Source organism: Sulfitobacter sp. SK011 (assembly GCF_003352065.1).
Classification (GTDB): Bacteria; Pseudomonadota; Alphaproteobacteria; order Rhodobacterales; family Rhodobacteraceae; genus Sulfitobacter.
Genome location: NZ_CP025803.1, coordinates 2,224,562 through 2,281,367, shown reverse-complemented (window position 1 = coordinate 2,281,367; position 56,806 = coordinate 2,224,562). Strand labels below are relative to the sequence as shown.

The window sequence follows — 56,806 nt, the reverse complement described above, 5'->3', positions numbered from 1 at the left end:
GCCCGACAAGCGCTTGAGATTGCTGATAAAGGCTATGTTCTGGTGCAAGGGGCGAATGGGTACACAGGGACCGGCAAGGAACTTTTAGCCAACCCCGAAGTCCGCAAATCGTTTTTGGGGGGCTAAGGTATGGACCTGCTCAACGCAATCATCGCGCTCGCAAATTATGTTCTTATTCCGGGCATCGCTTATGGCTCGCAACTGGCCCTTGGTGCGCTGGGTGTCACGCTGGTCTACGGCATCCTGCGGTTTTCCAACTTTGCTCATGGTGACACCATGGCGATGGGGGCGATGGCCACGGTGTTGATGACCTGGCTGTTCCAATCTTGGGGGATCAGCCTTGGTCCGCTGCCAACAGCCCTGCTCGCCCTGCCCTTTGGCATTGCTTTTGCGATCCTATTGCTGCTGGGCACAGACCGCGCGGTCTATCGCTTTTATCGTGACAAAAAGGCCAAGCCGGTGATCCTGGTGATTGTCAGCCTTGGTGTGACCTTTATCTATAACGGCGTGACGCGGTTCATCATCGGTGCAGATGATCAGAATTTCCTTGATGGTGAACGCTTCATCATCTCTGCGCGTGATTTCAAGACGTTGACCGGGCTTGAAGAAGGCCTGTCGATCAAGACCACCCAAGCCATCACTGTGATCACCGCAATTGCAGTTGTGGCGCTGCTGTTTTGGTTTCTGAACAAAACCCGCTCGGGTAAATCCATGCGTGCCTATTCCGACAACGAAGATCTGGCGCTGCTGTCGGGCATCAACCCTGAACGCGTTGTGATGATCACCTGGATCATCGTGGCAACGCTGGCGACGATTGCCGGGGTGCTTTATGGGCTTGATAAATCGTTCAAACCCTTCACGTATTTCCAGCTTTTGCTGCCGATCTTTGCGGCTGCCATTGTCGGCGGTCTGGGCAATCCTCTGGGGGCCATTGCGGGTGGTTTTGTGATCGCGTTTTCCGAAGTTACCATCACCTATGCCTGGAAAAAGGTGCTGGTCTACGCCATGCCCGAAAGCCTTGAGCCCAGCGGTCTGGTGCAGCTTCTCAGCACCGATTACAAATTTGCGGTCAGCTTTGTCATTCTGCTGATTGTGCTGTTGATCAAGCCCACGGGCCTATTCAAGGGGCAGTCCACATGAGCCAGATCCAAAAAAACTCTCTGTTGTTCGCGATCATCGCGGTGCTGATCCTCTATGTCGGGTTTTCGAGCAGCTGGAATTCGGCGCTGCTGATCATCGCAATGGGGCTGATTTCATCGATCATGGCGCTTGGCGTGAACCTGCAGTGGGGGTTTGCCGGGCTGTTCAACGTGGGCATCATGGGCTTTGTCGCTCTTGGCGGTCTGGCCGCCGTGCTGGTGGGCATGCCGCGCACCGAAGGCGCATGGTCAGGGGGCGGTTTTGCGATTGTCGGCGCGTTGCTGTTGGGTGCCGGAACCGTCGTTGCTGCGGTCTTGATGATGAAAAAGATGCGGCCCGGCTGGGCCCGGAACCTGTCAGTGATCGCCGTTTTGGTGGTGGGTTTCTTTGTGTTTCGGGCGTTTCTTGACCCGGCGGTGGAACGTGTCGAGGCGATCAACCCTGCCGCGACCGGGTATTTGGGCGGTCTGGGCCTGCCGGTCCTGATCGCCTGGCCGGTGGGTGGGTTGTTCGCCGCTGCCGCCGCCTGGCTGATTGGCAAGACAGCGCTTGGGCTGCGGTCAGATTATCTGGCGATTGCCACGCTGGGGATTGCCGAGATCATCATCGCCATACTGAAGAACGAAGACTGGCTGACGCGCGGTGTTAAGAACGTCATCGGCGTGCCGCGCCCTGTGCCTTATGAAATTGATCTGCAAAACAGCGCCAGCTTTGTTGAAACGGCTGCACGCATGGGGTTTGATCCGGTTGAAGGGTCAACGCTTTGGGTCAAGGTTCTTTATATCGCTCTTTTCGCCGCGGTGTTGTTGATTCTGCTGTGGCTCAGTCAACGGGCATTGCATTCGCCATGGGGCCGCATGCTGCGTGCCATTCGCGATAATGAGGTGGCCGCCGAAGCGATGGGCAAAGACGTGACCGCGCGGCATCTGCAGGTGTTTGTTCTGGGATCGGCCATCTGCGGAATTGCGGGCGCAATGATGACCACGATGGATGGTCAGCTGACCCCCGGCACCTATCAGCCGTTGCGCTTTACGTTCTTGATCTGGGTGATGGTGATCGTCGGCGGATCGGGCAACAATTTTGGTGCCGTGCTCGGCGGGTTCCTTATCTGGTTCCTGTGGGTTCAGGTCGAACCCATGGGGCTGTGGCTGATGAATGTGATTACCTATGGCATGGCAGACGGATCAGCGCTTAAGGCACATCTGATTGAGAGTGCCGCGCACATGCGGTTATTGACCATGGGGCTGGTATTGCTCTTGGTGCTCAGGTTCAGCCCGCGTGGCCTGATCCCGGAGAAGTAGGCGTTTCAGCCAGATCCGGTGTGGGTCTGGCTCATGTTGCTCATGTGTACTTTTGGAACAATGAATTGGGGGTCAGCGCCCCTTGAACAATCCACCCAGAATGCCGCGTACGATGCGGCGCCCTGTGGTGCCTTTAAGCTCTTTGAACACGACAGACGCAATGGCCCCGCCGAACCCTTCGTCAGCCTTGCGCCGGGGCGCGCGTGAGGTCGAGCGTTCAACTCCCTTGCCTGCGTAGCGCCGGGCGCTGTTGAATTCGCGCAAGGACGGTGTGGCGTCTTCGCTTTGGGCCGCCTCTTCGGCAGCCGCTGCTGCTTTTGCCGCCTCATCCGCGCGCTTTTTCAGCATCTCAAAGGCGGATTCGCGATCAAGACGCGCCTCATATTTGCCGCCCATGGCCGAGGAGGCCATCAGTGCTGCGCGCTCTGCTGCATCAATCGGTCCCAGCTGCGAGGATGGCGGGCGGATCAGTGTGCGTTCAACAATGCCCGGCACGCCTTTTTTCTGCAAAAAGGACGTAACGGCCTCTCCCACACCAACTTCTCTGATGGCCTCTTCGGTATCAAAGCGCGGATTTTCGCGATAGGTCTGGGCGGCCATGCGCAGCTCTTTTCGGTCTTTGGCGGTAAAGGCGCGCAGGGCGTGTTGCACCCGGTTGCCCAGCTGGCCCAGAATATCATCAGGCACATCGGCTGGGTTTTGGGTGATGAAATAGACCCCCACGCCCTTGGAGCGGATCAGGCGGGCCACCTGTTCGACCTTGTCAACGAGCGCCTTGGGCGCGTCCTCAAACAACAGATGCGCCTCATCAAAGAAGAACACCAGTTTGGGTTTTTCGGGGTCGCCGACTTCAGGCAGTTCTTCAAAGAGTTCGGACAAGAGCCAGAGCAGGAAGGTCGCATAGAGTTTGGGGGCCTGCATCAGCTGATCAGCGGCCAGGATGTTGATGAACCCACGCCCGTCTGTATCTGTGCGCATCAGGTCGCTCAGTGCCAGTGCGGGTTCGCCAAACAGGTCGGCCGCGCCCTGGTTTTCGAGGACAAGCAAGCGGCGTTGAATGGTCCCGACAGATGCCGTTGAGACATTGCCATAGCGCAGCGAAAGGTCTTTGGCGTTTTCACCGATCCAGACCAGCAGCGCCTGCAGATCCTTAAGATCAAGCAGCGGCAACCCATCCTCATCGGCAACGCGAAAGGCGATGTTCAGAATGCCTTCCTGAGCCTCGCTCAACCCCAGAAGCTGACCGAGCAGCAACGGTCCCATTTCGGAAACTGTGGTGCGTACCGGGTGGCCTTGGGTGCCAAACAGATCCCAGAACGTGACCGGGAATGCATCGTAAGCATAATCCTCAAAGCCAATCTTTTGGGCGCGTTCCATAAACGGCGTGTGCAATTTGTGATCTGCGCTGCCGGATTTTGCGAGGCCCGACAGGTCGCCTTTGACGTCAGACAAAAAAACCGACACGCCTTGGGCGGCAAATCCTTCGGCGAGAACCTGTAGGGTAACGGTCTTGCCGGTGCCGGTGGCCCCCGCAATCAACCCATGTCGGTTTGCATAACCGATGCTCAGAAACTGCTGGGTTGCGTAATCCGTCCCGCCACCGCCAATAAAGATGTCTTGTGTCACAATAATTCCCCTCGTACCTGCATGGCCCCGATCCGTTCCGGCAGAGCATACAAACTTAACCTTTGCACGCCATAGTCTATTTGTCCCTGCCCGGCATGTCCTCGTTCGGGTCGGGACACTTCCTCCCTGTCAGACTGGCCGTGCCTTCGGGTACGGCCTTTTTTTGAAGCTGAGGCGCTGTGCAAAATGTGATCTGAATGGGGCATTTTTTTTGTTGACCGTTGCCATATCGTTTCGTAACGTCCGCTCAATAAGTCGGCACAGTCCGACGGGGAGATCGGAAGAACGTGAAAGAGGGTGCTTTGCGCCCTCTTTTTCATTTGCGCGTGGCGGCTGATCTGGGTGCAGGACTATCGGCGTTAATCCACTTTCGAGGGTGCAAATTGTCTGATCCCCACTGACATTGGTTTGTGAGCATGCTAGAGGATCGCAACGCAACAGAACTGGAACTGATATGAGCAAGTTTTTGACCACCCTGCCGCTGTGTGCAGCCCTTGCACTGATGATGCCGATGGCGTCTTTTGCCCAAACGGCGACGGAAACCCCTGCTGAAACAACCGAAGAAGAAGATGCCGCAGCCGGCACCAGCGGTACTGCGGCTGAGATCGAAGACCAGCTGAGCCTTGGCGAAGATGCCAACAAGGACCCGGAATTGGGCAAACCCTATACCAAAGAAGTGATCGGCGCGTGGGAAATGCGTTGCATCAAGACCGAGGAAGAGGTTGATCCCTGCCAGATGTATCAATTGCTGGACGACGGTGAAGGATCACCTGTCGCTGAGGTATCGCTGTTCCGTCTGGCAGAGGGCGGCAAGGCCGAGGCCGGTGCGACCGTTGTTGTGCCGCTTGAAACCTCCCTGCCCCAGCAGTTGACCGTATCGGTGGATAAGAACAAATCGCGCCGTTATCCTTTTGCGTTTTGCAATCCCGTTGGCTGTTATGTGCGTCTGGGCCTGACCAAGGAAGACGTGGCATCGTTCAAACGTGGAAATTCGGCGGTGATCACGATTGTTCCCGCATTGGCACCGGATCAGAAGGTTGAACTGGAACTGTCGCTTGAGGGTTTTACCGCCAGCTATGACAAGGTCTCTGTGATTGAGCAGTAAAGCCAAGCGCCGGATCTGAAACATGCAAAGGCCGTCCCATGGGGCGGCCTTTTGCTTTTTGCACCATCGCAGGGGCGTCAGCCCAAAGATCGCAAGGCCAGAACCGCGTTCATTCCGCCAAATGCAAACGCATTGCTGATCGCCACCTTGACTTGCACCTCGCGCGCCTCGTTTGGGACGACGTCTAGGGCGCATTCAGGGTCTTGTTCCTGATAGCCGATGGTCGGTGCGATCACCCCGTCGCGCAGTGCCATGATGCAGGCCAGCAGTTCCACCGCACCGGTTCCGCCAATCAGATGTCCGTGCATGGATTTTGTTGAGCTGATCATCAACCGATCTGCATGCGGGCCGAACACATCGGCGACAGCGGCACATTCGGTCTTGTCGTTGGCCGCCGTCCCGGTGCCATGCGCGTTGATGTAGCCGACCTCGTCACGGTTGATGCGCGCATCCCTGAGCGCCCCGATCATTGCCCGTGCGGCTCCCGCCTTGGAGGGCATCACGATATCGCTGGCATCCGAAGACATGGCAAAGCCTGCCACCTCACACAAGATATCGGCACCGCGTTTGCTGGCATGTTCATATTCCTCGAATACAAAGACGCCCGCCCCTTCGCCCTGCACCATGCCGTTGCGGTTGGCAGAAAACGGGCGGCAGGCGTCGCGTGACATGACCCGCAGGCCTTCCCACGCCTTGACGCCGCCGAAACACAACATCGATTCAGATCCGCCCGTGACCATCGCCGGTGCCATGCCAGAGCGCACCATCGAAAACGCCTGTGCCATCGCGTGATTTGACGATGCACAGGCGGTTGAGACGGTGAAGGACGGGCCTTTGAGGTTCCACTCCATGCTGACGTGGCTGGCCGCGGCGTTGTTCATGAGTTTCGGCACCACAAAGGGATGGACCCGGTTTTTGCCCTCTTCATACACGGCGCGGTAATTGTCATCCCAGGTCGAGACACCCCCCCCGGCCGTGCCCAGCACCACGCCTGATGTTGCGGCCAGCTCGCCGTGAAATATCAGGCCGGATTGTTCAATCGCTTCCTTTGCGGCGGCCAGTGTAAACTGCGTAAACCGATCATAAAGCGAGATTTGCTGGCGGTCATAGCGCCCCTCGGCCTCGAACCCATGCACCTGTCCGCCGATCTGGATCGACAAGCGATCCACATCGCGAAAGTCCAGAAGTCCAATGCCACACACGCCTTCTTTCATTGCCGCAAGCGTGGCCGGGACCGAATGACCAAGCGCGTTGATCGTCCCTGCCCCGGTGATCACCACGCGCTTCATGGCGTCAGCCTTGCTCGGCCTTCAACCGTTCGATGCCCGCAATGATGCTGGACACGGTTGAAATGTCAAAATCGGAGTCAGACGGATTGTTGGCGTTGAACGGCACTGAGATGTCAAAAGCCTCTTCAATGGCGAATATGCTTTCAACCAGTCCCAGACTGTCGATGCCAAGGCTTTCCAATGTGGCGTCAAGCGTAACGTCTTGGGGTTCCAGAACGGCCTGCTCCGCGATGATCGCGATCACCTGATCTTTGATGTTCATGCCGGGTCCAACCTTGATCTGTCCATTGTTCTGGTGGCTGCCATACCTGTGATCTAGTCACCCTTGATGGATTTTGAAACCGCCTTTTTCAGGTCTGCGACATCGCGCAGCAGGCGCGGCAGACGGCGCATCGCCTTGTAGCTTTCAACCTGTCTGTCCATTTGCGTCGCAGGATAGCCCAGCATGGTGCGGCCCGCGGGTACGTTTGACATCAACTTGGTGCCGCCACCCGCGATGACGCCGTTACCGATGCTGATGTTGTCGCTGACGCCGGATTGGCCGCCCAATACAACATTGTCGCCCACCACCGCAGATCCGGCGACCCCGGCCTGCCCGCACAAAAGGCAATTACGCCCGATGATGACATTGTGACCCAACTGTACCTGATTGTCTAACTTGGTGCCGTCGCCGATACGGGTGTCGCGAATGGTACCATTGTCGATGGTGCAGCCCATGCCAATCTCGACATCGTCGCCGATTGTGACGGCACCAACTGAATGAATGCGGGTCCAAGGCTGCGCCTTTGCATCGCCCTGATCCCCCAAAGTGGTGCGGACATTTTCAACGGCACTTTGCTCTGCTGTGACAAAGGAAAAACCATCACCGCCAATCCGTGCGCCGGGCTGGGCGATAAAGTTGGCACCGATGGTGACGCGGGCACCGATGCTGACCTGCTCACGCAAAAATCCGTTTTCGCCAATGGTTGTGTCGACCCCGACAAAACAATGCGGGCCAATGACGCTGCCCGCCCCGATACGCGCCCCGGCCGAGATGATGGCCAAGGGGCCAACGCTGACGTTTGCACCTAAATGAGCGGCATCATCAATGACAGCTGTGGGGTGAATGCCGGGGGCAAACCCCTGCCCCTTGTCCAATATCCGCGTGAGCCCAGCCATGGCATAGCGCGGACGGGACGGGAATATCGCAGCCTTGAGGCCAAGCGCCTGCCAATCTGCATCGGGCCACAGCATCGCGATCTGCGCGCGCCCCTGAGAAAGGCCATCCGCGTACTTTGGGTCCATCGCAAGAGCAAGGTCACCTGGCCCGGCGTCCTGTGGTTCAGCCGCCCGCGCGATCACAAGGCCCGTGTCCCCAAACGCCTCTGCACCAAGCGCTTTGGCAATTTCACTGACAGTATAGGTCATTCTGGCATCCCCGGCGTTACGGGGGCAGAATTACCCCTGAACGCCGCCCATTGCCACCCCTGCCTTTGACAAGGCATCCCAAATCCGCGCATCGCGTCCGTAAACATCGGCACGGTATTCGGTGTGGCCCCGCGCATTTGTGACGGCCGTGCGGTAAATAATGTGCACCGGCACCGGGTCTACCAAATTGATACGCTGCTCACGGCCTGTGCCCAGCACCGACTTGAACTCGCCCTCAGGATCGGATGTCTGCGCGGCAAGCAGCGCATAGGCGAAATCAAACGGGTCCGCGAGACGGATACAACCGTGGCTGAACGCGCGAACGTCGCGGGCAAACAGGCTTTTGGACGGGGTGTCATGCAGATAGATATTATGCTTGTTCGGGAACATGAATTTCACCAACCCAAGGGCATTGCCGCGGCTGGGGGGCTGACGCATTGAGAATGGAAAATTGCGCGCGCTGTATTGGCTGAAATTCACCGCACCACGGTTCACTTTGCGGCCCCGGCTGTCGGTAATTTCAATATGGCGTGCCGCATTCGGATTGCGTTTGAGTGCTGGCAGATATTCCTTGGTCACGATGGAACGCGGCACATACCAGCTTGGGTTCACCACCATAAATTCCATCACATCGGAAAACTCTGGTGTCGGTCTGTCGCTGGTATTTGCCCCAACAACCGACCGGGTGCGAAAGGTCACAACCCCATCGTCAACAACCTTGGCGGTGAAATCAGGAATGTTCACCAAAATATGCCGCTTGCCCCGTTCAGTGTTGAACCAGCGCTCACGTTCCAGCGCAACCATCACCGATTGCAGACGCTGTTCAACGCCTATGTTGATCTGCTTCATCGTCTCTGCACCGGCTTTGCCGTCGGCATTCAGGCCATGGGCAATCTGGAATTGCTGCACAGCGTCCGTCAGCGCCGGATCATAGGTCATGCTGTTGGACCGGCTCATATAATCCATTGCAATCAACCGGTTGCGCAAGGCGACAACTGCATTGCCCTGATCGCCAGGTTCAAGGGATTTGGCCGGCACAACTGGCCCCCAGCCACCTTGGGACAGCAACCGTTCCATCGCCATTTTCTCTTTCAGAAGGGCATTGTATTCCAGACTATGGGGCGGCAGTGACCGAAAGAAGGATGCAGGTTTGGCATTGACCAGCCCAGTCAGATAGGCGGTGCGGTCACGGTATGGAATATCCCGTACAATCCGGGGGTCGATCCGTTTCGGGATCAGAATACCAGTCTGAATATCGCGGGCATATTGCAGAAAAACCCGGCTCATCTCGACCTCTGCCAGACCACGGTCACGGGGGGACCGCACCGCCCGAAGGGTCGCGAGCAACCCGGCGGGATCATAGCGGGCCACGGGCAATCCATGTGATGCGGCACTTTCGATGGCACGGATCAACTCCGCACGGCGGGCCCGATCCGCTTCACCGGCCCCGGTCCAGACGGGTTTGTATCCATTGGACTGATAAAATGCAGCGATGTCTTTGTCCCGCGACGCGGCCTCTGACACCGCTTGCTTAAACGCGGTGACTTGCGCAGTGACGGGTCCGGGCGCGAAAAATACCACTGCGGACAAAACCAAAACTGTTAGAAATGCACTGCTACGAACTACTCTGGAATCGCTTTTCACGTATTCCCCCAAAAATATATGAACACCATTTGTTCCTGATTTTTCGGGAATGTCGTTCGGCAAGTCCATTCACATTTCACGTTACCAGCCAAACAAGGGCCGACGTGATGCGAAAAAAGCACCCGTCAGCCGTTCATTTCCGGGCCTTTGATCAAATATTGCGCAAAAATTCGCCGAAATCTGCTTTGCGATGGAACCATTCCGATTCAGCGCTTGGTTCAAGAATCACCATATGTCATAAGCATGTTGCATCTGGGGATGAGATGAAGTGCCCATGTAACATCAAGGGTACGTATAGGCAGACGACGGGACAGAAACACATGACTAGCAACAGCTCTTCGGGCATGACTCGGCGCGCGCTTCTCGGCGCTTTCGCGGCAACCACAGTAACAGCAGCACCCACATTCGCAAACGCAGCAGGTTTTCTGCGGGGCGCTGGTGATATTCGTCGTATCCGCATGTATTCTGGCCGCACCGGTGAACGCATCGACATGATTTATTGGATCGAAGGCCAGTACATCAAGGACGCTGTCAAAGAAGTGAACTATTTCATGCGCGACTGGCGCACCGATGGGGTGAAATCCATTGATTTGCGCACCGTCGACATTATGGCGGCGTCTCATAATCTGCTGGGTGTGAACGAACCTTACATGTTGCTGTCCGGCTATCGCAGCCCGCAAACGAACGCGATGTTGCGCTCACGCTCTCGTGGCGTTGCCAAAAATTCGCTGCACATGCGTGGTCAGGCCGCTGATTTGCGCCTTTCTTCGCGGTCCGTCAACCAGATGGCAAAGGCCGCAGTTGCCTGCCACGGTGGCGGTGTTGGCCGATACTCCGGTTCGAATTTTGTCCACATGGATTGTGGTGTTGTGCGGTCCTGGGGCGGCTAAAACCTATCTTTACGTCGAGTTTAAAAATAAGCGCCTTCGGGCGCTTTTTTTGTGTCCGGGAATTGCAATCAGGTTTTCCCGTGGCGGCAATGCGGAGAATGTGGGCTTTCATCCCAGACCCATTTCTGCCCTTCGGATCCACTTTGGGCTGCGCCCGGCGGTGAACACATGTCTGATCCCCCCGGCAAAGTCGGACAGGTTCACCTGATCTTCTATTGGAACTGATTTCTATAGTGCGACGGCGAAGTCCTGATCTGCCTTAGAAATGCGCGCCGCATACGCTCATCGTCGTCAAAGCCGCACTTCGATGCGATGCTCTTGATGCCCAATTTTGTGGTTACCAACATGTCACGCGCCGCATCTACCCGGATTGCCTCAATGGACTTTGCAGGGGATGTGCCCATCGTCGCCGTGTACAATCGCGAGAAATTGCGCGCACTCATGCCGCACTTCTCAGCCATATCATCCACCGAAATCTGTTGCGAAAGGTTGTTGATAACCCAATCGTGCAACTGCTGAAATCGCCCCTCAGCATCAAGGGATTGCCGGTCAAGCTCTGGGCTGAACTGGGACTGTCCCCCAGAACGCACCATCGGGGTAATCAGCGAACGGGCCATTTCAATCGCTGCTGGCTTGCCCAGGTCTTCTTCAATAATCCCCAGTGCCATATCGATGCCCGCGGTGATACCCGCAGATGTCCAGACATTCCCGTCCTTGATATAGATGGGGTCCATTTCGACGTGAACTGCCGGGTTGTCCCTGGCCAGTCGATCGCAATCTTCCCAATGGGTTACGGCGCGGCGGCCGTCCAGCAAACCTGCCGCTGCAATCACAAGTGCGCCGGAACACACAGAGCACACCCGCATGGATCGGTCTGCCAATTGCCGAATCTGCCTCAGAAAAACAGCATCCCGCGCCGCTGAGATTGCACCATCCCCGCCGACAACCACCAACGTATGAATTGAGGTGTCCTTGGGCGCGCGCAGCCACACGTCAATCGGGTCACTGTCAATTTCCAGGACCGTATTGGTGGTTATGCGCCCGCCAGAGCGGGACACCACATGTGTATGGTAAGCGGAACTAGATGTGGGGTCTTTTCGTGCATGGGTAAAAACCTGCAGGGGGCCAGCAAGATCGAGAAGAACGATGTTTGGATAGACAACGAACACAACATCCATCTGTACCGATGTCGAAAATACGGGATTGGCATAAAAAGAGGGCATGTTGTCATTTATGCCATACGCAAAATGATTAATCTACCCTCATACTCATCACACAAAGGTCAAAACCATGCTGATCCTAAAACCAAACTGTGAATGTTGTGACGTTGATCTTAAGCCCGACAGCTTAGAGGCGCGCACCTGCTCGTTCGAATGCACGTTTTGCAAAGACTGCGCTGAGACCCGCTTTGACAACATCTGCCCCAACTGTGGCGGAGAGTTGCTGCGCCGCCCGATCCGCCCGGCAAAGCACCTTATCAAGACTCCGGCGTCCAAAGATCGCTTCGTAAAAGCACATGCAGCATGTGCAGATCTCTAATGCCAAATATAAGGAAGAAACCATGAAATCCATTGCTGCACTCGTCTTTCCGGGTTTTGAAACGCTTGATTACTTTGGCCCCATAGAAATGCTGGGTGGTTTTGGGGAACAGACGCATATAATTACAGTCGCCAAAGGCCGCGATCCTGTGCCGAGTGTTCATGGTCAGAAGATCGTTGTGGACAAGACAATCGCTGAAAAGAATGACTATGATCTGTTGTTAATCCCCGGTGGCGATTCAGCGTTGGCGGCGGCCAAGGACCAAGAGTTGATGGACTGGATCAGACAGGTATCCGCCACTGCAGAACGGGTGATGGCCGTGTGTACCGGTTCTGTATTTTTGGGAATGACGGGCGTTTTGGATGGCCGCAAAGCAACAACCAACAAGCTTGATTTCAACAACACAGTCCATCTTGCACCGAACGTCGATTGGGTGAAACAAGCACGCTGGGTGAAAGACGGTAAGTTCTTTACCTCTTCGGGTGTTTCAGCAGGCATGGATATGGCGTTGGCCGTGATGGCGGACCTCTATGGAATGGACATGGCCGAAAAGTTGGCCTTGAGCAGTGAGTATGAATGGCACAAGGACCCAAACCGAGATCCCTTCGCAGAATTGGCAGGCCTGATCTGAGGTTAGCGACCATCGCGGGGCTGTGGAAATTCGGTCAGACCGGGCGCAACCCGGACCTTGAACACATGTTGCTAAGGCCACATGTCCAAAGCGACATCAAGTCCTCTGTCGTAGTGTGAAAACCTGTGGTCTGAAAGTTGGTGAACCCAGCTGGATTCGAACCAGCGACCTCTGCCTTCGGAGGGCAGCGCTCTATCCAGCTGAGCTATGGGTCCACACCGGGCGGTATAGCCAGCCTGCCCTGCCCCTGCAATCCCGAATTCAGCCGACCGCGCGCTTCAGGCAAACAGATCATGCGCCAATTCAAGCGCGTCGACCAACACATCCACTTCGGCTTGCGTATTATAAAGACCAAAGGAGGCGCGGCATGTGGCGCTGACCCCCATATGGTCCATCAAAGGGGCCGCGCAATGCTGACCGGCGCGCACTGCGACGCCCTTTTTGTCCAGGATGGTCGAAATGTCATGCGCATGTGCAGCACCGTCCAGGGTGAAGCTAAAGATCGCGGCCTTATCAGGGGTCGTCCCCTGCACCTGCAACCAATTGAGCCCGGCTAGTTTCGACACCGCATAGTCGCGCAGGGTATCTTCATGGGCCGCAATATTCGTCATACCGAGGTCCATCATGTAATCGAGCGCCACCCCAAGGCCGATGGTTTGCACGATACCGGGGGTTCCGGCCTCGAACTTCATGGGGGGATCATTGTAGGTCACAGCTTCTTTGCTCACCTCGCGGATCATGTCACCGCCCCCCATGAACGGCCGCATTTCAGCCATTCGTTCGGATTTGACAAAGATCGCACCAGAGCCGGAGGGCCCATAAAGCTTGTGACCGGTGATCGCATAGAAATCACAATCCAGATCCTGAACATCCACAGGCATATGCACCGCAGCCTGCGAGCCATCGACCAATACCGGCACATCTTTTTCATGGGCGGCAGCAATGATGGTTTTCACATCAACTTTGGTGCCTAACACGTTCGAAAGATGGGTAATTGCGATCAGCTTGGTTTTGGGGCTGATGGCATCGATAACGGCCTGCGGGTCCAGCGCGCCGGTGGCATCCACATCAACCCATTTTAGGACAAGGCCTTGCCGTTCGCGCAGGAAATGCCAGGGCACGATATTGGCGTGATGCTCCATCACGCTGAGGATAATCTCATCACCCGCCCGCATGCGCGGCATGGCCCAGCCATAAGCGATTGTGTTGATCCCCTCGGTGGTGCCGGAATTGAGGATGATTTCATCCTCTGACTTTGCATTCAGGAACCTGGCCACAGTGCCACGCACGGCCTCATATTTGTCTGTCGCCAGATTAGAAAGATAGTGCAAGCCTCTGTGAACGTTAGAGTATTCGTTGGAATAGGCGTTGGTAATCGCATCGATCACCACCTGCGGCTTTTGCGCCGATGCGCCGTTATCCAGATAGGTCAGCGGTTTGCCGTTCACTTCGCGGGACAGGATTGGAAATTGGCTGCGCACCAGATCGATGTCATACATTGCTCAAAACTCCTTGGGCGGCCAGCCCGATCAGTGACAGCATAACGCCCAGCCCCAACACAAGGCCAACCGCACCGATGATCAGAACCGCGGCCGCATGGCCAATCGTGGGCAAGTTGAGGGCCGTGGTGATAAAGTTCAGCAATATCCAAAGGCCCCAGACCGCGATGGCGAGTGAGAGAACAAGGGCCAGCGATGGCACAAGAACAGTCAGCACCAGAACCCCGATTTGAGCCACAGCGCGAAGCACCTGAAGCCAGACCACAAGCGCAAGCACGTCGCCCAATGAACCCTCACCGCCGATTGCCAATCCTGCCCAATAGATTGCGTGCACATAGACGACTATTGTCCCCGCGAGCAGCACGTAAAGCACAAGAGGTGCGTTAAAATAGCTGGGTAAAGGCATGTCGGGCTGTGCCATCTGGACCAGCAGGACAACGACAAAAGTGTTTAAGACAGCCACAAGCCCAAGGGCTGTCCACAGCACATCACGGCCGAGTTGCCATCCAATGATCTGTGCTGCGGCAAGGCGTGGGGCGCGCAGCGTGGTCTGGACCAACGGAAAAAACGCATCGCCCGTCATATTTTGCGGCCTTGTGCGGTCAAAAGGCCCGAAATCCAAAACCAGCCAAAGACACAGAGCCATAGAATGCCAACAACCTGCAACTGAATGCCAGGCCCGATCAACCCCGCGACCAAACCCAGCAACAGCAAGACAGGTGTCGACGCAAGAAGTGACCAAAAAAGCGTCAGACGGATATCAAAACCACTGACACCGGCGCGCGCCACCCGCGACAATACCCAGACGGCTGCAGCGAAGGCGTACATGAGCAAGGGCATGATAAAGATCCACAAAAATGCGCTCCAATACAGGCGCACGGCCAATGGCCCTTCGGGGTAAAGCTGGGCCTCTCTGGCCTGAAACGGGCTTGCCGCGACAAAGATCAACAGCCCCGACAGCAGCAAAAACAACAAGGCACGCACCTCGTTGCGGCCCTGGCTGAGGAACCGGCGCATCACGGTTGATGGGCCACGATAGGTGGCGAAAATGTCTTGGGTCAGTGCCATCAGCCGGTGCGACGTTCCAACCAAGAGGCAAGCCGCCCATTGATCTCATCGCGCAGGGATTCCGCCTCAATCTCTTCGACCGCTTCGGCAAGAAATGACAGCGTCAGCAGATTTGTTGCCTCTGCCTTGGTGATGCCGCGCGCACGTAAATAAAACAGCGCTTCCTCGTCAATCGCACCTGATGTTGAACCGTGCGAACAGGCCACATCATCGGCATAGATTTCCAGCTCGGGCTTGGCGAGAAATTGGCTGTCGCCGTCCAGCAGAAGCGCCTGGCTGATCTGATAGCCATCGGTCTTCTGAGCGCCTGCTTTGACAAGGATCTTGCCCTGAAAAACGCCGGTTGCGCCGTTGCGCAGCACCTTCTTGAACACCTGACGGCTTTCGCAATTGACCGCGTCGTGGGTGACAAAAACGGTGTCGTCATGGTGGAAATCACCGTCGCCCACGCAGGCTCCTGCCACAGTTGCCGATGCGTCATCACCGGCCATTTCGATCACACATTCATTGCGCGTCAGAACACCGTTTGCCGTGAGAGTGAAGGATTTGAACAGAGATTCTGTACCCAACCGGGCAAAGATATGGGTGGCGGCGCGGCGTTCATGGTCACGGCCCTGGGCGCGGACGTGGTGAAACTTTGCCGTGTCGGCAATCTCGACTTCCATCACCTTGTTGAACCGCGCCGCTGCGGGCCCATTTTCAAGCAATGTCAGTTCGGCACCGGCATCGAGCTTGATCAGATGATGCAGGATCACATCCGAGGTTTCAGAGCTATGCACGTAAATCAAACTCACCGGTTTGCTGGGCTTTCCGGTCACGTGGATCAGCACCCCGTCGGTTGCAAAAGCGGTGTTGAGCGCGGCCAGCGGGCGGGCCACGGGCGATTGCCCGCGTGCCTCAAGCGTTCCGTAGAGATCACGCGCCCAATGCAGGTCACTGTCGGCTTTTGCCAACCGTTCAATTGTCAGGCCCTCAAGCGCGAGATCATCCGAGGCATGCGCGTCGAATACGCCATCAACAAACACAACCTTCAATCGGTCCATGTCGTCAAAAAGTGGCAATTCGTCATGGTGGAACACTGCCGCCTGATTTGCGGTGGCTTGGGTCAACGTGTCAGGCCGGGTGTATTTCCAGTATTCATCCCGACGCGTCGGCAGGCCCATGGTGTGCAAACGCGCCAGCGCGTCCTCACGGGCGGACCGCGACCAGCCTTTGGCGGGCATGTTCAGCCCGTCGATCACGGCCCCGAGGGGTGTTGTCTTTTCAACAGCAGCAGTCATTACGCCACCTCGGCCAGGATATCAGCATAGCCGTTGTTTTCGACCTCAAGCGCCAATGCCGGTCCGCCGGTTTTCACGATCCGGCCATCCGCCATGATGTGAACCACGTCCGGTTTGATGTGATCGAGCAGACGCTGATAGTGGGTGATCACCAAAAAGCCACGCCCGGTGGACCGCAGCGCGTTCACCCCATCGGCCACCAGTTTCATCGCATCAACATCAAGGCCGGAATCCGTTTCGTCCAAAATGCACATCTTGGGTTCCAGCATCGCCATCTGAAGGATTTCATTGCGCTTTTTCTCGCCGCCCGAAAACCCCATATTCACGGGCCGCTTGAGCATGTCTGCGTCGATCTTGAGCTCCTTGGCCTTGGCACGGATCACTTTGAGGAATTCTGCCGCTGACATTTCATCCTCGCCGCGCGCCTTGCGCTGTGCATTCACCGCTGTGCGCAGGAAGGTCATGTTGCCGACACCGGGGATTTCAACAGGGTACTGGAACGCAAGGAACAGACCCGCCGCCGCGCGTTCTTCGGGTTCCATTTCCAACAGGTCCTGCCCTTCCAAGGTTGCAGTTCCCGAGGTGACTTCATAGCCGCCCTTGCCAGCCAGCACATAGCTGAGCGTGGACTTGCCCGACCCGTTTGGCCCCATGATCGCGTGCACTTTTCCGGCCTCGACCTCCAGATCAAGCCCTTTGAGTATTTGCTTGTCTTCTTCTTCCAGTTTCACGTTCAGGTTCTTGATGCTCAGCATGTCTCGTCTCCTTGGTGGCGCGCTGCGCCAAAGTTCTAATGAGGTGGGGCCGATCAGCCCTGTTGTTGTTTGCGCAACAGAAAGTTCTTGTTGGTGGTATAGCGCTTGAACGTGTCGATCACGTCATAGCCGTGTTTTTCGACCCAATCATCAAAGGCGGCGTAATTCTCTTGATCCACTTCGATCAGGATCATCGGTGCGCAGCGGGTGATGGTTTCCTGCAAGCCACGCAGGGCCAGCATTTCCATACCTTCGACATCGATCTTTATGAAATCAGGCGTGTCATCTGCCATCGCTTCGTCGCCTGTGATGGTCTCGATATCGCCTTCGCCAGCCTGCATCCGTGCAGCGCCAAGATTGCGCTTTCGTTTGGTCATCCCAAAACCATCCGCTTTCTCGTCCGACACGCCAAAGCCAATGTGCCGCAGATCGAAAACTCCGCTGAATTCGTTCAGCACAACATTCGCCAGCAGCAGTTTGTACGCCAGTGGATTGGGCTCGAACGGGATGATTTTCTTAGGCTGCAGGAACGCTGCGACAAAAAGGCTGTGGTTGCCGATGTTGGACCCGATATCGACAAAAGTGCCCCCTTGCGGAAAATGCGCCTTGATCATCGCCAGTTCTGGTTCTTCGTAAAAAGCCCCCCCGCGATTGCTGCGCTGGATCGGATCGGCAATGCGATCCGATGCAAAGCGGAACGTATGCCCGTCAATTTGACAGACCGCGACATCAATGTCGGGAATGACCACAGGCTTGCCCTTTTGGATTGCCCAGCGGATCGCATTCAGATCAACGGTTTCGCGTACCCGGTTCATTAACCGACGGACCCTTCCAAAGAGATCGCAACAAGGGCCTGTGCTTCCATGGCAAATTCCATCGGCAGCGCCTGCAACACGTCCTTGCAGAAGCCATTGACCACCAGTGCCACGGCTTCTTCCTCGTCCATGCCACGCGACCGGCAATAGAACAGCTGATCGTCGTCGACTTTGGATGTGGTCGCCTCGTGCTCTACCCGGCTGGAGTTGTTCTTGACCTCGATGTAAGGCACCGTGTGCGCCCCACATTTGTCGCCGATCAACAGGCTGTCGCATTGGGTATAGTTGCGCGATTCGCGCGCTTTGGGGTGCATGCTGACCAGCCCCCGATAGGTGTTTTGCGCCTTGCCCGCCGAAATCCCCTTTGAGACGATGCGCGACTTGGTGCGCTTGCCCAGATGGATCATCTTGGTGCCGGTGTCGGCCTGCTGCATGTTGTTGGCAATCGCGATGGAATAAAATTCACCCTGCGCGTCATCGCCGCGCAGGATGCAGCTTGGGTATTTCCACGTGACCGCAGACCCGGTTTCAACCTGTGTCCACATCACCTTGGCGCGATCGCCGCGGCAATCGGCGCGTTTGGTGACGAAATTGTAGATGCCGCCCTTGCCGTTTTCATCACCGGGATACCAGTTCTGAACAGTCGAATATTTCACTTCGGCATCTTCTTCGATGATAATCTCGACCACGGCGGCGTGGAGTTGTGATTCATCGCGCTGGGGTGCCGTACAGCCCTCGAGGTAGCTGACATAAGACCCCTTGTCGGCAATGATCAGCGTGCGCTCAAACTGACCGGTATTCTCGGCGTTGATGCGGAAATAAGTGCTCAACTCCATCGGGCAACGCACGCCCGGCGGCACATATACAAACGACCCGTCTGAGAACACGGCAGAGTTCAGCGTTGCATAGAAATTGTCTGACACGGGGACAACGGACCCTAGATATTTGCGCACCAGTTCAGGATGTTCGCGGATCGCCTCGGAAATGGAACAGAAGATAACCCCGGCTTTCTTCAGCTCTTCCTGAAAGGTTGTCCCAACCGAAACAGAATCAAATACCGCGTCCACAGCGACCTTGCGGCCTTCTGCGGGCGCGTCTTCTGCCCCTTCGACCCCGGCCAAAATCATCTGTTCCTTCAGCGGGATACCCAATTTTTTGTAGGTTTCCAACAGCTTGGGGTCCACGTCGTCCAGCGATTTGGGTTTGTCAATCATGCTGGTTGGGCGGGCATAGTAATACTGATCCTGGAAATTGATCTCAGGATAATCAACCATCGCCCAAGTTGGTTCTTTCTTGGTCAGCCAACGATCATAGGCGGCCAGACGCCATTCCAGCATCCATTCAGGTTCTTCATTTTTCTCCGAGATCAGTTTGACGATATCGGGGGACAGACCTTTGGGCGCATATTCCATCTCGATATCGGTGGCCCAGCCGTATTTGTACTTGCCGCCCACTTCACGCACGGCATCTACGGTGTCCTGATCCACGCCTTCTTTGACGTCATCGTGCTGGTCTGTGATCACAGTATCCAAGGTCTCGTTCCCCTATCCCGCCAGTCGCAATTACGCGGCCCGCTGCTCGTGTTTCTTTAACTTTGCGGTCCATGTATCGGCAAACCGCAGCACATCATCGCGTTTCGTATCGAGGCCCAAAGACACGCGGATCGCGCTTGCTGCCTCCGTTTCATCATATCCCATCGCGCGCAAGACCGCGCTGGCGCGCACCTTGCCCGATGAGCACGCTGACCCCGCCGAAATGGCAAAGCCAGACAAATCCATTTGCATCACCTGCGTTTCGCCTTTCCACCCCGGCGTCAGGATGCAGGAAGTGTTGGGCAAACGGTCCGCATCTTTCCCTACAAAAATAGTCGCCTTTGTCGAAGCCTCAAGGGCCTCTTCCAACAAATCGCGCAAAACAGCAACCTCTTGCCAGCGGCCAGACACCACGTCACGCGCTGCGGCCTCGGCTGCTGCACCAAAACCTGCGATCCCGATTACGTTTTCGGTGCCAGAGCGGCGGCCCATTTCCTGTCCGCCGCCTTTGATCTGCACAGGCACGTCCTGACCGCGTCGCAAGACCAATGCGCCGTTGCCTTTGGGCCCCCCAAGCTTATGGGCAGACACCAGCGCCATGCGCACGCCGGAGCCCATAAAATCAACCGCCAGCTTGCCAAACCCCTGGGTCATGTCACTGACCGCCAAACCAGTTGGCAGGTCTTGCAGGACGCCGGTTTCTGAGTTGGCCCATTGCAAGGTCGCAGTTGCGGGATCGTCAACATCGACCCGTCCTTGCGCGTTTACAGCCAGATCCTCAACCGTCCACGCACGGACTGCATCATGTTCAATCGCGGCACAGTGCAACCTGCGACCCGACAATGCCAAACCTGCTGCTTCGGTCGCACCGGATGTGAAAACGATGTCTGCCCCGTCGGCCCCCAATGCCGCCGCCACTTGGGCGCGCGCCTTTTCAATCAGCGCTTTTGCCGCGCGTCCTTCGGCATGCACCGATGACGGATTGCCCACCACATCCATTGCCGCACCCATCGCGCGGCGTGCCTCGGCCCGCAATGGCGTGGTGGCGTTGTGATCGAGATATACCCGGTTCATTCATCCACCACCGCAAATAGATTTGGCACAGCGGGACATGGCACAAGCCCGTTCGAGATCACATCTGACAGCCGGGTCTGGTGCAAAAACACATAGACATGCGCGCTCAGCCCCTCCCAGAGACGGTTGGTCATGGATTGGGCGCGGCTGCCCGATGATCCGCCAGAGGCACCTGCCCCTTTGTGCATCGCATCCAATGTCTCATCCACCGCCGCCAGCACATCAACGACACGGATATCCGAGGCCGGACGCCCCAACCGGTACCCGCCACCCGGCCCGCGCACCGATGTCACAAGATCGGCGCGCCGCAATTTAACAAAAAGCTGTTCAAGATAGGGTAATGAAATCGACTGCCGCTCTGCAATGTCGCCCAAAGACACCAGCGCATCGCCCGGCTGCAAGGCGATATCGGCCAGTGCGACCATGGCATAACGGCCTTTGGTTGACAGCTTCATCGCTCGTTACCCCCATTTGCGCCTGCGTTGATTGACGCGGGCGCGCGAAATGCCTAAGTGCTTGGTCAAGCCCCGCAAACTGTGCGGACACAAGATTAGAACCGTTCTAAGGTGCCTTAGCGAATTAGTCAACTATTCGGCAGTACCATAAGAGCCCCCAAACAGGGACGCATATGCCCGAGGTAATTTTTCCCGGACCCGAAGGCCGCCTCGAAGGCCGCTATCATCCACAAAAAGAACGCGATGCCCCGATTGCCATCGTGTTGCATCCGCATCCGCAGTTTGGCGGAACGATGAACCACAAGGTTGTCTATAACCTGCATTATGCCTTTTATAACATGGGCTTCACTGTGTTGCGGTTCAACTTCCGTGGTGTTGGTCGCAGTCAAGGTGAATATGATCAGGGCATTGGTGAGCTTTCAGATGCGGCCAGCGCGCTCGATTATCTGCAATCCATGAACAACAATTCGAAACACTGCTGGGTGGCGGGTTTCAGCTTTGGTGCATGGATCGGGATGCAGCTTTTGATGCGCCGTCCGGAAATCACCGGATTTATTTCCGTCGCACCACCCGCGAATATGTATGATTTCAGCTTCCTCGCCCCCTGCCCGGCCTCTGGTCTGGTGATCAATGGCACCGCTGACCGCGTGGCACCGCCTGCGGACACGGTGAACCTTGTTAACAAACTGCACGAGCAAAAAGGCATCACGATTACCCATCAGGAAGTCGAAGGTGCCGGCCATTTCTTTGAAGAGCCGCATATGGACACACTGATCACCTCCACCACCGATTATGTGAGGCGGCGCCTGACAGAGACCTCGCGCTGATGTCAGACCCCGCTGTCACCGAAATGGCCAATAAGCTGGCCGAGGATTGCCTGTCTGTGCAGACCAAGATTGGCGACGATCGTTTGTTCATGAAGGTCGGCGAGGTGCTGGGGGCGTCGTCGCAAACCCTTGAAGAAGCATTTCTGACAGCGATCCGCACCCGAATGGCGGAATTGCAGGGCCGTGCGTTTTTGAAAAAGACACTGTTGGATCACGAAGCCAAAAAGCCCAAACCGGAATGACCGCACGGCTTGAGCAGCAGATTGCCTTTCTGAACGAGGCAGACAAGCTCAAGTCCATCGTTCGCGGTACAACGCTTTGCGACACGTCGCGCTATGAAAATTCCGCCGAACATTCGTGGCATCTGACGCTCTATGCGTTGGTGCTGGCCGATCAGGCTGGACCGGATGTGGACATCAACCGGGTCATTCGCATGCTCATCCTGCACGATCTGGTCGAGATCGACGCAGGCGACAATCCGATCTTTGGCACCCATGACCCCGTCACGACATACAATGAGGAACAGCAAGCGGCAGACCGACTGTTCGGTGTTTTGCCCGATGATCTACGCGACGACCTGCGCGCAATCTGGGAGGAATTCGAGGCCGCTGAAACCCCGGCAGCCAAGTTTGCCAAATCCCTGGACCGGTTTCAGCCCCCGATGCAGAATCTGGCCTCGGGCGGGGGGTCTTGGGTCACATATGACGTCACCTATGACCAGTTCGAGGCCAAGGTCGGGCGCAAGATCGCCATCGGGGCACCGGGTCTTTTCGACTATGCCCGCCGACGGGTCCGGGCGTGGTTCGACAAACGTCAATAAAGCAGCGGCAGGGATTGTTCGCGCATATCTGTCCAGGGAAAACGGCCAATGTCACTGTCTTTTTGGCGGTTTAGGTCCACCCAAAAGAGGTCTGCGCACGGTATACCTTGGTATACCTCCTTTCCCTTCGCGCGATTCTGGGCTAGTGCCAGACCAACACGCCAGCCAAGGAGAGACATATGTCCAAGATCAAGGTAGAGAACCCCATTGTCGAGCTTGACGGTGATGAAATGACCCGGATCATCTGGGATTTCATCAAGAAAAAGCTGATCCTCCCCTATCTGGACGTTGATCTGAAATATTATGACCTCGGCATTCAGGCGCGTGATGACACAGACGACCAGATCACCGTGGATTCTGCTGAAGCGATCAAGAAATACGGCGTTGGTGTCAAATGTGCGACCATCACACCGGACGAGGCGCGGGTCGAGGAATTTGGCCTCAAGAAGATGTGGCGTTCGCCAAACGGCACCATTCGCAACATCCTCGGCGGCGTGATTTTCCGCCAGCCGATCATCTGCAAGAACGTGCCGCGTCTTGTCCCCGGCTGGACCAAACCGATTGTTGTGGGTCGCCACGCCTTTGGTGACCAATACCGTGCGACCGACTTCAAATTTCCCGGTGCTGGCAAGCTGACCATCAAATTCGTCGGCGAAGACGGTACCGAGATCGAACATGAGGTGTTTGATGCCCCCGATGCCGGTGTCGTCATGGCAATGTATAATCTGGACAAGTCCATCATCGATTTTGCCCGCGCGTCGATGAATTATGCGCTAAACCTCAAGTGGCCGCTTTATCTGTCGACCAAGAACACGATCCTCAAGCAATATGACGGTCGTTTTCTTGAGCTGTTTCAGCAAATCTTTGATGCGGAGTTTGCCGACAAGTTCAAGGCGGCGGGCATCACGTACGAACACCGCCTGATCGACGATATGGTCGCCTGTGCAATGAAATGGAATGGCGGCTATGTCTGGGCCTGCAAGAATTACGATGGAGATGTGCAGTCTGACACTGTGGCGCAGGGTTTTGGCTCGCTGGGCCTGATGACCTCCATTCTGATGACCCCTGATGGGAAAACGGTTGAGGCCGAGGCGGCGCACGGCACTGTGACGCGTCATTATCGTCAGCATCAGAAGGGCGAGGAAACCTCCACCAACTCAATCGCGTCGATCTATGCCTGGACGGGTGGTCTGAAGCATCGGGGCAAGCTTGACGGCAATACCGCGCTGATCAACTTTGCCGAGACGCTGGAAAAGGTGGTCGTCGACACCGTTGAAAGCGGCGATATGACCAAAGATCTCGCATTGCTGGTCGGACCTGATCAGAAATGGATGACCACCATGGGCTTCTTGGAAAAGGTGGATGAGAACCTGAACAAGGCGCTCAAAGGTTAGAAAAATAAGAGGCCGCGATTTGCGGCCCCAGTCACCTCTTTAAGGGTGCTGCCCGTTCAGGCGGCCTTACTCATTACTGATGGCTGAAACGGCACAATCTCGCATTCCGTCGCGGTAAAACGGCAAAAGCTGCCCTTTGGAACCTCGATCCAATCGCCAAATGCTGTGTCATAAGGTTCTGACACCACGGCCCATCCCTGCCAGGCCGCGTTCCATTGGTAATACAGCGACGGTGCCAGATGGTCCGACGCGTAGCGAACCGCGAACAGTGTTTCACCGTCAGACAGCGCCGCAGTCATCCGTATGTGCGGGCCCTGTCCGGATTTGCGCGAGAGGGCCTCAAACTGGGCCACGGCATTTTCTAACGCGGCCTTTGGATCCGCATCCAGTCCCAAACCATGGGCCACCAGAAACAGGGCCTCGCTGTCTGTGGCCCCTCTGCGGTTGGGATAAAGATCATCCAGAATCAGCGCTTCGGCATGGCGGCGAAAGCCGTCGAACCCGCCAACCTGACCGTTGTGCATGAACGACCATGTGCCCTGCACAAACGGATGGCAATTGTTGCGGCTGGTCGCCGTGCCGGTTGACGCGCGCACATGCGCCAGAAATAGACGGGCCTGAACCTGTTCTGCCAGTGATTTCAAATTTGGGTCAGACCACGCAGGATAGACATCGCGGTATTGGCCGGGGTTTGGGCGATCCCCATACCAGGCCAGCCCAAAACCATCCGCATTGATTGCGGTTTTGCACTTTGATGCCTCGCGCGACTGGTGGATCAGCGAATGGTCAGGCGCAGTCAGAATTTCACTCAGGTAAAGTGGCCGGCCCTGCCATGCCGCCCAACGGCACATGTTTATTGGCCCCGGTTGTGCGTACGTGCATAAAGTTTTGCGATGATGCCACTGGCGGTTTTTTCACACAGGCATGGGATGAAGGCATGCACCAATGCCGCACCGGCAGCAGTGAACAACAAACCGGAGAATTTCAACGCAAAGGCCATATGCTGAAAAAATGTTTCATCGACTTTTGCGGGGTGGTCCAGAAATACACGTGTGATCATGGTTTGCTCTCCTCATAGGGCGTTTTGGCTTGCTGGGGGCAAACTATGCCAAGGCGTCCGTGAATATTTCCCAAAGATACGGGTATATCGCTTGCTTTGAAGATAATTTCCCACAATAGTCCAATTTATGTTGAATATTGATGATATTGACCGCCGTATTCTGAAAGAACTGCAACGCGATGCAGGCCAATCGCTTGATACACTGGGCGAGGCTGTGCATCTGTCGCGCAATGCCTGTTGGCGGCGTATCCGTGCGCTTGAGGCATCTGGCGTGATCAAGGGGCGCGTGACCCTGCTGGATGCGGCGAAATTGGGTCTTGGGCTGACTGTGTTCATGCAGATACGTACAAATGCCCACGCGCCGGATTGGCTTAACACCTTCAAGAAAGCCACGCAGGATATGCCGGAAATCCTAAGCGTCTTTCGGATGAGTGGTGATCTGGATTATCTGATCCGGGCGCGGGTGGCGGATATGGCCGGGTATGACCAACTTTATCAATCACTGATCCGCAAGGTGCCGTTGTCAGATGTCTCGGCCAGCTTTGTCATGGAAGAGATCAAAGAAACCACGCAATTGCCATTATGAGGGATTCCACATGCCCGCTTATCTGATCCTTGCGCTCGCTGTTCTGGCAGAAACCATTGGCACGACCGCGCTGCAGGCCTCACAGCAGTTTACCCGTCTTTGGCCGTCAATTCTGGTTGTTCTGGCCTATGCGGTGTCTTTCTATCTGCTGTCGATGACGCTCAAGGTGATGCCTGTGGGGGTCGTTTATGCGCTTTGGTCCGGCTTGGGGATTATTCTGATTGCCATCATCGGATTTGCGGTTTTTGGACAACGCCTTGATCTGCCCGCTGTGCTGGGTCTGGCGCTGATCATTTGCGGTATTGCGGTGATCCATCTGTTTTCTGACGCCACACCGCATTGAGGGGGAACCGCGCCGTGCGTGGCGCGTTGCCTTTCCATGTCAGAGGTATTTGGATCACTTTGGGCGTCCCTGCCCGACCCGCTTCGCAATCAACTTGAAGGATACGCCACAGGGTTTTGGGCGCTGCTGCCTCAATTGATCCTCGCGTTTCTGTTTCTCATCTTCATCTGGGCTTTGATCAAGGTTCTGAAATGGATTTTGCCCCGGTCGCTCAAACGTGCGCGCATGCGGCGTGCGCTTGTAGATGTGATCATGATGCTGATCACGGTCGGCATCTGGCTGTTTGGCGTGTTGATTGCAGTCACCATCGCCTTTCCCACCATCACGCCGGGCAAGGCGCTGACCGCACTTGGTGTTGGTGGCGTTGCCATCGGTTTTGCGTTCAAGGACGTATTCGAGAATTTTCTCGCGGGTGTGCTGCTGTTGCTGCGCGAACCTTTTTCGATCGACGATTATATTGACTGTGAGGACATCGAAGGCCAGGTCGAAGAGATCACCATCCGCGACACCCATGTGCGTCAGACCGATGGCCAATTGGTGGTCGCGCCCAATGCAATGTTTTTCAAGAACCCCGTCACAATCCGCACCGCCCGTGACGTGCGCCGGACAACGATCATTTGTGGCGTCGCTTATAGTGAAGATGTCGATGCCGCCCGCGAGGTCATCGCAGACGCCGTGCGCAGCGTTGATGCGGTGCGCGACGATGTGCGCGATGTCGAGATTTTTGCACAGGAATTTGCCGACAGCGCGATCAATTTTGAGGTTACATGGTGGACCGGATCGCGGCCCATCGACATCAGGTCGAGCCGGGACAAGGTGGTGGCCGCCGTCAAAAGCGCGCTGGACGAGGCGGGCATCGAAATCCCCTTCCCCTATCGCACGCTGACCTTCAAAGAACCGCTGCCGCTGACCCGAGGCGGCACAGACAGCAAGGATGCGAACGCGGACGCGGCGGAATAAGTTTTTTTACTGGCCTTTGCTGCACCCGCACGGTATGGGCGCGGCAACTCCCTTTAAAAGGCCGATCCCATGGACATGCGCAACATCGCAATCATCGCACACGTTGACCACGGCAAGACGACGCTGGTCGACGAACTGCTGAAACAATCCGGTACGTACCGGGATAATCAGGCGACCACCGAGCGCGCCATGGACAGTAATGACCTTGAGCGTGAACGCGGCATTACCATCTTTGCCAAACCCACCTCGGTGGAATGGAAAGGTGTGCGCATCAACATCGTGGATACCCCCGGCCACGCCGATTTCGGTGGCGAAGTGGAACGCATCCTGTCGATGGTCGATGGTGTTGTGCTGCTGGTGGATGCTGCTGAAGGACCGATGCCACAGACGAAATTTGTGACCTCCAAGGCGCTTGCATTGGGCTTGCGCCCGATTGTGGTGCTGAACAAGGTCGACAAGGCAGACGCAGAACCGGACCGCGCGCTGGATGAATGTTTCGACCTTTTTGCCAACCTGGGTGCGGATGATGATCAGCTTGATTTCCCGTCCATGTATGCCTCTGGCCGCAATGGCTGGGCCGATATGGAGCTGGACGGGCCGCGCAAGGATCTGTCTGCGTTGTTCGATTTGATTGTCGAGCATGTCAAAGCGCCAAAGCAGCTGGTCGATATTGATAAGCCGTTCACCATGCTGGCCACTACGTTGGGGGCCGATCCGTTTATCGGTCGGATGCTGACGGGACGCGTAGAAACGGGCCGCCTCAAGGCGGGTGAGCAGGTCAAAGCCCTGTCGCGCGACGGCGAATTGATCGAAAACTTCCGCGTGACCAAGATCATGGCGTTTCGCGGCCTCAGCCAGCAGGCCATTGATGTGGCCGAAGCGGGCGATATCGTGTCGATCGCGGGCATGTCCAAAGCCACGGTTGCCGACAGTATCGTTGCGCAATCGGTGACAGACGCCCTGCCCGCGCAACCGATTGACCCGCCAACCATCACCGTGACCTTTGGCATAAACGACAGCCCATTGGCAGGCCGTGACGGCAAGAAAGTTCAATCGCGCGTCATCCGTGAGCGGCTGATGAAAGAGGCGGAATCAAACGTCGCGATCAAGATCAGCGACACCCCTGGCGGCGAAGCGTTCGAAGTTGCAGGCCGCGGCGAATTGCAGATGGGCGTGTTGATCGAAAACATGCGCCGCGAAGGGTTTGAGCTGTCGATCTCGCGCCCGCAGGTGTTGTTCCGTGATATTGACGGCGTGCGTCATGAGCCCATCGAAGAAGCCACAATTGACGTGGATGACGAATACTCAGGTGCCGTGATCGAAAAGATCACCGGCCCCCGCAAAGGCGAGCTGGTCGAAATGAAGCCAGCCGGTGCTGGCAAGACCCGCATCGTCGCCCATGTGCCCTCGCGTGGGTTGATCGGCTATCACGGTGAATTCCTGACCGACACCCGTGGCACGGGCGTTCTGAACCGGGTCTTTCACACCTGGGCACCGCACAAGGGGCCGATTCCGGGCCGCCGTGCCGGGGTCCTGATCTCAATGGAAAATGGCACAGCGGTTTCTTATGCGCTTTGGAAGCTCGAAGATCGTGGCAAATTCTTCATCGGTGCGCAGACGGATGTCTATCAGGGCATGATCATTGGCGAACACAGCCGTGAGAATGATCTGGAAGTGAACCCGCTGAAGGGCAAGCAACTGACCAACGTGCGAGCCTCTGGGACTGATGAAGCCGTCCGTTTGACCACACCCGTCACTTTGTCGCTGGAACAGGCAATTGCCTATGTCGACGATGATGAACTGGTCGAAGTCACGCCCAATGCAATCCGGTTGCGCAAGCGCTATCTGGATCCGCATGAGCGCAAGCGGATGTCCAAAGCGAGCTGATGTATTTTGGGTTGAGGGGGCTTTTGCCCCCTCAATAGCCCCAAGGGCTGGGTTTCCAGAAGACTGGGGAAAATGCTTACTCGCTGGTCTCGATGATCATCAATTCACGTTCCGAAGCGCCACGGGCATGGCTTAAAGCCGCCTGATAAGCATCTGAATGATAACATTTCTCGGCTGTTTCGACATCGGGAAACCGTGCCACCACATTACGTGGACGCGGCTTGCCTTCAAGCTGAACAAACCGCCCGCCACGTGCAATAAATTCGCCGCCGTGATCGGCAATCGCAACGGTCGCCCCGGCGGCGTATTTCTTGTAAGCTTCTTCGTCGGTGACGGTCACATGTGCAATCCAGAGTGCGCCCATTGGTCTATCCTTTCAGAATGGTTTCAGCAGCGGCAATTGCCGCTTGTGCGTTTTCAGCGCTTTGACCACCGCCTTGCGCCATGTCAGGTCGGCCACCACCGCCCTTGCCGCCCAGTTCGGCCACCGCCGCCTTGAGAACATCAACAGCGGAAATGCGGCCCGTCAGATCGTCTGTGACACCGGATGCCACGGCAGCTTTGCCGCCCGCATCCGCAATCAACAGCACCACGCCTGACCCCAGTTTCGCCTTATGTTCATCCACCAGCGCCGGCAAATCCTTGCCCGTCACGCCTGTCAGGACCTGAGCGATGAATTTGACCCCACCGATGTCGCGCGCCTCAACCGGTGCGGCACCGCCACCCGACATTGCCAGTTCGCGGCGCAGTTGCGCGACTTCGTTGCTGAGCGATTTGCGTTCCTCAATCAAGGCGCGCACCCGATCGGGCACGTCCGTTACAGAGGTCTTGAGCGCCTCGGAAACGCGCTGCAATGCTGCCTGCTGATCGCGCAGCCACATCATTGCGTCGGCACCGGTCAGCGCTTCGATCCGGCGCACACCATTGCTGATGGCACTGTCACCGAGCAGGACAAATGCCCCGATATCGCCGGTCTGGCGCACATGGGTTCCGCCGCACAATTCCAGTGAATAGGTGGTCTTGTCTGCCCCCTTGCCTGACCCGGCCTGCTGACCCATCGACACCACGCGCACTTCATCACCGTATTTTTCACCAAAGAGCGCCTGCGCCCCCAGCGCGCGGGCATCGTCCGGGGTCATGATGCGGGTTTCAACCGGCGCGTTCTGACGGATATACGCGTTCACTTCGCGCTCAACCTTGGTCAATTCATCCGGAAGCATCGCCTTTGTATGGCTGAAATCAAAACGCAAACGGTCTGCGGCGTTCAGGGATCCGCGCTGCGCCACATGCTCACCCAATACACCGCGCAGGGCCTCGTGCAGCAGATGCGTCGCCGAGTGGTTGGCACGGATGGCGGTGCGCCGCGCGTGATCAACGGTCAGAACGGCATCCTGACCGGGCTCAACCTCGCCTTCAATCACCTGACCGATATGGGCAAAGACGCCTGCGGTCTTGCGCGTATCTGTTACGTTGACCGTCCCGGTTTCGGTCTTGATCACGCCAGTATCACCCACCTGCCCGCCGGATTCGGCATAGAACGGCGACTGGTTCAGGGCAATCTGCACGCTGTCGCCTTTTGACGCTTTGCCGGCGATGGCCCCATCCAGGATGATCGCCGCAATCTGACCTTCCGCCGTCTCGGTGTCATACCCCAGAAAATCGGTGGTGCCGTGTCTGTCGGCGACATCAAACCACACGGTCGCATCGGCCGCTTCACCCGATCCGGACCATGCCGCGCGGGCCTTGGCCTTTTGGGCGGCCATGGCCGTGTCAAACCCTGCCGTGTCCACGCCGCGCCCCTGTTCGCGCAATGCGTCCTGCGTCAGGTCCAGCGGGAAACCGAATGTGTCATATAGCTTGAAGGCGGCATCGCCAGGCAGAACCGCGCCGTCAGGCAGGGCGCTGACCTCGTCTTCAAGCAGCTTCAGGCCCCGTTCCAGCGTCGTCTTGAACCGCGTTTCCTCCAGCTCAAGCGTCTCGGTGATCAAGGCCTGTGCCCTGCCAAGCTCCGGATAGGCGGACCCCATCTGTTGCACGAGTGCGGGCACCAATTTGTACATCAGCGGATCTTTGGCCCCTAACAAATGCGCGTGCCGCATGGCGCGGCGCATGATACGGCGCAGCACATATCCCCGCCCGTCATTTGCAGGCATCACCCCATCGGCAATCAGAAACGAGGTGGAGCGCAGATGATCCGCGATCACCCGGTGATGCACATTGCCGGTCCCAAACGGATCAACGCCCAATGCATGGCCGCTTGCCTCAATCAGGCTGCGGAACAGATCCGTGTCGTAGTTGTCATGCTTGCCCTGCAGCAGCGCACCAATCCGTTCCAGCCCCATCCCGGTGTCGATGGACTGCATGTCGAGTGGGCGCATCGTGCCGTCGGCGAATTGTTCATTCTGCATGAAAACGATGTTCCAGATCTCGATGAACCGGTCCCCGTCCTCGTCCGGGCTGCCCGGAGGGCCACCGGGAATATGATCGCCATGATCATAGAAAATTTCAGTGCATGGTCCGCAGGGCCCGGTCGGGCCCATCCGCCAGAAATTGTCATCCGTGGCAATGCGGATGATCCGTTCATCGGGCAGGTTTGCGACCTTTTTCCAGATATCGGCAGCTTCATCATCCGTGTGGTACACCGTCACCAGCAGCCGCGTGGGGTCGATCCCGAAGTCTTTGATCAGCAGTTCCCAGGCAAAGGCAATCGCGTCAGCTTTGAAATAGTCGCCAAAGCTGAAGTTGCCCAGCATCTCAAAAAACGTGTGATGGCGCGCTGTGTATCCGACATTGTCCAGATCGTTGTGCTTGCCCCCTGCACGGACGCATTTCTGGGCGGTCGTGGCGCGATTGTAGTCTCGGGTTTCAAGCCCGGTGAACAGGTTTTTAAACTGCACCATCCCCGAATTGGCAAACATCAGGGTCGGGTCATTGCGCGGCACAAGGGGGCCAGAGGGCTGGACGGAATGGCCCTGCTTTTCGAAGTAGGTCAAAAAGGTGGATCGGATGTCGTTAAGGGTCTTCATGTCTGGGCCTTCCGGGGCAAGTATCGGCATTCAAATACCCTTGGCACCCCGCGCTGTCCACAGCCTGACCGCACGAAAAAGGCGCCCCGTTGTGGGACGCCCTTTAATGGTACTGATCAAAATTGGCACCGGAGTGAATTTGAACCCGGTCAAAGTGGCTTTATGCCTCAAGAATATCGATATCTTCTTTCTCGGAGCCGTTGAAATCAAGGCCATGCGCGGCACGGATCTTGTCTTCGATCTCCATCGCCATCGCCTCGTTGTCCTTCAGGAACTGTTTGGCGTTTTCACGGCCCTGCCCGATGCGTTCGTCGCCATAGCTGAACCATGAACCCGATTTGTCGACCACACCCACTTTGACACCCAGATCAAGCAATTCGCCCATCTTTGAGATGCCTTCGCCGTACATGATGTCAAACTCGACCTGCTTGAAGGGGGCTGCGACCTTGTTTTTCACAACCTTGACGCGGGTTGCGTTGCCGACCACCTCGTCGCGGTCCTTGAGCGCACCAATCCGGCGAATATCAAGCCGGACAGAGGAATAGAATTTCAACGCGTTGCCGCCACTTGTCGTCTCAGGCGAGCCGAACATAACGCCGATTTTCATACGGATCTGGTTAATGAAGATCACCATGCAGTTGGACCGGCTGATCGAACCGGTCAGCTTGCGCATGGCCTGGCTCATCAGGCGGGCCTGAACACCGACGCTGCTGTCGCCCATGTCGCCTTCCAACTCTGACTTGGGTGTCAGGGCGGCCACGGAATCGACCACAACCATGTTGACGGCACCAGACCGCACCAGCGTGTCGGTGATTTCGAGCGCCTGTTCGCCGGTGTCGGGTTGCGAAATCAGCAACTCGTCAATGTCGATGCCAAGTTTCTTTGCATATTGCGGGTCAAGCGCATGTTCCGCGTCCACAAATGCACAGACGCCACCGGCCTTTTGCTGTTCTGCGATGCAATGCAGCGTCAGCGTGGTTTTACCTGATGATTCAGGGCCGTAAATCTCGATGATCCGCCCCATCGGCAGACCGCCAATGCCAAGCGCGATGTCAAGGCCCAGCGATCCGGTTGAGCTTGCGGTGATGTCCTGAATAGCACCCTCAGCCCCCAGCTTCATGATGGAGCCTTTGCCGAACTGACGTTCAATCTGTGCCAGTGCGCTGTCGAGCGCCTTTTGCTTTTCCGCGTTTTTCTTGCTGTCCATTGTCAAAAGATCTGCCGTTGCCATGTTGCCTATTCCCTTAGTGTCACAGTGGACCTCCCGCTACAATCGCCGATGGGCCGCTCGATTTTTGTTCTTCTAATGTTCCTTATGAGATCAAAAGGAGAACATTTCAACCAAATTATTTCATTGCCTATCTTTTTCCCATCAAGGTTAAGAAGTAGTTTACAAACTCACGTGATGTCGTTTGACGCAGGAGTGGTCGCTAAGTGCTGGTTTTTTTTAAGGAACGTCTGGCCTTTTTGTCGATGCCAAAAACCGGGACGACTGCCTATGAGATGGCATTGGCCCCGCGTGCCGATATGGTGATCTCTGAACCACCAATGCTGAAACACGCGCCGGTCTATCGCTATAATCGATTCATTCGTCCGATGTTTCTCAAAGTGTGCGATGCAGAGCTTGAGCTTATGGCGGTAATGCGCGAACCGGTGTCATGGTTGGGCAGCTGGTATCGCTATCGGCAGCGACCCTTCATGAAAGACAAACCAAACAACACCTTCGGGATCAGTTTCGATGAATTTGTGCTGGCCTATATGAAGGGTGACAAACCGGGATTTGCAGATGTTGGCAGCCAGCTTAACTTTATGAAAAGCCAGCCCAACGGCACCGGGATTACCCATTATTTTCGATATGAAGATCAGCCGCGCTTGCAGGCGTTCCTGAAAGAGCGGCTGCACGTTGAATTGTCCCTCACCCAGGAAAATGTCTCGCCGCAGATGGACCTGAACTTGTCAGCGGATGTTGAAATGCGGTTCAAACGCAAGTTTGCGGATGAATTTGCGCTTTATGACAGCATCGGTTGAAGTCCAGGGTCAGGACCTTAGTGAAGCTGTTGATGAACCGTGTCGGTAAGATCATTTAGGGAAAACGGTTTGGGCAGGAACACTGAATTTGGGATTTTGGTCTGTTCCTCGCCAAAACTATCCTCGGCATAGCCCGATACAAACACCACTCTGACATCAGGCCGGTCTTTGAGCGCCTCGCGGACCCAGCTGGGGCCGTCCATGCCGGGCATAACCACATCCGTGACAAAGACGTCGATGTTCAGGCTTTCATCTTCTAGGGTTTTCAAGGCCGCCTCGGCTGAGTCAGCCTCCAGAACAGTGTAGCCGCGCAGGCGCAAAGCGCGGCTGGCAAAGGCGCGCACCGGGGCCTCGTCTTCGACAAGCAGTATGACGCCATCAGCATGTTTCGGGGCGCTGCGCGGTGCTTTTGCGATCACCGGTTTCACCTCGGGTGGCTGCACATCAAGCACCTGGAAATACAGCGTAAAAGACGTCCCAATCCCCAGTGTGGAATCCGCGAAAATGAAGCCGCCAGTCTGTTTCACGATCCCATATGCGGTCGAAAGGCCCAGACCTGTGCCCTCGCCCGTGCGTTTGGTCGTGAAAAACGGCTCAAACACTTTTTGCAGTTTATCAGGCGGGATACCGACACCATCATCGTTGACCTGAACGGTTACATATTGCCCCGCAGGGACGGTTACCCGGTCGCGCACCAATGGTTCTGACAGCTTGGTGCATTCGGTGATGATCCTGATCTCGCCACCCGCAGGCATCGCATCGCGCGCATTGACGACGAGGTTCATCAAGACCTGTTCCAACTGCCGTTTGTCGGCGCGGATCGGTTTGAGCACCGGATCATGGCTGAGCGTCAGGGTCACTTTTTCGCCGACGAGCCGGTTAAGCAGATGGGTGAGATCCGCAAGCGTGTCGCGCATATCAAGCGTTTCCGGCCGCAATGTCTGTTTGCGCGAAAACGCCAGCAACTGACCGACCAGCGCGGCCGCGCGGTTGGCATTCTGGTTGATCTGGACAAGATCGCCATAGTCCGGATCGCCCTGATCGTGTCGTAACAACAAAAGATCGCAATGGCCCGAAATTGCCGTCAGAAGGTTATTAAAATCATGCGCAACGCCCCCGGCCAACTGGCCAATGGCCTGCATTTTCTGGCTTTGCACAAATTGCGCTTCAAGGGATTTCAATTCGGTCGCGTCATGCAGGACGGCGATCAGGGCCTGTTTGCCCTCCTCAGTAATGCGGTTCAGCGTGACTTGCACAAAAACTTCGCGATCGGTGCGTGACAGGCGCAAAAATTCGGACTTCTGAACGGACCTGCCTGCCAATGTGTCGCTCAGCCAATCTGATATGGACCTCCCCAGCCCCTCCATCAACTGCGACAGATGGACATCGGTGCTCAGCGATACACCGATCAGCTTGGCAGCCATCCGATTGAACGACAAAACCGCCCCATCGGGGGCCACCTTGATCATCGGGACCGGCAATTCCTGAAAAACCTGCCAGCCTTTGCCGACGTCCTGACCATCGGGGGCGGGTAGCAGATAAAGCGCCCTGCGCCCGGCCCCCGCCGGAACCTCAGCAACAAGCGCCATTTTGGGGCCCTCGGCAGTGGTAATTTCGATCGGGGTACCGGGCACAACAGGCAGCGCGGTAAAGACCCGGTCGAGGGATTTGACCCGCGCGCCCATCAGCAGGCGCGCCGCATCATTCATGAACAAGATCACATCCCCGCGCCCCGCCATCAGCATCGGCAATTGCACACCGTCACCCGCATTGCGCGGTGCCTGACGTTCGGCAATCTGCTCGATTCGCCAGACATAGCCGTCAGGCCCCATTTCATGGACGGACAACCGTATGTGACCGCTGCGGGTGAGGATGTCTTCGCGGGCGGCACCATTCGCCGCTGCGCGCGCTTGAAGGCGGAACAAGATGCCACCGGGATTGGCAAACTGGGTGTCCAGAACCTTGGCAAGTGTCTGGCTGTTGGCCGCCTTGAACTGGGCTTTTGCAGCAGCATTTTGCGAAATGACCCGCCCGTCACCGGTTGCCACAATGCCGGGTGCGGTGTCTTTCTCGATGAAATCCGCAACCACATCAAACACATTGCTTTGCTTGCGGTCTCGGAGGCCAGACAAGAATTGCGTGACCACCGCTGCTGTGAACAAGGCCGCAGCGCTTGCAGTCAGACCCAAGGTGGCCGTTCTGAAAGGAGCAACAATCGCAAATATTCCAAGGACAAAGGCTAGCAAGAATAGAATCCTGACCCGACCATAAGTCTTCGGCACGACGTGCGGCGGCTCATTTTCCTGGCTGGTTTCTTTATGCAAAGCCGTCCCCGATCTACGCGAATCTTACCAACAGTTACGCGCACTAAGGGTTAATCAGCCTTTAACCAAGGCAAACTTTACACGCTTTGGTTGAGTATGCGCAGCGTTACGCTCGGGTCAAGTGTGCTGTGAAAAAGCCGTCGCCGTGATCATCAACCGCATAGCGGTGTGAAAACACCGTCTGCCATCCCGGGTTCCGGGCAAGAAAGGCATCAACGCGGTCTTCGTTCTCGGACTTGAAGACTGAACAGGTGGCATAGGCCAGAACGCCGTTCGGGGCTGTCAAAGCGGCCGCCTTGTCCAGGATGCCATCCTGTATTTGGGTAAGAGACTGCAACCGATCCGGAGTCAGGATCCATTTCCCTTCGGCTGCGCGGCGCCATGCGCCCGACCCTGAACAGGGCGCATCACAGAGCACCACGTCATAGGGGGCATGCGTGCTTAGATCGTCAGTTTCAACCTGCACCACGCCAGCGGCGGCGCGTGCCGTCCGGGTTGGCAGGTCAGCCATGCGGCTCGTGTCGATATCATGGGCAAAAACCTGTCGGCTTGTATCCATCGCCAAAGCCAGCGCCTTGCCACCGCCGCCGGTGCAATAATCAAGCACTTTGCCGCCCCTTGGCAGCGCCGCCACAACCGCTTGGCTGGCGGCGTCCTGCAACTCAACATAACCCTCTGAATAAGCTGCAGAATTGCGTATCTGACGCGCGCCTTGATTCACCGTGAGGGCCGAATTTGCCAATGGATTGTCAGTTGTTTCAATCCCCTGTTCGCGCAGCATTTCCTGAGCCTCTGCGCGGGTAATTTTTGCGAGATTGACCCGCAAAGTGATCGGCGCGCGGCTTTGCAGTGCAAGGGCTGCGGCGGCAGCACCATCACCCAGTGAGGTCTGAAAAAGCGGGATCACCCAATCCGGCAGGTTCCACAGAATTTGCGGATCGGTTGGTGGGTCGGGAAAATTGGCTTCGGCCTCGCTCAAGGGGCTCGGCGCATGACCTTGTGCGTCAAAAAGGGACGCAATATCAGCACGCTGGTGGTGCAGAAGCCCGATCATCAAGGCGCGCGCAGTGTCAGACCCGCCGTAGTACGCCGCTGTTTTCCGGGTGCGCAAAACATCGAACACGTGATCGCGTATGGCGGCGCGGTCTTTGGACCCGGCAAAGCGGCTGCGACGCGCCCAGCGGGTCAACGCCTGTTCCGCTGCCAGCCCGCCTGCCATGTCGTCCAACACCTCGATGGCTGCGGCCACGCGCGCGCCGGGGGTCATTGTTTATGCATCACTTGAACAATGACGTTTATATGACTGAATAAAAACACTTATCCGGCCCGATAGTTTGGCGATTCGCGGGTAATTTGCACATCATGCACATGACTTTCTTTCAGGCCAGCACCGGTGATTTTCACGAAGGAGCAGTTTTTGCGCATTTCTGCGACAGTGGCACATCCGGTATAGCCCATCGCGGCCCGCAGCCCGCCAACCATCTGGTGCACCACGGCGGCGGCACTGCCTTTATAGGCGACCTGCCCTTCGATGCCTTCTGGGACCAGTTTGTCGCTGGCGGCATCACTTTGAAAATACCGATCTGCCGATCCGCTGGCCATCGCACCAAGGCTGCCCATGCCGCGAAAGCTTTTGAAGCTGCGGCCCTGATACAGGATCACATCGCCCGGCGATTCGTCGGTGCCCGCAATCATTGAGCCGACCATCGCGCAGGACGCGCCCGCCGCGATTGCCTTGGCGAAGTCACCCGAAAACTTGATGCCGCCATCAGCAATGACCGGGATATCGCCCGCCGCCTCGGCGCAATCCATGATCGCGGTCAGCTGTGGCACACCCACACCGGCCACCATCCGCGTGGTACAGATGGAACCGGGACCAATGCCCACTTTGATGGCATCCGCCCCTGCATCAATCAACGCCCGCGTGGCAGCCCCTGTGGCCACGTTGCCTGCCACGACCTGCACTTCGTTGCTGAGGGTTTTGGCGCGTTCAACGGCCCGCGCAACCCCTTCGGAATGGCCGTGCGCCGTATCAATCACAATCATATCCGCACCCGCTTCGACCAGCGCCTGTGAGCGTTCAAAACCTGCGTCACCCACCGTTGTCGCGGCAGCAACCCGTAAACGGCCCAGTGCATCTTTGCACGCTGTGGGGTTCAAAACCGCCTGTTCGGTGTCTTTGAGGGTCAACAACCCGGTCAATTTTCCGGATTTGTCGGTGATCAACAGCTTTTCGATCCGGCGCGCCTTCATCAGGCTGATCGCCTCTTCGCGGTCCGCAGGTTCGTGCAGAATGGCCAGATTATCTGTGGACATCATCGCCTTAACGGGTGTGCGGTCATCAGAGGCAAACCGCATGTCGCGGTTCGTGACGATGCCCACAACACGGCCAGACCCGTCCACCACCGGAAACCCGGTGACGTTGTAGCGTTCTTGCAAAGCCTTGGCGTCGGCCAGCGTTTGATCGGCTGTCAGGGTGATGGGGCTATAGACAATCCCGCTTTCAAATCGCTTGACCCGGCGCACCTCGCGGGCCTGTTCGTCGATTGTCAGATTGCGGTGGATCACGCCCATGCCGCCGGCCTGCGCCATAGCAATGGCCATGCGCCCTTCGGTCACGGTGTCCATGGCCGAACTCAGCAGCGGGATGTTCAACGCAATTGATTTGGTGACAAATGTCCGGGTATCCGCCGTTGACGGCAGCACCGAGGACGCGCCCGGAACCAGCAATACATCATCAAATGTCAGAGCCTCACGAATCTCCATCATACACCTCTGGGTCATGGTTTTTATTTGGGTTCATTTGGCGGTTTGCTATTTCACGGATGTGACGGGATGCCAAGGGCTGTTGCCGGGAATTAAGCGCTGTCACGGGTGTCGGGGCCGTGTGCGACCTGTTGGCAGTCGTCTTTGGTCCAAAAGAAGCACCAAAGATGGCGCGGCAGGCGCATTATTTGCCGCTCATTGCCTTTCGCCTGCCGTGCTTGACGCTATGGTGACGAAAAGCGTTTGAGGACAGAGACCTATGAGCAGTGATCCACTGGTGATTTTCACCCCTTCGGGCAAGCGCGGGCATTTCGCCGTCGGGACCCCGATCCTCACGGCCGCGCGACAACTGGGCGTTGATTTGGATTCGGTGTGCGGTGGTCGCGGGATCTGTTCCAAATGTCAGATCACCCCAAGCTATGGTGAGTTCTCCAAGCATAAGGTGACCGTGCGTGACGATGCCTTGTCGGCATGGAATTCGGTTGAGCAACGCTACAAGGACAAGCGCGGGCTGATTGAGGGCCGCCGTCTGGGCTGTCAGGCGACGGTTCACGGCGATGTGGTGATCGATGTGCCACCGGAAAGCCAGGTGCACAAACAGGTGGTGCGCAAACGGGCCGAGGCGCGTGAGATCGTGCTGAATCCGTCAACCAAGCTCTTTTATGTTGAGGTGGCAGAGCCGGACATGCATGACCCTTCCGGTGATCTGGAACGGTTGCGCGATGCCCTGCGCGATCAATGGGATCTGGAGAAGGTCAACGCCGACCTTAACATTCTGCAGGTGATGCAACCGGTCCTGCGCAAAGGCAATTGGAAGGTCACAGTCGCCCTGCATCTGGGCGATGCAGAGAACCCGCCACGGATCATGCACATCTGGCCGGGCTATTACGAAGGGACAGTTTACGGCGTCGCGGTCGATTTGGGCTCTACCACCATTGCCGCGCATCTGTGTGACCTGCAAACCGGCGAAGTTGTTGCATCCTCCGGTGTGATGAACCCGCAGATCCGCTTTGGCGAAGACCTGATGAGTCGGGTCAGCTATTCCATGATGAACCCGTCGGGTGCCAATGAAATGACCCGCGCAGTGCGCGAAGGCATGAATGGGCTTTTCTCGCAAATTGCGACTGAGGCCGGTGTCGACAAAGACCTGATCGTGGACGCGGTTTTTGTTTGCAATCCGGTCATGCACCACCTGTTTCTGGGCATTGATCCGTTTGAATTGGGACAGGCCCCTTTTGCGCTGGCGACATCCAATGCCATGCGCCTGCGTGCCGATGATCTGGAGCTGAACATCCACCCCTCGGCACGGGTGTATCTCTTGCCGTGCATCGCGGGACATGTGGGTGCCGATGCCGCCGCAGTCGCGTTGAGCGAAGCACCGGACAAATCCGAAGATTTGGTTCTGGTTGTCGATGTCGGCACCAACGCCGAGATTTTGCTGGGAAACAAGGACAAGGTGCTGGCGTGTTCGTCGCCCACCGGACCCGCATTCGAGGGGGCACAGATATCGTCGGGGCAACGTGCCGCTCCGGGTGCCATTGAACGGGTTGAGATTGACCCCGTGACCAAGATTGCACGCTTTAAGGTCATCGGATCAGACCTGTGGTCGGATGAAGATCGGTTTCAAGATGCTATTGCCACCACCGGTGTCACCGGTATTTGTGGGTCTGGCATCATCGAAATGGTGGCCGAAATGCGCCTGCACGGGATTGTCGATGCACCGGGGTTGATCGGCACGTCCGAACAGACCGGATCGCCGAACGTTTTCGAAGACGGGCGCACCAATTCATATCTGGTCTATGACGGCACAGATGCGGGTGGCCCCAGGATCACCGTGACCAACCGCGACATTCGCGAAATTCAGATGGCCAAGGCAGCGCTTTATTCGGGTGCCCGGCTGTTGATGGACAAATTCGGCGTGGACAAGGTGGACCGTGTGGTACTGGCCGGTGCCTTTGGCGCGCATATTTCGCCCAAACACGCTATGATCCTTGGCATGATCCCGGATGCGCCGCTGGAAAAAGTCACCTCGGCGGGCAATGCCGCTGGCACCGGCGCGCGGATTGCCTTGCTGAATACCCTGGCACGCGCCGAAATTGAAGAAACTGTGCGCGCGATCCACAAGATTGAAACCGCTATTGAGCCGCGTTTTCAGGAGCATTTTGTGAACGCCTCTGCCATCCCGAACGCGGTTGAACCGTTTCCGATTTTGAACAGCATCGTGACGCTGCCGACTGCGACATTCAACACTGGTGGCGGTGACAGCAGGCGCAGGCGGCGGCCAGCGTGAGCGGCTCAAACGCAGATCAGGCCGAATTCTGGCGCTCTGGTGCCGGGGATACATGGGTGGCGCGGCAGGCCGCGCTGGATTGGCTCATGCAACCGGTTTTGGATGGTGTGCTGGCGCGCGCGAACCTGATGAATGATCAGGTTATACTCGATATAGGATGCGGCACAGGTGCCAGCACCTTGCAGGCCGCCGAAAGGGTTGGCGCAGCCGGACAGGTTCATGGCCTTGATATATCTCCAACCATGCTGGCCCGCGCCCGCGATCGCGCCCAAGATCTGGATAACGTTAAGTTTATTGAGGCTGATGCGGCCGATTTCAATTTTGAACCAGCCCTATTTGATCAGATGATCTCGCGGTTTGGCACGATGTTTTTTGCCGACGCGGTCGGTGCATTTTCCAACATGCGCAAGGCAATGCGGCCCGGTGCAGGGATGTCATGCGCCAGTTGGGGCGCGATTGCGAACAACCCGTGGTTTACCTACAGCGCCGCCGCCGCGAAGGCCGTGCTTGGCGCGCCTCCGGCTGTTGATCCCGATGCGCCCGGCCCGTTTTCAATGCGCGATCCTGAGCGGGTGCGCGACGTTCTGGAACAGGCCGGGTTTGAAGACATCGGGGTTGCTGTTTCCGCCTTGGACCTGACGCCGCAGGGCAACCGGCGCGACGTTGCAGAACTTGCTGTCAATGTGGGGCCTGCCGGGCGCACCATTTTGCATTTCAACGGAACGGACGCGGATCAGGACGCCATCAGTGCACGGATTTTCGACAGCTATGCGCTGCGCCCTTTGAAACACCAGATGGGCTGCGTATTCCGGCCGAGATCGTTTTCTTTCAGGCCAAGGCCCCTCATACCTGAGTTGGTCTTGACGCTCGCAGGCCAAATCAATATCTGCTGAGCACAGAGCGGGTATGGTGAAAAGGTATCACGGCAGCTTCCCAAGCTTTAGTTACGAGTTCGATTCTCGTTACCCGCTCCAATTAATCCAATAAACTCTTGATATTAATAAATATTAACAGAAAGAGATCACTTAACCCGCCCAAAAGCCCGCCATTAATAAATCTCTCAATGCTCTGTCTTTTATCATTAAACGTACTCCCGCTGCCTGACCTGCAATGTTGGGATCGACCGCCAAAAAGTCGACAATCATGTCCATGGGGACTTCCCGGTTGGAGAGTGCCTCCGCGTATAGACCTGCCACAACTCGAGACGTCGCCCATATCCTCCTGACATCAGCGGCTGAAAAGGTTTCAAACTGAGCTTGCTCAAGCTCCTGAATGAAAGGCGCATGAAACTCGACGACCGCTTCCGGTTCTATAAGTCGGCAGTGGTTTTCATAGATGCCAGCATCTCCCGATGCTGAACAAGTGCCCCCCAAGAACGCCACGGCGCACGCGCTGGCACACGTCGCACCATTTTTCACCAGCGTTGCCACACCATGATCTGCAACGATGTCAGACATCCGGATGCCTTCGATTAGGGATCCGCCGGGCGAATTAAGACAAAGAGTGAATTCGCCCCTCTCAGCATAGGGTAACGCAGTCTGAAGCGCTTCAGCATCTCCCTCGCTTATTGCCCCTTCCAAAACCAAGCTGCAGTTTGTCTCGCCAGCGCTGCGGGGCGACCTCAGAGTCGCACTGTAAGCGACTTGTGAACACAAGAGACCAAATATCAACATCACGCTTGGCAAGAACGGAAGGCGAGTTTTCATCTTAACACCAAAATTTTTGCTCAACCACCTGCGACTGCCAATGGATGAAGAGCGTTGGCTAGCCCGAGTGGCAAACCTGCCTTGTGCGCACGCTCAACAATCTGCGCCAAGAGCGACTTATCCTGAAAAAGTTCCTGCAAAATAATGTAATCGCCGCTCAAGTCCGGATCTTCCACCATCGCTGCACTAATCTGGTCCCGTGCTTCCGATGTCCGACCCAAAGCTACCAGTGCCGCCGCCTGATAAATGCGACTGCGCCGGGTCTGATGCGCTAAGGTACGTCCTGCGACCAAAACTTCTTCATACTGACCAGATGCATAATGCGCAGCGCAACGTTCCTCTGTCACCCAAACCGGTAAGAAAGGATCCAGCACACCGGCCCTATCCAATAGTTCCATGGCCTTGTCAGGCGCTCCGGCAAAAGTATGAAACGCAGCACATCGGCCGAGAATATAGGCGTCATTGGGGGCCAGTTGCACTGCCTTCTCATGATGATATCGACTGGCCTCGAAATCGCCGTGATTTTTTAGTTTGATTATTCCCATGATGCGGTGAGCCTCAGGGTCTGTCGGGTCCAGTTCCAGCGCTTTTGATGTGTCGCGTTCGGCTTTAAACAAATCGAAATCCGCCAGATAAGACGCGGTACAAACGCGCATAGCGTAAGCTCGCCCAAAATTCGAGTCGAGTTTGATTGCCTTGTCATACCACTCAAGCGCCTCAAATACCTGGCTCTCCGTAACGCCCGCCAAACGATGCAGATCAATTGCGCGTAAGTAGCATTCATACGCTGACATGTTCTCGGGTCGCTTCAGCCGCGCTGCGCGTAGCGCCTTGTGTTCAATTCGGCCTGCAACCGTGGCCGTTACACGTCCCGTAATCTCTTCCATCATGTCAAAAACAGCTTCAAATTCACCTTGAATGCGGTCCGACCAAATGATCTGCCCCTGTGTTGTCTCGACAAGAGATATATTGAACCGAACCTGTGTTCCCTTTTTTCGGATTGAACCGGAAAGAACGTACTCAACTCCTAGCAATTTACCAATCTCAACCACATTGGTTTCCTTATTGGCGTCTGCGGCCGACCTTGAAAGAACAAAAAGCCCATGCATTCGGCTGAGTTCTAGCGTCAGGTCATCTGTCAGCCCTTCGACCAGGAACTTCTGATCTTCATCTGCGGAAGACGCCGTCAAGAATGGCATAACCAGCACAGAATTGGGCCGTTTCGCACCTACGTGCGGAGATACAGTGGGCACAATACCGTACCTAGCCCGGTCCGACGCTGTCTTGACGCGAAATATCTGCATCGGGTTTGACACACCCTTGAATGTCTGTGCGCCCAGATCGTCAAAAACACAGGGAGAAATTCTTTTCACCTGATCAAAAAACGGCGTCGACACCTCTATCGCTCCGGGTGCTGCATTGCTCTGGATGCGTGCCGCAACATTGACGCCGTCACCACGGAGGTCAGTACCCTGAACAACAACGTCGGCAAGATGTAGTCCAATCCTGATGACAGATTGTGAGCACCGTCTATTCTGAGTTATCGCTGCACGTGCATCAATTGCGGCCTGTAAGGCATTTACTGGACTGGGAAATTCGGCCAGAATTGAATCGCCTGCGGTACCAAAGACCCTGCCAGACTTCGCCGTAATTGCCTGTGTTATTTCATCAAGACAGGCATTATTACTGACCAAAGCCTGCTCTTCGTTGGCTTCCATCGCTGGCGTTGATCCGACGATATCGGCAACGAAGAGTGCTGAGAGGCGTCTTTCCATCTTTTGATTGTACTTCAAGTTAGAAATCCATTCCACACTTCGTTGACGCGTGCACAACATGAACAGTGCCCCGAGCCTGCAAAAGCCATAAACCCGGCTGAGGCGAATGTCTGATTTGTCCCGCTGAGTGTGAGTTTGACGCTCCCTAGATTGTGCAGGTGCGGCGAATGTCGGTAATGCGGGCTGCGACCGCAGCATCAGAGGTGACTGGCGAGTGACCGCTATGGGCCGTTCTTGATGGCGCGGTGCCCTTTGGCATGGGAATATGCTGCGACCGATCTAACGGCGGTAGAGAGCCCTTTTTTACCGAATGCTGCGATTTGAACCAACGACTGGTTTTTTTGCAGACTTGGTCATGTTCGCCCGCCTTTATTGTCCCTTTTTGCGTGAAACCAAAATGGGGTTGCAGTCACAATTCGCTCCATTTTCCGCCCCAATATAGTCGTGAGGATCATGCAATGTCCTCTTGAATTTCTGGAGCGTGCAATGGCCGATAGGCTGAATGACCTTATTATCAGTGAAGTACTTGCAGATAATGCAGGTGGAGCAGCCATTGATACTGACGGCGATGGCAATACCAATAAGTCCGATGAATTCATTGAACTCCAAAATACGTCTGGTTCCGTGCTTTCACTTGACGGTTATGAAGTTTGGTCCCAGAAGAATGGCCTACTTTACAGCTTTGGCGCGACTGACACCATCGCAGCGCATGGAACCGCGACAATTGTCGGTGTCCGTCTTCATATAAAATGGAACATCAGAGCGGCTTGAGCATTGGAGGCTCTGGCTCGTTTGTGTGATTGATTATGCTGCTTGTTTTTGATGTTGCAAGCGACGTTGTTGGATTGTCTGTTTCTTGATCTTCTTCCTTTCCCTGAGAATGGCTTTGTCGCGACCGAAGTAGACGTCTGCGGGTGTGACGTTGTTCAGGCTCTCGTGGTAACGCTGGTTGTTGTAGTATTCGACGAAGGCCCCGATTTGGCGTTCGAGATCACCGGGTAGGTAGTAGTTCTCCAGCAGAACCCTGTTCTTCATGGTCTGGTGCCAGCGTTCGATCTTGCCTTGGGTCTGCGGGTGGAATGGCGCGCCGCGGACATGCGTCATTTTTTGATCCTCCAACCACTTGGTCAGATCGCCTGAGATGTAGCATGAGCCGTTGTCGCTAAGCAGACGTGGCTTGTGCCGCACAACAGCCTGGTCGCAGCCTGATGCTGTCAGAGCCAGTTCAATCGTGTCTGTCACATCTTCGGCCCGCATATTTGTGCAGAGCTTCCAGGCGATGATGTAGCGGCTGTAATCGTCCAGGATCGTGCTGAGATAATACCAACCCCAGCCAATGATCTTGAAGTAGGTGAAGTCGGTCTGCCACATCTCGTTGATGGCCGTTGTCTTATCTTTGAACTCATCGGCCGCTTTGATCACCACGTAATCCGGTGCGGTGATGAGATCAGCAGCTTTGAGAATGCGATAAGCTGACGATTCAGATATAAAATACCGCTTCTCATCCGTGTATTTGACGGCCAGTTCCCGGGTGGTCAGCTCTTCATGTTCCAGCGCAAACTCAATCAGGTCGCCACGGCGGGCATCCGGGATGCGGTTCCAGACCGATCTTGGGCGTGGAGATCTGTCAGCCAGTCCATCCAGGCCGCCGTCGACATAGAGATCGTACCATCGATAGAATGTCGTGCGTGGGATGCCCAGCATGTCGAGGGTCTGCTTGACTGGCAGATGCGATCCCTCAACGGTGCGGATGATCTCCAGTTTCTCAGACGCAGGGTATCTCATTCCTCGAACTCCCCAGCCCCTGTCATGCTTTTTTTGAGCAGACGGTTCTCAAGGGTCAGATCGGCAACGCATTCTTTCAGGGCCAAGGACTCAGAACGCAAATCCTTTACCTCAGGCGATGTGGCCTGCCGTGCCGTGTCGCCAGATAACCGGCGCTTGCCAGCTTCGAGAAATTCCTTCGACCAGCTGTAATAAAGGCTCTCAGCGATACCTTCGCGGCGACACAGCACCGAGATGCTTTCCTCGCCGCGCAAGCCTGCCAATACAATGCGGATCTTCTCTTCAGCTGAATATGTCTGCCGGGTCTTACGGCGGATGTTCTTAACTACCTTGTCGGCAGCGTCTTTGGACGTCTGGGCTTTCTTCGTCATCTCGATCTCCTAATCGATAAGATGAACCAGAAATCCTCCCTTATTCAAACCCTCAAATCTGTCCCGCGGGTGCTGACGTCAGACAGTTGATGGGAACAAGGGGAGCATTGGGATGGCCAAAAATTGTCAAAGCTGCGGGATGCCCCTTTCCAAGGACCCGCAGGGCGGTGGTACGAAGGCCGATGGCAGTCACAGCGCGACCTATTGTTCGCTTTGCTATGATCAGGGCGCATTTCGCCATACCGGCGTCAGCGTTGATGAATTTCAGGCCGAATGCGTTGCGGCATTGCAGAGATCGGGCATGCCCAAATTCATGGCGTGGATGTTCACGCGCGGCATCCCCAAGCTGGATCGCTGGCGCGGCTGATCAGCCCATCAAGACATCGCCGAACTGATCGCGCAGATTGCGTTTGAGAACTTTGCCCGTGGCATTACGGGGCAAAACGTCGGTAAAAACAACTTTGTCCGGCAACTGCCATTTGGCGATCTTGCCTTCGAAGATGGCCAAAACCTCTGCTTCGCTGGGCTGCGTGCCCTCGGCTTTGACCGCCACCAGCACCGGGCGTTCATCCCATTTGGGGTGCTTTGCCCCGATCACAGCGGCATCGGCCAAATCCGGGTGTGCGATGGCAATGTTTTCGAGTTCCACAGAACTGATCCATTCGCCCCCTGATTTGATGATATCCTTGGAACGGTCTTTGATGGTGATATATCCATCGGCATCCATCGTTGCGACATCGCCGGTATCGAACCAGCCGTTTGTCAGCGTTTCCTCAGACGTTGAGCGGAAATACGCGTCCAAAATCCAATGGCCCCGGGTCATCAGATCGCCTTGCGCCTTGCCATCCTGTGGCAGCGGCTTTCCGTCGTCATCCCATATCTCAAGCTCAACACCATAGACCGCCCTGCCCTGATTTTCGCGCAGTTTGTGCATGTCCTCGGTCGGCAAATCACGGTGTTTGGCCAAAGGTTGGTTCACGGTGCCCAGGGGTGACATTTCGGTCATCCCCCAGGCATGGATCACTTCGACATCATAAGTGTCACGGAATGCGGCAATCATGGACGGCGGACAGGCTGACCCGCCCACAACTGTCCGGTTGAGGCTGGCAAGGCTGCTTTTGGCGGCTTTTGCAGCACCCAAAAGGCCCAGCCAGATTGTCGGCACGCCAAGCGCCACCGTTACCTTGTGGTCGTCAATCAGACCGACCAACGACGCACCATCCAGACCCGGCCCCGGCAACACCAGCCGCGCCCCGACCATCGCGCAGGCATAAGGCGAGCCCCAGGCGTTCACATGGAACATGGGCACCACCATCAACGCCACGTCCATTGCGGAAAAACCAATGCTGTCAGCAAGGTTTGAGCCAAAACTATGCAGCACGGTTGAGCGGTGAGAATAAAGAACACCTTTTGGATTTCCGGTGGTGCCTGAGGTATAACATAGGCTTGAGGCGCAGTTTTCATCCAGATCAGGCCAGCGATAATCAGCGTCGCCCGTGGCCAGCAGATCATCATAGGCGATGATGCCCGGCAAGGCATCGGCGGCATCGCTCACCTCTGCCTCCATCAGCACAATATGGTCCAGATGCTCCAGCTTGTCGCGGATTGCAGCCACCAGTGGCACAAAGGTTTTGTCGATGAACAGCACCTTATCTTCGGCATGGTTCAGAATATAAACCAGCTGTTCGGGAAAAAGCCGCGGGTTGATGGTATGACAGACAAATCCACCGCCCGGAGCGCCAAAATAGATCTCAAGATGCCTACGATTGTTCCACGCAATGGTGCCGCAGCGATCATGGGCGCTCAGCCCCAGTTTGCCCAGGGCGCTGGCCAACCGGCGGGCATTCGATCCCACCTGCCCCCATGTGGTATTCTCGACACTGCCACTTGTGTTCACCGATACGATTTCGCCACCCGCATGGTAGCGTTCGGCGTGGGCCATAAGGCTCGATATCAACAGCGGTTGCGTCATCATCTGGCCAAGCATCGCGGATCCTCCGTTGGGGTACACGGCCCAGAGTGACCAAAGCCAGACGCTCTTGCAAGCGTGGCGTGTCAGGCCTACTCATTTGGCATGACATTGCTCTATCACACACCCCTTGATCCAGAACAGCAACGCGCACTTGGCATTACCACACCGCAGCCCCTGGCGATGGCCGATCAGGTGCGGTTTTCCGAACTTGATGTGCTGAACCACGTCAATAACGCGGTCTATATGGAATGGTTTGAACGGTTGCGCATCCGCTATGTGCAGGATTGGGGTTTGTCCAAGTATGATAACGCCAACGACCCGCGCATTGTGATCCGGTCCGGGACCATCCACTACCGTCAGGAAATGCGGATGGATGAGAATTACGTGACCACCTGCGGCTGCACTGCCTACCGCACCACGTCATTTTCACTGCTTCAGCAGCTGTGGTCCGGGGGCACATTGCGGGCGTCCTTTGACTGTGTACTGGTGCTGTTGCAACCGGATGGATCGGGCCGTTATGCGATACCATCGGCAGTGAAAAGCCGGTTTGACGCGGTTGATGGTGCCGCGCGGGAAGCTTGAATTTCAAAGGAGATCAGAATGAGTGTCACAGTCAGGCCGGTTGCGGCGCAGGATCGCAGCGCTTGGGATATCCTTTATCAAGGCTATGCCACGTTTTATAAAGTTGATCAGACAGCAGAGATGCGCGACCGTGTGTTCGGCTGGTTGATGGATGCGTCCCATGAAACAAGCGGGTTGGTGGCGCAAGACGCGCAGGGCAAATTGATTGGCCTGACGCATTACCGCCCCTTTGCAAGCCCCCTGCGCGCGGCCACAAGTTGCTTTCTTGATGATCTTTTCGTGGACCCTGACGCGCGTGGCAGCGGCGCGGCGCAGGCATTGATCAATGGTGTGGCCGAGGTCGCGCGGACAAAAGGTTGGGCCGTTGTGCGGTGGATCACGGCGGATGACAATTACCGGGGGCGCGGTGTCTATGACACACTGGCAACCCGCACCATGTGGATCACCTATGATATGAAGCCGTGACAGTGGTGCCGCACGTCTGCGACCTACCCAAGATCAGTTCAGGTGGCCTCGCTGTCTGCCGCCTCAAGAAAGCCAGAGCATGAATATTCTGCAAATCACCTCGCTGTTGATTGTCCTTGCGGGCGGATTTGGGGCGATCAATTATCTGTTTCTCAAATTGCCCTCTGCCATCGGTATTCTGGTGGTGTCGCTGCTGGCCTCATTTGGGCTTTTGGCGCTGGATCTGGTGTGGCCCGCGCTCAACATCGCGGACACCGTACGCGGCATTGTAACGGGCATTGATTTTTCCGAGGCCCTGCTTGAGGGCATGTTGGGTCTGTTGCTTTTTGCCGGAGCGTTGCACGTCAAACTCAGCGATCTGCGTGCGGAATGGATCACGGTGTTCTTGATGGCCACGCTGGGCATTGCCCTGTCCACAGCGATTGTTGGATTTGGGTTTTCATGGCTTACAGGCATGCCATTGTTGGTGGCGCTGGTGTTTGGCGCGCTCATCTCACCGACCGATCCGGTTGCCGTACTTGGCGTGCTGCGCGAGGCCGATCTGCCCAAAACGCTAGAGACCAAGATCGCGGGCGAAAGCCTGTTCAATGACGGCGTGGGCTATGTCGTGTTTCTGGTGCTGGTTGGTCTGGCTTTCCCGGGCGATGCACATGGTGCCGATGACGGCAGCCCGCTGGTGGGGGCCGCATTGCTGTTTGTGCAAGAGGCGGTTGGCGGCGCCGTGCTGGGCCTTGTTCTGGGGTGGCTCACCTTCCGGGTCATGCGGCGCATTGATGATTATTCGCTTGAAGTGTTGCTGACGCTGGGTCTGGCCTTTGGCGGCTACGAATTGGCCGTCTGGCTGCATGTTTCGGCCCCGATTATGGCGGTCTGTGCGGGGTTGCTGATTGGTGATGTGGGCACAGCCAAGGGCATGTCCGAAATCACGCGACAATACGTTGAGGGCTTTTGGAAGCTGATTGACGAAATCCTGAATGCGGTTCTGTTCCTGCTGATCGGCTTTGAAGTCTTTGCCGTTGCATTTTCAGGCGATGTCATTCTGACCGGCATTGCGACGATCTTTATTGCCCTGCTGGCCCGCCTGGTCGCGGTTGTCGTGCCGATCAGTTTGCTGCGCCCGTTTCGCACATTCAGCCAGGGGGTGACGCCGATCATGACCTGGGGCGGGTTGAAGGGTGGTATTTCGGTAGCTCTGGCCTTGTCCCTGCCTGATAGCGAATGGAAGCCGGTGATTCTGACCTGCACCTATATCGTGGTGGTCTTTTCGATCATCGTTCAGGGCCTGACAGTGGCCCCATTGGCCAACCGCGTGGGCCGCGCGCCTGATCTGGTGTGAGGGACCAAAGCGAGCCCGCGAAGCCGTTCAGCTGCTGTGTTTGAGGACATAGTCCACCAGACTGGCGGTAGAGCCGTCCTTGCCGGTCGTCGGTTCGACACCCTCAACAACAGGACCAAGCGATGTGGCCAGTTCCTTGCCCAGTTCCACCCCCCATTGGTCGTAGGAATTGATGCCAAGAATGACCCCTTCGACAAAAACGCGGTGTTCATAAAGGGCAACAATCTGACCAAGGGTGTAGGGATCCAGCAGCGGATAGACCAATGTGGTTGACGGGCGATTGCCGGGGAAAACGCGGTGGTGGGCCTGACGCTCCTGCTCGGCACCGGTCAAACCTTCGGCGGCCATCATCTTGCTGGCTTCGGCAAAGGATCGGCCCCGCATCAGCGCCTCAGACTGGGCAAGGCAATTTGCCACAAGCAGTTTGTGATGGTGGGTCAGATCAGGCTCATGGCCATTTGCGGCCACCAGAAATTCGCAGGGAATAATACGCGTGCCCTGATGGATCAGTTGATAAAACGCGTGTTGCCCGTTGGTGCCAACAACACCCCAGACGACAGGGCCGCTGTGATGATCCACGGGTGTGCCATCGATCTGCACCGATTTGCCATTTGATTCCATCTCAAGCTGCTGCAGATACGCGGGCAGATACGCCAGCCGCTGATCATAGGGCAGCACGGCGCGGGTGGCATAATCGCAGATCTGGTTGTGCCAGATGCCCACAAGGGCCAGCATCATTGGCATGTTCTCAAGCGGATCGGCACCACGGAAATGCGTGTCCATCGCCTGCGCCCCGCGCAAGAACGCGTCAAAGCCTTTGGGACCAATGGCAATCATCACCGACAGGCCAATGGGCCCCCAGACGGAATAGCGCCCGCCAACCCAATCCTCGAACCCAAAGACCTGATCGGGATCAATGCCAAAATCAGCGGTCTTTTCCTCAGCCGTGCTGAGTGCTGCAAACTGGACCTTGGGATCACCGCCGTGGTCGATCATCCATGCCTTGGCGGTACGGGCGTTGGTCATGGTTTCGATGGTTGTAAAGGTTTTGGAGGCGACGATCACCAAAGTGGTTTTTGCATCCAGCCCCCGCAATGTATCAGCGATCTGCGCACCATCGACATTGGACACGAAATGGCAGCGCGGGCCGTCGTGATACGGGCTGAGCGCGGCAGTGGCCATTGCAGGGCCAAGATCAGAGCCGCCAATGCCGATGTTCACCACATCTGTTATGTCGCTGGCGCGTATCTTATCGGCAAAGGCGCGCATTGCCGCCAGCGTATCAAGGACGCCGGGAATCACGTCCTGGCCGTCCACCATCACCGGGCCGCCATCAAGATTGCGCAATGCGGTGTGCAGAACCGCGCGGCCTTCGGTCTCGTTGATTTCGGCACCGGCAAACATCGCGTCGCGCTTGGCCGCAACACCCGCATGTTCCGCGAGTTTGATCAGCTCGGCGCGGGTGTCTCGGTCAATGTTGGTCTTGGCATAGTCAAACCGCATATTCGCTGTCTCAACCACGAAATCCGAGGCGCGACCGTCTTCCTCAAAAAGTGCCAGCAACGGTCGGTCTGCCACAGCACTCTGGCGGCTTTTCAGACTTTTCCAAATGTCCATGTTCACTCCGCCCAATGTATCTCTGTGTCATGCAGCACCGTGGCGATCGGGGCCTGCTCTGGTGGCAAGGATCGCGCCCTTTCCAACGCATCGCGTTTGTCGGTGCCAAAGATGACGAGATGTTTGGCCATCGCCCCCTGCAGCACATGGCCGGGCAGTGTGACGCGGGCAATATCGTGGCCCTTTGGCTGGATCGGGCAGAGCAGCGGCGCATTCCCAGCGAGGGCCGCATCCAGACCTTCGGCCCCCGGAAACAGCGATGCGGTGTGCATGTCAGCACCCATACCAAGCATCAGCACGGAAATAGGCAGTTCGTCCTTCAGACCTTTGGCGACCTGCGCACTGCCCTCGGATGGGTCCAGCCCCGGTTGATAAAACGGTACAAATGTCGCCGCCGCCGCATCGTTCACCAGCAATCGTTCCCGGATCAGCCCCGCGTTGGATTGTGCGTGATCCTGCGGCACCCAACGTTCATCGGTCAGCATCACATGGACACGGTCCCATTCAATGTCAGTGCCATTCAGCAAATCAAAGATCGGGCCGGGTGTTGTCCCGCCCGGCACCGCGAAGGAAGCAGTTTCGTGGACCAACAGGCATGCTTTCAATTCACTGGCCAACTTATCAGCGACATTCATCGCCAACATCTCTCTGTCTGCGTATTCGATGATATTCACGACTAAACCTTTCGCCATTCACGGCCATCCCGCCGCATCAATTCCGTTGACACCGTCGGCCCGTCAGAGCCGCTGTCATAGGGTTTGGGCACATCATTGCGCGCCTCCCAGCCCTGGATCAAGGGATCGGTCCATGCCCAGGCCGCCTCAACCTCGTCGCCGCGCATGAACAATGTCTGATTGCCACGGATCACATCCATGATCAGACGTTCATAGGCATCTACGTGATCCGCATCCTGATCGCCCAACGCGTCCGCAAAGGTCATATCAAGCGGCACGTCGATCAGGCGCATGCCGCCGGGGCCCGGTTCCTTGATGGTCACGCCCAGTGTGATGCCCTCATTGGGCTGCAACCGGATCGACAACACATTGCGGTGCCTTCCGGCGTCTTCTGCAAAGATCGAGTGTGGGGTTTCCTTGAACACCACGGTGATTTCGGAACTGCGCGCAGACATCCGTTTGCCGGTGCGCAGATAGAACGGTGTCCCGGCCCACCGCCAGTTGCTGATTTTCGCTTTGAGCGCCACAAAGCTTTCTGTGTGGCTGCGCGGGTCATTGACGGCAGTGCGATAGTCTGGGTTTTCAGCCTCGTTGCCAACTTCCGCCAGATATTGTCCGCGCGCGATATGGTGCGGTTCAACAGGATCAAGGGCGCGGATGACCTTGAGTTTTTCATCGCGCACCGCATCGGGATCAAAGCGCGCGGGGGGTTCCATCGCGATCAGGCACAAAAGCTGCATCAAGTGGTTCTGCACCATATCGCGCATCGCACCCGACTTGTCGTAATATTCACCCCGGCCCCCCACGCCAACCGTTTCGGCAACCGTGATCTGGATGTGATCGACGTATTGTGCATTCCATAATGGCTCAAACAGCATATTGCCGAACCGCACCGCCATCAGGTTTTGCACGGTCTCTTTGCCAAGATAATGGTCAATGCGGTAAATCTGGCTTTCTGCAAAATAAGTGGCAAGCGTCTTGTTGAGCGCGCGCGCGGTTTCAAGATCGCGGCCAAAGGGTTTTTCCACCACGATGCGGCTTTCGTGATCGGCCATGCCCCAGTGTTGCAGACGCTCGGCCAGATCCCCGAAAAGCGAGGGTGAGACAGAGAAATAATAGGCTTCTACCCTGCCCGTTCCGGACATCATTTCCTGAAGCTCTGCCCAGCCTTTTTCGCCGCGTGCGTCGATAGCTATATAGTCAATCTGTTCGAGGAATTTCTTTAAGGTTGTTCCTTCACAGGCGAACTCCCCGCCAAATTCGCCGATCGCGTCAGAAACCATCGCGCGGTACGCGGCAGTGTCCATGTCTGTGCGCGCGGCACCCACGATTCTTGCATCGGCGGGCATTTGCCCGGCACAGAAACGACGAAACAATCCCGGCAGGATTTTGCGCCGGGCCAGATCCCCTGTGCCGCCAAAAATGACCAGATCAAATGGATCGACCGGAATTACGCGAGAGACCATGTGGAGAACCCCTGTTACGCCCAATTGGGCCGTTGTTAGCGCAAACATATCCTATTTTCAGCGCTTCACAAGTCTGTGCACATCCCTTTGCGGCACTTTTATTCGCAACACTTCTAGCGTAGCACACTCAACGATAACATAAGGCACGGGGCAAGGACCAACCATGAAAGATTTGCAGGCGTCAAATACAGCAGCAAATTCCGGCAAATTTCAGGACCCCCACGTCACCGCCAAAGGCGAGGCCCGCGCGGCCGTATCGCTGACAGACCCGCAAACGCTTTGGTTCAACACCGGAACCCTGTGCAACATTGAATGTGTGAACTGCTATATCGAAAGCAGCCCCACCAATGACGCACTTGTCTATATCACCGCCGATGAGGTCGCCGCGTATCTGGATCAGATTGAAACGCGCAAATGGCCGGTCAGAGAGATCGCTTTTACCGGGGGTGAACCGTTCATGAACCCTCAGATGATCGACATGACAGAGGCCGCTTTGGCGCGCGGATACGAGGTGTTGATCCTCACCAACGCCATGCGTCCGATGATGCGGAAAAACATGCAAGACGGGTTGGTGCGGCTTGAAAAGACCTATCCGGGAAAAATGACCCTGCGGATATCCGTCGATCATTTTCGCGCGGCGTTGCATGATGCCGAACGGGGGGACGGCGCGTTTCAAAAGACCCTGACCGGTATGAAATGGTTGCGCGATCATGGGTTCCGGATGGCGGTGGCCGGGCGGTCGGTTTTTGGGGACAGTGATGCATCAAGCCGCGATGGGTATGCTGCATTTTTTGCCGAACAAGGGTTTGATATTGACGCGCAAAACCCTGCTATGACGGTGTTGTTTCCTGAAATGGACGAAACGGTGGAAGTGCCGGAAATCACCACCGGCTGTTGGGACATTCTGGATAAATCCCCAAGCACGATCATGTGCGCATCGTCGCGGATGGTGGTCAAACGCAAGGGTGCCGCAAAACCTGCCGTGCTGGCGTGTACGTTGCTGCCCTATTCGCCTGAATTTGAACTTGGCGAAACGCTTGAGCAGGCCGAGCGTGATGTGTCATTGAACCACCCCCATTGCGCCAAGTTCTGTGTGCTTGGCGGGGCCAGTTGTTCGGCCTGATCCGTCGCTAGTGCAGCGTGAATTCGCCAACCTGATTGTGCCATTCCCCGGAGGAAAGCAGTTTGCGATGGCTGAACCGCACCGAATGCAGGGGCCCCTCGATCTCGGACTGCCAAAATTCGACAAATTTAAAGAGTTCAGGATGATCCGGGGCGATATCGTATTCCTGCCAGACGAAACTGTTCAGCACATGGGTAAAATCAGGCATATGATAGAAGAATTCCGCCGTGGTAAGCCCATAGCCTTTGAGCATCAATTCGGTTTCTGATCGGGGCATAATAAACCTCCTAAGCTGTGATCCCCCCGTCTAGAGTGGCAGCAAATATTTACTTTTCAATGAAAACAATATGTTGTCACTATGATGTTACTGACGTCGGTGTGTTTTGGCCACAGGCATTGCACCTCATATGCCCATTCTGCTATAGAAAACCCCAAGATATAGAGCAGTGATAAAGCTAGGCCAATGACGTGAACGATACGCCGGATACCCCTGAAAACGATGAAGAAAATATGCCTGAACGCCCCATCTTTGATGGGCCTTCGGTCAGCATCGAACACGAAATGCGCACATCC

The 56,806-nt window shown here is 56.4% G+C and carries 56 protein-coding genes and 2 tRNA genes (2 of these 58 cut by a window edge); 26 read left to right on the top strand and 32 right to left on the bottom strand.

The features are described from left to right. The 3 genes in view from C1J02_RS11230 to C1J02_RS11220 are tightly spaced (at most 3 nt apart) and all read left to right on the top strand, a layout consistent with a single transcriptional unit that may run on beyond the window. On the top strand, positions 1-126 hold the final stretch of the coding sequence (locus C1J02_RS11230; RefSeq protein ID WP_114878661.1) for an ABC transporter ATP-binding protein. The gene continues 693 nt to the left of window position 1, outside the view; the window shows 126 of its 819 coding nt (coding positions 694-819); its start codon lies beyond the left edge, outside the window; its stop codon occupies positions 124-126. A gap of 3 nt (positions 127-129) precedes the next feature. Beyond that, a complete protein-coding gene (locus C1J02_RS11225; RefSeq protein WP_114878660.1) occupies positions 130-1,140 on the top strand; it encodes a branched-chain amino acid ABC transporter permease in 1,011 nt (336 codons plus the stop codon). Further along, positions 1,137-2,441: a branched-chain amino acid ABC transporter permease gene (locus tag C1J02_RS11220; RefSeq protein ID WP_114878659.1), complete on the top strand. Its 1,305-nt coding sequence runs from the start codon at positions 1,137-1,139 to the stop codon at positions 2,439-2,441. Before C1J02_RS11225 ends, C1J02_RS11220 begins: the two co-directional genes overlap by 4 nt. 72 nt (positions 2,442-2,513) lie before the next feature. Here C1J02_RS11220 and C1J02_RS11215 read toward each other — a convergent pair whose 3' ends face one another. After that, a complete protein-coding gene (locus C1J02_RS11215; RefSeq protein ID WP_114878658.1) occupies positions 2,514-4,067 on the bottom strand; it encodes a helicase HerA-like domain-containing protein in 1,554 nt (517 codons plus the stop codon). Between the two features lie 454 nt (positions 4,068-4,521). On the opposite strand from C1J02_RS11215, the gene C1J02_RS11210 reads away from it, so the two are divergent. Further along, complete coding sequence (locus C1J02_RS11210; protein WP_114878657.1) at positions 4,522-5,172, top strand: invasion associated locus B family protein; 651 nt, start codon at positions 4,522-4,524, stop codon at positions 5,170-5,172. Positions 5,173-5,249: 77 nt separating this feature from the next. Here the strand turns inward: C1J02_RS11210 and C1J02_RS11205 are convergent, their stop codons facing one another. The 4 genes from C1J02_RS11205 to C1J02_RS11190 are packed head-to-tail and all read right to left on the bottom strand — an operon-like array spanning position 5,250 to position 9,449. Beyond that, positions 5,250-6,461 carry a beta-ketoacyl synthase gene (locus tag C1J02_RS11205; RefSeq protein ID WP_114878656.1) on the bottom strand — a complete coding sequence of 404 codons (1,212 nt, stop codon included), beginning with the start codon at positions 6,459-6,461 and terminating at the stop codon, positions 5,250-5,252. Positions 6,462-6,465: 4 nt separating this feature from the next. After that, positions 6,466-6,723, bottom strand: a complete 258-nt coding sequence (locus tag C1J02_RS11200) for an acyl carrier protein (RefSeq protein ID WP_114878655.1) — start codon at positions 6,721-6,723, stop codon at positions 6,466-6,468. A 53-nt stretch (positions 6,724-6,776) separates the two neighbouring features. Beyond that, entirely contained in the window at positions 6,777-7,868 is a 1,092-nt protein-coding gene (gene lpxD / locus C1J02_RS11195; protein WP_114878654.1) for a UDP-3-O-(3-hydroxymyristoyl)glucosamine N-acyltransferase, read from the bottom strand. A 30-nt stretch (positions 7,869-7,898) separates the two neighbouring features. Next, complete coding sequence (locus C1J02_RS11190; RefSeq protein ID WP_254693285.1) at positions 7,899-9,449, bottom strand: murein L,D-transpeptidase; 1,551 nt, start codon at positions 9,447-9,449, stop codon at positions 7,899-7,901. A gap of 383 nt (positions 9,450-9,832) precedes the next feature. On the opposite strand from C1J02_RS11190, the gene C1J02_RS11185 reads away from it, so the two are divergent. Then, positions 9,833-10,402 (top strand): DUF882 domain-containing protein, encoded by a 570-nt coding sequence (locus C1J02_RS11185; protein ID WP_114878652.1) that lies wholly within the window; start codon positions 9,833-9,835, stop codon positions 10,400-10,402. Between the two features lie 212 nt (positions 10,403-10,614). On the opposite strand, the gene C1J02_RS11180 is transcribed toward C1J02_RS11185, so the two are convergent. Then, positions 10,615-11,625: a GlxA family transcriptional regulator gene (locus tag C1J02_RS11180; RefSeq protein WP_114878651.1), complete on the bottom strand. Its 1,011-nt coding sequence runs from the start codon at positions 11,623-11,625 to the stop codon at positions 10,615-10,617. Positions 11,626-11,692: 67 nt separating this feature from the next. Between C1J02_RS11180 and C1J02_RS11175 the strand changes: the two genes are divergently transcribed. Further along, positions 11,693-11,941 carry a DUF1272 domain-containing protein gene (locus C1J02_RS11175; protein WP_114878650.1) on the top strand — a complete coding sequence of 83 codons (249 nt, stop codon included), beginning with the start codon at positions 11,693-11,695 and terminating at the stop codon, positions 11,939-11,941. A 22-nt stretch (positions 11,942-11,963) separates the two neighbouring features. Next, positions 11,964-12,572, top strand: coding sequence for a DJ-1/PfpI family protein (locus C1J02_RS11170; RefSeq protein ID WP_114880519.1), 609 nt, complete (start codon positions 11,964-11,966; stop codon positions 12,570-12,572). Between the two features lie 138 nt (positions 12,573-12,710). Here C1J02_RS11170 and C1J02_RS11165 read toward each other — a convergent pair. The 10 genes from C1J02_RS11165 to C1J02_RS11120 form a co-directional block, all read right to left on the bottom strand. Then, a tRNA-Arg gene (locus C1J02_RS11165) sits at positions 12,711-12,787 on the bottom strand. A gap of 63 nt (positions 12,788-12,850) precedes the next feature. Further along, entirely contained in the window at positions 12,851-14,071 is a 1,221-nt protein-coding gene (locus tag C1J02_RS11160) for a cysteine desulfurase (protein ID WP_114878649.1), read from the bottom strand. After that, positions 14,064-14,654, bottom strand: coding sequence for a Yip1 family protein (locus C1J02_RS11155; protein WP_114878648.1), 591 nt, complete (start codon positions 14,652-14,654; stop codon positions 14,064-14,066). Before C1J02_RS11155 ends, C1J02_RS11160 begins: the two co-directional genes overlap by 8 nt. Further along, a complete protein-coding gene (locus C1J02_RS11150; RefSeq protein WP_114878647.1) occupies positions 14,651-15,139 on the bottom strand; it encodes a YIP1 family protein in 489 nt (162 codons plus the stop codon). Before C1J02_RS11150 ends, C1J02_RS11155 begins: the two co-directional genes overlap by 4 nt. Beyond that, entirely contained in the window at positions 15,139-16,419 is a 1,281-nt protein-coding gene (locus C1J02_RS11145) for a SufD family Fe-S cluster assembly protein (RefSeq protein ID WP_114878646.1), read from the bottom strand. Before C1J02_RS11145 ends, C1J02_RS11150 begins: the two co-directional genes overlap by 1 nt. Then, complete coding sequence (sufC, locus tag C1J02_RS11140; protein ID WP_114878645.1) at positions 16,419-17,174, bottom strand: Fe-S cluster assembly ATPase SufC; 756 nt, start codon at positions 17,172-17,174, stop codon at positions 16,419-16,421. The genes C1J02_RS11145 and sufC overlap by 1 nt, the downstream gene beginning before the upstream one ends. Positions 17,175-17,227: 53 nt before the next feature. Further along, positions 17,228-17,989 (bottom strand): FkbM family methyltransferase, encoded by a 762-nt coding sequence (locus C1J02_RS11135; protein ID WP_114878644.1) that lies wholly within the window; start codon positions 17,987-17,989, stop codon positions 17,228-17,230. Then, positions 17,989-19,512 carry a Fe-S cluster assembly protein SufB gene (sufB, locus tag C1J02_RS11130; protein WP_114880518.1) on the bottom strand — a complete coding sequence of 508 codons (1,524 nt, stop codon included), beginning with the start codon at positions 19,510-19,512 and terminating at the stop codon, positions 17,989-17,991. Before sufB ends, C1J02_RS11135 begins: the two co-directional genes overlap by 1 nt. 39 nt (positions 19,513-19,551) lie before the next feature. After that, on the bottom strand, positions 19,552-20,595 hold the full coding sequence (locus C1J02_RS11125; protein ID WP_114878643.1) for a cysteine desulfurase family protein: 1,044 nt from the start codon (positions 20,593-20,595) through the stop codon (positions 19,552-19,554). After that, positions 20,592-21,050, bottom strand: a complete 459-nt coding sequence (locus tag C1J02_RS11120) for an Rrf2 family transcriptional regulator (RefSeq protein ID WP_114878642.1) — start codon at positions 21,048-21,050, stop codon at positions 20,592-20,594. Before C1J02_RS11120 ends, C1J02_RS11125 begins: the two co-directional genes overlap by 4 nt. A 173-nt stretch (positions 21,051-21,223) precedes the next feature. Here C1J02_RS11120 and C1J02_RS11115 point away from each other — a divergent pair, with 173 nt between their 5' ends. The 4 genes from C1J02_RS11115 (at position 21,224) to C1J02_RS11095 (ending at position 24,091) form a co-directional block, all read left to right on the top strand. Beyond that, positions 21,224-21,877, top strand: coding sequence for an alpha/beta hydrolase (locus tag C1J02_RS11115; protein WP_114878641.1), 654 nt, complete (start codon positions 21,224-21,226; stop codon positions 21,875-21,877). After that, on the top strand, positions 21,877-22,119 hold the full coding sequence (locus C1J02_RS11110; protein WP_114878640.1) for a hypothetical protein: 243 nt from the start codon (positions 21,877-21,879) through the stop codon (positions 22,117-22,119). Before C1J02_RS11115 ends, C1J02_RS11110 begins: the two co-directional genes overlap by 1 nt. After that, complete coding sequence (locus C1J02_RS11105; RefSeq protein WP_114878639.1) at positions 22,116-22,697, top strand: HD family hydrolase; 582 nt, start codon at positions 22,116-22,118, stop codon at positions 22,695-22,697. The genes C1J02_RS11110 and C1J02_RS11105 overlap by 4 nt, the downstream gene beginning before the upstream one ends. A gap of 179 nt (positions 22,698-22,876) precedes the next feature. Beyond that, positions 22,877-24,091, top strand: a complete 1,215-nt coding sequence (locus C1J02_RS11095; protein ID WP_114878637.1) for an NADP-dependent isocitrate dehydrogenase — start codon at positions 22,877-22,879, stop codon at positions 24,089-24,091. 56 nt (positions 24,092-24,147) lie between these two features. On the opposite strand, the gene C1J02_RS11090 is transcribed toward C1J02_RS11095, so the two are convergent. After that, positions 24,148-24,942, bottom strand: a complete 795-nt coding sequence (locus C1J02_RS11090; RefSeq protein WP_114878636.1) for a class II glutamine amidotransferase — start codon at positions 24,940-24,942, stop codon at positions 24,148-24,150. Positions 24,943-24,944: 2 nt separating this feature from the next. Next, on the bottom strand, positions 24,945-25,151 hold the full coding sequence (locus C1J02_RS11085; protein ID WP_114878635.1) for a DUF6356 family protein: 207 nt from the start codon (positions 25,149-25,151) through the stop codon (positions 24,945-24,947). A 127-nt stretch (positions 25,152-25,278) separates the two neighbouring features. On the opposite strand from C1J02_RS11085, the gene C1J02_RS11080 reads away from it, so the two are divergent. From C1J02_RS11080 to typA, 4 genes are all read left to right on the top strand, one after another. Beyond that, positions 25,279-25,737 (top strand): Lrp/AsnC family transcriptional regulator, encoded by a 459-nt coding sequence (locus tag C1J02_RS11080; protein WP_114878634.1) that lies wholly within the window; start codon positions 25,279-25,281, stop codon positions 25,735-25,737. 10 nt (positions 25,738-25,747) lie between these two features. After that, positions 25,748-26,080 (top strand): SMR family transporter, encoded by a 333-nt coding sequence (locus tag C1J02_RS11075; protein ID WP_114878633.1) that lies wholly within the window; start codon positions 25,748-25,750, stop codon positions 26,078-26,080. 36 nt (positions 26,081-26,116) lie between these two features. Next, on the top strand, positions 26,117-27,040 hold the full coding sequence (locus C1J02_RS11070; RefSeq protein WP_114878632.1) for a mechanosensitive ion channel family protein: 924 nt from the start codon (positions 26,117-26,119) through the stop codon (positions 27,038-27,040). 69 nt (positions 27,041-27,109) lie between these two features. Further along, positions 27,110-28,927 carry a translational GTPase TypA gene (typA, locus tag C1J02_RS11065; protein WP_114878631.1) on the top strand — a complete coding sequence of 606 codons (1,818 nt, stop codon included), beginning with the start codon at positions 27,110-27,112 and terminating at the stop codon, positions 28,925-28,927. Between the two features lie 76 nt (positions 28,928-29,003). On the opposite strand, the gene C1J02_RS11060 is transcribed toward typA, so the two are convergent. From C1J02_RS11060 to recA, 3 genes are all read right to left on the bottom strand, one after another. Beyond that, positions 29,004-29,291 (bottom strand): DUF1330 domain-containing protein, encoded by a 288-nt coding sequence (locus tag C1J02_RS11060; protein WP_114878630.1) that lies wholly within the window; start codon positions 29,289-29,291, stop codon positions 29,004-29,006. Between the two features lie 4 nt (positions 29,292-29,295). Then, a complete protein-coding gene (gene alaS, locus C1J02_RS11055; protein WP_114878629.1) occupies positions 29,296-31,953 on the bottom strand; it encodes an alanine--tRNA ligase in 2,658 nt (885 codons plus the stop codon). Between the two features lie 160 nt (positions 31,954-32,113). Next, positions 32,114-33,184: a recombinase RecA gene (recA, locus tag C1J02_RS11050; RefSeq protein WP_114878628.1), complete on the bottom strand. Its 1,071-nt coding sequence runs from the start codon at positions 33,182-33,184 to the stop codon at positions 32,114-32,116. 203 nt (positions 33,185-33,387) lie between these two features. On the opposite strand from recA, the gene C1J02_RS11045 reads away from it, so the two are divergent. Then, complete coding sequence (locus C1J02_RS11045) at positions 33,388-33,981, top strand: gamma-glutamyl kinase (protein WP_114878627.1); 594 nt, start codon at positions 33,388-33,390, stop codon at positions 33,979-33,981. A 17-nt stretch (positions 33,982-33,998) separates the two neighbouring features. Here the strand turns inward: C1J02_RS11045 and C1J02_RS11040 are convergent, their stop codons facing one another. The 3 genes from C1J02_RS11040 to guaB all read right to left on the bottom strand — a co-directional run bounded on the left by C1J02_RS11040 (position 33,999) and on the right by guaB (position 39,071). Next, entirely contained in the window at positions 33,999-36,227 is a 2,229-nt protein-coding gene (locus C1J02_RS11040) for an ATP-binding protein (RefSeq protein WP_254693087.1), read from the bottom strand. A gap of 184 nt (positions 36,228-36,411) precedes the next feature. After that, entirely contained in the window at positions 36,412-37,572 is a 1,161-nt protein-coding gene (locus tag C1J02_RS11035; RefSeq protein WP_114878625.1) for an RsmB/NOP family class I SAM-dependent RNA methyltransferase, read from the bottom strand. A gap of 50 nt (positions 37,573-37,622) precedes the next feature. Next, complete coding sequence (gene guaB, locus C1J02_RS11030) at positions 37,623-39,071, bottom strand: IMP dehydrogenase (RefSeq protein ID WP_114880517.1); 1,449 nt, start codon at positions 39,069-39,071, stop codon at positions 37,623-37,625. A 259-nt stretch (positions 39,072-39,330) separates the two neighbouring features. On the opposite strand from guaB, the gene C1J02_RS11025 reads away from it, so the two are divergent. The 3 genes from C1J02_RS11025 (at position 39,331) to C1J02_RS11015 (ending at position 42,335) form a co-directional block, all read left to right on the top strand. Beyond that, positions 39,331-41,361, top strand: a complete 2,031-nt coding sequence (locus tag C1J02_RS11025) for an ASKHA domain-containing protein (RefSeq protein WP_114878624.1) — start codon at positions 39,331-39,333, stop codon at positions 41,359-41,361. Then, positions 41,358-42,254 carry a class I SAM-dependent methyltransferase gene (locus C1J02_RS11020; RefSeq protein ID WP_114878623.1) on the top strand — a complete coding sequence of 299 codons (897 nt, stop codon included), beginning with the start codon at positions 41,358-41,360 and terminating at the stop codon, positions 42,252-42,254. The genes C1J02_RS11025 and C1J02_RS11020 overlap by 4 nt, the downstream gene beginning before the upstream one ends. A 7-nt stretch (positions 42,255-42,261) precedes the next feature. Beyond that, positions 42,262-42,335: transfer RNA gene (locus C1J02_RS11015), tRNA-Gly, on the top strand. A gap of 51 nt (positions 42,336-42,386) precedes the next feature. On the opposite strand, the gene C1J02_RS20900 is transcribed toward C1J02_RS11015, so the two are convergent. Beyond that, positions 42,387-42,818: a hypothetical protein gene (locus C1J02_RS20900; RefSeq protein ID WP_162798307.1), complete on the bottom strand. Its 432-nt coding sequence runs from the start codon at positions 42,816-42,818 to the stop codon at positions 42,387-42,389. 269 nt (positions 42,819-43,087) lie between these two features. Then, entirely contained in the window at positions 43,088-44,860 is a 1,773-nt protein-coding gene (locus tag C1J02_RS11005) for an adenylate/guanylate cyclase domain-containing protein (protein ID WP_254693086.1), read from the bottom strand. Between the two features lie 468 nt (positions 44,861-45,328). Here C1J02_RS11005 and C1J02_RS11000 point away from each other — a divergent pair, with 468 nt between their 5' ends. Then, entirely contained in the window at positions 45,329-45,613 is a 285-nt protein-coding gene (locus C1J02_RS11000; protein WP_162798306.1) for a lamin tail domain-containing protein, read from the top strand. Between the two features lie 33 nt (positions 45,614-45,646). On the opposite strand, the gene C1J02_RS10995 is transcribed toward C1J02_RS11000, so the two are convergent. Further along, positions 45,647-46,998 (bottom strand): IS3 family transposase gene (locus tag C1J02_RS10995; RefSeq protein WP_114877554.1). Its coding sequence is split into 2 segments (ribosomal slippage): positions 45,647-46,662 and positions 46,662-46,998, totalling 1,353 coding nucleotides; the frame shifts between segments, so codons are not numbered across the junction. 112 nt (positions 46,999-47,110) lie between these two features. Between C1J02_RS10995 and C1J02_RS10990 the strand changes: the two genes are divergently transcribed. Next, positions 47,111-47,365 (top strand): zinc ribbon domain-containing protein, encoded by a 255-nt coding sequence (locus tag C1J02_RS10990; RefSeq protein ID WP_114878619.1) that lies wholly within the window; start codon positions 47,111-47,113, stop codon positions 47,363-47,365. On the opposite strand, the gene C1J02_RS10985 is transcribed toward C1J02_RS10990, so the two are convergent. Beyond that, entirely contained in the window at positions 47,366-48,985 is a 1,620-nt protein-coding gene (locus C1J02_RS10985; RefSeq protein WP_114878618.1) for a long-chain-fatty-acid--CoA ligase, read from the bottom strand. It lies immediately after the preceding gene. Between the two features lie 87 nt (positions 48,986-49,072). Between C1J02_RS10985 and C1J02_RS10980 the strand changes: the two genes are divergently transcribed. The 3 genes from C1J02_RS10980 (at position 49,073) to C1J02_RS10970 (ending at position 51,353) form a co-directional block, all read left to right on the top strand. Next, positions 49,073-49,552, top strand: a complete 480-nt coding sequence (locus tag C1J02_RS10980; RefSeq protein WP_114878617.1) for a thioesterase family protein — start codon at positions 49,073-49,075, stop codon at positions 49,550-49,552. Between the two features lie 18 nt (positions 49,553-49,570). Then, positions 49,571-50,017, top strand: a complete 447-nt coding sequence (locus tag C1J02_RS10975; RefSeq protein ID WP_114878616.1) for a GNAT family N-acetyltransferase — start codon at positions 49,571-49,573, stop codon at positions 50,015-50,017. Between the two features lie 79 nt (positions 50,018-50,096). Next, positions 50,097-51,353: a sodium:proton antiporter gene (locus C1J02_RS10970; RefSeq protein ID WP_114878615.1), complete on the top strand. Its 1,257-nt coding sequence runs from the start codon at positions 50,097-50,099 to the stop codon at positions 51,351-51,353. Positions 51,354-51,380: 27 nt separating this feature from the next. Here the strand turns inward: C1J02_RS10970 and pgi are convergent, their stop codons facing one another. Genes pgi through zwf form a run of 3 tightly spaced genes read right to left on the bottom strand, consistent with a single transcriptional unit; the run spans position 51,381 to position 55,110 of the window. After that, the gene (pgi, locus tag C1J02_RS10965) at positions 51,381-52,970 is read right to left on the bottom strand and encodes a glucose-6-phosphate isomerase (protein ID WP_114878614.1); all 1,590 of its coding nucleotides are present in this window, start codon (positions 52,968-52,970) and stop codon (positions 51,381-51,383) included. A 2-nt stretch (positions 52,971-52,972) separates the two neighbouring features. Continuing rightward, positions 52,973-53,644 carry a 6-phosphogluconolactonase gene (pgl, locus tag C1J02_RS10960; protein WP_114880516.1) on the bottom strand — a complete coding sequence of 224 codons (672 nt, stop codon included), beginning with the start codon at positions 53,642-53,644 and terminating at the stop codon, positions 52,973-52,975. Positions 53,645-53,646: 2 nt separating this feature from the next. Next, positions 53,647-55,110, bottom strand: a complete 1,464-nt coding sequence (zwf, locus tag C1J02_RS10955; RefSeq protein WP_114878613.1) for a glucose-6-phosphate dehydrogenase — start codon at positions 55,108-55,110, stop codon at positions 53,647-53,649. 163 nt (positions 55,111-55,273) lie between these two features. Between zwf and C1J02_RS10950 the strand changes: the two genes are divergently transcribed. Then, positions 55,274-56,233 carry a radical SAM protein gene (locus tag C1J02_RS10950; protein ID WP_114878612.1) on the top strand — a complete coding sequence of 320 codons (960 nt, stop codon included), beginning with the start codon at positions 55,274-55,276 and terminating at the stop codon, positions 56,231-56,233. A gap of 7 nt (positions 56,234-56,240) precedes the next feature. On the opposite strand, the gene C1J02_RS10945 is transcribed toward C1J02_RS10950, so the two are convergent. After that, a complete protein-coding gene (locus C1J02_RS10945) occupies positions 56,241-56,510 on the bottom strand; it encodes an usg protein (protein WP_114878611.1) in 270 nt (89 codons plus the stop codon). 191 nt (positions 56,511-56,701) lie between these two features. Between C1J02_RS10945 and gyrA the strand changes: the two genes are divergently transcribed. Then, positions 56,702-56,806, top strand: partial view of a DNA gyrase subunit A gene (gene gyrA, locus C1J02_RS10940; protein ID WP_114878610.1) — the 5' end (the start) only. 2,652 nt of this gene lie beyond the right edge of the window; the window shows 105 of its 2,757 coding nt (coding positions 1-105); the start codon lies at positions 56,702-56,704; its stop codon lies off the right edge, out of view.

Excerpts from the sequence above, each read along its gene's own strand:
- C1J02_RS11225 (WP_114878660.1), top strand. The coding sequence starts at position 130 with ATGGACCTGCTCAACGCAATCATCGCGCTCGCAAATTATGTTCTTATT.
- C1J02_RS11220 (WP_114878659.1), top strand. The coding sequence starts at position 1,137 with ATGAGCCAGATCCAAAAAAACTCTCTGTTGTTCGCGATCATCGCGGTG.
- C1J02_RS11210 (WP_114878657.1), top strand. The coding sequence starts at position 4,522 with ATGAGCAAGTTTTTGACCACCCTGCCGCTGTGTGCAGCCCTTGCACTG.
- C1J02_RS11205 (WP_114878656.1), bottom strand. The coding sequence starts at position 6,461 with ATGAAGCGCGTGGTGATCACCGGGGCAGGGACGATCAACGCGCTTGGT.
- C1J02_RS11200 (WP_114878655.1), bottom strand. The coding sequence starts at position 6,723 with ATGAACATCAAAGATCAGGTGATCGCGATCATCGCGGAGCAGGCCGTT.
- lpxD (WP_114878654.1), bottom strand. The coding sequence starts at position 7,868 with ATGACCTATACTGTCAGTGAAATTGCCAAAGCGCTTGGTGCAGAGGCG.
- C1J02_RS11185 (WP_114878652.1), top strand. The coding sequence starts at position 9,833 with ATGACTAGCAACAGCTCTTCGGGCATGACTCGGCGCGCGCTTCTCGGC.
- C1J02_RS11180 (WP_114878651.1), bottom strand. The coding sequence starts at position 11,625 with ATGCCCTCTTTTTATGCCAATCCCGTATTTTCGACATCGGTACAGATG.
- C1J02_RS11175 (WP_114878650.1), top strand. The coding sequence starts at position 11,693 with ATGCTGATCCTAAAACCAAACTGTGAATGTTGTGACGTTGATCTTAAG.
- C1J02_RS11170 (WP_114880519.1), top strand. The coding sequence starts at position 11,964 with ATGAAATCCATTGCTGCACTCGTCTTTCCGGGTTTTGAAACGCTTGAT.
- C1J02_RS11160 (WP_114878649.1), bottom strand. The coding sequence starts at position 14,071 with ATGTATGACATCGATCTGGTGCGCAGCCAATTTCCAATCCTGTCCCGC.
- C1J02_RS11155 (WP_114878648.1), bottom strand. The coding sequence starts at position 14,654 with ATGACGGGCGATGCGTTTTTTCCGTTGGTCCAGACCACGCTGCGCGCC.
- C1J02_RS11150 (WP_114878647.1), bottom strand. The coding sequence starts at position 15,139 with ATGGCACTGACCCAAGACATTTTCGCCACCTATCGTGGCCCATCAACC.
- C1J02_RS11145 (WP_114878646.1), bottom strand. The coding sequence starts at position 16,419 with ATGACTGCTGCTGTTGAAAAGACAACACCCCTCGGGGCCGTGATCGAC.
- sufC (WP_114878645.1), bottom strand. The coding sequence starts at position 17,174 with ATGCTGAGCATCAAGAACCTGAACGTGAAACTGGAAGAAGAAGACAAG.
- C1J02_RS11135 (WP_114878644.1), bottom strand. The coding sequence starts at position 17,989 with ATGAACCGGGTACGCGAAACCGTTGATCTGAATGCGATCCGCTGGGCA.
- C1J02_RS11125 (WP_114878643.1), bottom strand. The coding sequence starts at position 20,595 with ATGAACCGGGTATATCTCGATCACAACGCCACCACGCCATTGCGGGCC.
- C1J02_RS11120 (WP_114878642.1), bottom strand. The coding sequence starts at position 21,050 with ATGAAGCTGTCAACCAAAGGCCGTTATGCCATGGTCGCACTGGCCGAT.
- C1J02_RS11115 (WP_114878641.1), top strand. The coding sequence starts at position 21,224 with ATGCCCGAGGTAATTTTTCCCGGACCCGAAGGCCGCCTCGAAGGCCGC.
- C1J02_RS11110 (WP_114878640.1), top strand. The coding sequence starts at position 21,877 with ATGTCAGACCCCGCTGTCACCGAAATGGCCAATAAGCTGGCCGAGGAT.
- C1J02_RS11105 (WP_114878639.1), top strand. The coding sequence starts at position 22,116 with ATGACCGCACGGCTTGAGCAGCAGATTGCCTTTCTGAACGAGGCAGAC.
- C1J02_RS11095 (WP_114878637.1), top strand. The coding sequence starts at position 22,877 with ATGTCCAAGATCAAGGTAGAGAACCCCATTGTCGAGCTTGACGGTGAT.
- C1J02_RS11090 (WP_114878636.1), bottom strand. The coding sequence starts at position 24,942 with ATGTGCCGTTGGGCGGCATGGCAGGGCCGGCCACTTTACCTGAGTGAA.
- C1J02_RS11085 (WP_114878635.1), bottom strand. The coding sequence starts at position 25,151 with ATGATCACACGTGTATTTCTGGACCACCCCGCAAAAGTCGATGAAACA.
- C1J02_RS11080 (WP_114878634.1), top strand. The coding sequence starts at position 25,279 with ATGTTGAATATTGATGATATTGACCGCCGTATTCTGAAAGAACTGCAA.
- C1J02_RS11075 (WP_114878633.1), top strand. The coding sequence starts at position 25,748 with ATGCCCGCTTATCTGATCCTTGCGCTCGCTGTTCTGGCAGAAACCATT.
- C1J02_RS11070 (WP_114878632.1), top strand. The coding sequence starts at position 26,117 with ATGTCAGAGGTATTTGGATCACTTTGGGCGTCCCTGCCCGACCCGCTT.
- typA (WP_114878631.1), top strand. The coding sequence starts at position 27,110 with ATGGACATGCGCAACATCGCAATCATCGCACACGTTGACCACGGCAAG.
- C1J02_RS11060 (WP_114878630.1), bottom strand. The coding sequence starts at position 29,291 with ATGGGCGCACTCTGGATTGCACATGTGACCGTCACCGACGAAGAAGCT.
- alaS (WP_114878629.1), bottom strand. The coding sequence starts at position 31,953 with ATGAAGACCCTTAACGACATCCGATCCACCTTTTTGACCTACTTCGAA.
- recA (WP_114878628.1), bottom strand. The coding sequence starts at position 33,184 with ATGGCAACGGCAGATCTTTTGACAATGGACAGCAAGAAAAACGCGGAA.
- C1J02_RS11035 (WP_114878625.1), bottom strand. The coding sequence starts at position 37,572 with ATGACCCCCGGCGCGCGCGTGGCCGCAGCCATCGAGGTGTTGGACGAC.
- guaB (WP_114880517.1), bottom strand. The coding sequence starts at position 39,071 with ATGGAGATTCGTGAGGCTCTGACATTTGATGATGTATTGCTGGTTCCG.
- C1J02_RS11025 (WP_114878624.1), top strand. The coding sequence starts at position 39,331 with ATGAGCAGTGATCCACTGGTGATTTTCACCCCTTCGGGCAAGCGCGGG.
- C1J02_RS20900 (WP_162798307.1), bottom strand. The coding sequence starts at position 42,818 with ATGTCTGACATCGTTGCAGATCATGGTGTGGCAACGCTGGTGAAAAAT.
- C1J02_RS11000 (WP_162798306.1), top strand. The coding sequence starts at position 45,329 with ATGGCCGATAGGCTGAATGACCTTATTATCAGTGAAGTACTTGCAGAT.
- C1J02_RS10990 (WP_114878619.1), top strand. The coding sequence starts at position 47,111 with ATGGCCAAAAATTGTCAAAGCTGCGGGATGCCCCTTTCCAAGGACCCG.
- C1J02_RS10985 (WP_114878618.1), bottom strand. The coding sequence starts at position 48,985 with ATGCTTGGCCAGATGATGACGCAACCGCTGTTGATATCGAGCCTTATG.
- C1J02_RS10980 (WP_114878617.1), top strand. The coding sequence starts at position 49,073 with ATGACATTGCTCTATCACACACCCCTTGATCCAGAACAGCAACGCGCA.
- C1J02_RS10975 (WP_114878616.1), top strand. The coding sequence starts at position 49,571 with ATGAGTGTCACAGTCAGGCCGGTTGCGGCGCAGGATCGCAGCGCTTGG.
- C1J02_RS10970 (WP_114878615.1), top strand. The coding sequence starts at position 50,097 with ATGAATATTCTGCAAATCACCTCGCTGTTGATTGTCCTTGCGGGCGGA.
- pgi (WP_114878614.1), bottom strand. The coding sequence starts at position 52,970 with ATGGACATTTGGAAAAGTCTGAAAAGCCGCCAGAGTGCTGTGGCAGAC.
- zwf (WP_114878613.1), bottom strand. The coding sequence starts at position 55,110 with ATGGTCTCTCGCGTAATTCCGGTCGATCCATTTGATCTGGTCATTTTT.
- C1J02_RS10950 (WP_114878612.1), top strand. The coding sequence starts at position 55,274 with ATGAAAGATTTGCAGGCGTCAAATACAGCAGCAAATTCCGGCAAATTT.
- C1J02_RS10945 (WP_114878611.1), bottom strand. The coding sequence starts at position 56,510 with ATGCCCCGATCAGAAACCGAATTGATGCTCAAAGGCTATGGGCTTACC.